Raw genomic sequence first — 57671 nt, 5'->3', positions numbered from 1 at the left:
GCCGCAGGCGGAACCTATGCGCCAAAAAGAGTGCCAGAGCTTGAAAGGCAGCGCCAGGCACGTATTAAAAGACTCCAGGAACTGGAGCGTCAGCAGATAGAACTGCATAAACAGCGAATTATAAATGGCACACTGAGCAGGCGTTATAATGCAAGAGCATATGATGGACTGACTGCCATAGTCGCTTTTTTGACGGCAGTATTGCTGCTTTGGTCAGCAATAGGTTATGTGGGGAGGAATGCACAATTAAATGCAAGTAATAAAAAGGTGGCATCGCTCAAGGAGACTTATCAAGAGCTGCAGACGGATAATGATAACCGTGAGGCACTTTTATATGCTTCTGTCGATGCAAAACAGATTTACCAGATCGCGACACAGAGGCTTGGCATGAGCTACCCTGAAAAGCATCAGGTAATCACCTATCATAAAACAGAAAGTGGGTACGTTGCACAATATGAAGACATTCCGCAGTGATGAGAATCAGAAAGAAAAAAAGACACAGACAACGCAGTCAGTCAATACAAAACATACTGTGAAGAAAAAGAAAAAAAAGATTTACAGCGCTAAGGCAAAGAAGGATACGGGCAAGCTTGCAAACCGTATAAATGTCAGAATGAGGCTAGTAGCAGGTCTAGTTGCGTTTTGTATGGCTGCTCTTGTCGTTTACATTGGTATACGCGCTGCACTTACAAACGAAGTGTATGAGCGAAAGGCACTCAGCCAGATGAATTACAGCAGCTCAACTTTAGTGGCAAAGTCTGGCGAAATTTATGACACAAACATGACGCCAATTGCAGTCAGCAGTCGAGTTTATATTTTGATTATTGACCCAAAGGTAATCATGGAAACAGAGGCAATTGATGGGCGAAAGGGAACGCTTGAAACAACTGTTAAGGCGATTGCGCAGTGTTTTGACTTAGATGAAGCTGCGCTTACAAATACAATTACTCAGTCAGCCGATAAAAATTATATTCGTTATGTGCCAGAAGGCTGGACAAGCAAAAAGTATCTTGTTACGGAAAGCCAAAAGGAAGCATTCGATGCGCTTGAAAAAAAGGTAAATAGCACAGAAAAAAAGAAAGAAACCAAAACAACACAAGCCCAAAGTATGCAGGAAACAGAAGGCACCTCATCTGCAGATGAGGAGTTTGAAAGCCAGGAGGGTGCTAAGATTGTAGGTGTTTGGTTTGAGACAGAATACCAGCGCTATTATCCATATGGCAATTTAGCAAGTAAGGTCATAGGCTTTACGACAAAGGACAGCTCTGAGGGTATTTGGGGACTAGAGCGCTACTACAATGAAGAACTTCGTGGAACAAATGGCCGAAGCTACAGCTATATTGACAGCAGCAAAAATCTGATTCGCGATGTGATTGAGCCAACTGATGGCTACTCACTTGTCTCAACGATTGATATGAACCTGACAAAGATACTCAGTGATACAGCCTCAGAGTGGTTTTATGAGACTGATGAAAACGGAGAAAGGGTTCGTACGGCAAAAAGCTACAGTATTCTTGCAATGGATCCGAATACAGGTGCTATAAAAGCAATGGTTACGGACACTGATTATGATCTGAATAATCCAAATGATCTTTCATCATTCTATACTGATGAAGAACTGGCTACATTTGCAGATAATGAAGTAAAATCAGAAGAGTATGAAAAGTATCTGGAAAAGGAGCAGGAAAAGTTAAAGGAACAGGCCGAAGCCTCAAAGGAGAAGGCTGATGACGATTCTTCTAATACACAGGATATAATAGAGATTGCAACGGCATCTCCGTATGCAGCATATTTGAATGCAAAGGGAGAGTGGGATCATAGCGCTTATCCGACAACAACAGATGTACAAAATGAGATTTGGCGAAACGGTATCATAAGTAACTCCTTTGAGCCAGGTTCTACTGGGAAGGTTCTTACATATGCAGCAGCGATTGAGGAAGGACTGATTACAGAAGATACGCAGTTTGATGACAGTGAGGGTTATTTAAACATTGGACGAACAATGGTAAAATGCCATAACTATGCGCTTGGCGGCTGTGGCATTATTGATGCAAAAGACGCTGTTGCGCAGTCTTGTAACGTAGCCTTTATGGAAATTGGAAAACTTCTTGGACCAGAGCTTTTTGTTAAGTATCAGCAGCTTCATAATTTTGGTCAGAAAACAGGAATAGATCTTCCAGGTGAGGCTAGCTGTGAAGGACTTTTGTATACAGCAGATCAGCTAGGAGAGATCGAGCTTGCGACAAGCGCATTTGGTCAGTGCTACAACGTTACCATGATTCAGATGGCAGCATCATTTTGCGCTGACATAAATGGCGGTTATTACTACAAGCCATACACCGTTGAGAGCATTCTTGATCAGGACGGCAATGTAGTAGAGTCTGTTAAACCAACACTTGTGCGCCAAATTATAAGTGAGGAGACAAGTGCAACAGTGCGCCGTGCACTTGAGTATGCTGTTACAAATGGAACTGTTTATGGTGTGCAGGTTGCGGACAGAGAAAATGGTGTCAAGATGGATGGCTATGATTTTGGCGGAAAGACAGGAACTGCTCAGAAGCTTCCGCGTTCAGAAGATAAATATATCATTTCCCTGATTTCAGCAGCACCTATTAGTTCACCGCAGCTTGTGCTTTATGTTGTAGTTGATGAGTACGAAGGAAACGACGAAGACGGAAGTGCACCTGTACAGTATTTATCAGGACGTTTGTGGTACGCAATCAAGGATTACATTGGACTTTATTCTGAGTTAGATGCAGATGTAAACGATTATGATTGGCAGAGTGCTTCTCCATCAGATGACAGTATGTCAGGAGAGTCACTATTTACAGATTCACAAGGAGATGAAGCAGCTCTTCCAGTGCCTCCGGCAGTGGTTGCTAAAGAGCAAACAGATGCAGCAGCAGAAAATCCAGATGAAAATATCATTGATCCTGAGGCAGCAATTGCAGATCCGGCAGACGCAAACGCAGCACCAGATTCAAACGATGTCATAGATCTTCCGGCTCAGCCAGCGGCAGATGCAAACGCACAGTAAAAAAATAAAAAGAATCTTGAAATTTATAAAAGAATTTCAGGATTCTTTTTTTTATCGTCTGCCGCATATAGATAAATTAAGAAAACAGCAAAAACAAAGTAAAGGTAAGTCGGTGAAAATGGTCACGCAAGTTTTGAAAAAAGAGGCAGGAAACATGCTGCCGCGCCCGGTACGCACAATGCATAGAAGGGGAATACTTAGAATTGCATTGGTGCTTGTTACAGCATTGATCTTATTATGTGTGCGCCTAGGCGATTTAATGCTTGCAAAGTCAGAGCATTATAAAGAACTCGCATATGATCTTCATACAAGAGAGCGACAGCTAAAGGCAATGCGCGGTGAGATACAGGATAGAAATGGTAAGGTGCTTGCAGCAAACCGCACAGTCTGTACAATTTCTGTGATTCACAGTCAGATTAAGGATGCTGATGAAGTTGTGTCGGCGCTGTCAGAAACATTAAAAATGCAGCCAAAAGACGTGCAAAAAAAGGTAGAAAAAATCACGGCAAGAGAAATTATAAAGACAAATGTAGAAAAGAAAGTCGGCGATGCTATAAGAGAGATGGATCTTGCCGGTGTGAAGGTGGACGAAGATTATAAGCGTTACTATCCGTTTGGAAGTTTAGCTTCCAAGGTACTTGGCTTTACAGGCGCCGATAATCAGGGTATTATCGGTCTGGAAGTATCATATGATGAGGTGCTTAAAGGAATTGGAGGCAGCATTTTGACATATACTGATGCAGCGGGAATTGAATTAAAAAATACAGCTGAGCAGCGTGTTGAGCCAATTGCCGGAAATACACTTCGTCTGACAATGGATTGGAATATCCAAAGTTTTGTCACTCAGGTATGCTTGGAGCTGATGGAAGAAAAGCAGGCAAATGAGGTTTCCTGCATAGTCATGAATCCACAGAATGGTGAGATTTATGCTATGGCAAATGTTCCAGAATTTGATTTGAATCGTCCGTTTGAGCTTCCAGAGGGTACTACATGTGAGAGTGAAGAAATGAGACAGGATTTATTAAATAAGATGTGGAGAAATGCCAATGTAAGCGATACATATGAGCCAGGTTCAACATTTAAGACTGTCACGGCAGCGGCAGCACTAGAAGCTGGTGTTGTAACTTTTAATGATACATTTTCATGTCCTGGATTTTATATTGTGGAGGACAGACGTATTCGATGTCATAAGGTGAGTGGTCATGGCAGTGAAACATTTTTGCAGGGAATTCAAAATTCCTGCAATCCTGTCTTTATTCAGGTCGGTCTTCGCTTAGGTGCAGAGCGTTTTTACTCATATTTTGAACAGTTCGAGCTTCTTGAAAAAACAGGGATTGATTTGCCCGGAGAAGCACGCACAATTATGCACGACCCTAAAAAAATCGGTGAGGTAGAGCTTGCGACCATTTCGTTTGGACAGTCATTTCAGCTGACCACACTTCGCCTTCTTACGACTATAAGTTCATTTGTAAATGGCGGTCACACTGTTGTGCCGCATTTTGGAATGGCAATCAGTTCATTTGACGGCACAAGCACACAAAAAATTGCTTATCCGCAGGGTACACATGTACTTGATGAAGCAGTCAGTGCACAGATGCGTGAATGTCTAGAGAGTGTTGTGGCAGAGGGCGGCGGAAATAAGGCATACATAGAAGGTTATCGCATAGGAGGAAAGACGGCGACATCAGAAAAGCTTCCGCGCGGAACTGGAAAATATATTAGCTCCTTTGTAGGCTTTGCCCCGGCAGATGAGCCGCAGGTTATTATTATCATGACAGTCGATGAACCACAGGGTATTTATTATGGAGGCACAATTGTAGCGCCAAAGGTGAAAAAGATTTTTGAAAACATATTGCCATACCTTAATTTATAGTGATATACTCACCGTGAGTAAAGATTTCCTATGGTGAAGCAATTTACGAAAAGCGGTTCTACGATTGCTGTCTGAAAGGCAATTCATCTTACCGCTAGGCACTGTGGGACAGAAAGGTGAAAACATTATGAAAAATAAGGTATTAGTTGCAGGATGCGGAATCAGCGGTATCGGTGCAGCACGTATGCTGCTTGCTGCCGGAAAGTCTGTTATTTTGTATGATGGAAATGATAAAAAGAATAAGGAGGAAATCCGTGCACAGGTAGCAGATAACTCATCAGATGAGACACTTTCCATTGTGCTTGGTACGCTCTCGCAGGATGTTATAGATCAGTCTGAGTATTGTGTTATCAGTCCTGGTATTCCAACGGATCTTGCTTTTGTAGAGGAGTTAAAGAAAAATGGTGTGCCGATTTGGAGTGAGATCGAGCTTGCATACCATTATGCAAAGGGTCAGGTTATTGGTATCACCGGAACAAATGGAAAGACAACGACGACAGCGCTGACAGGTGAGATCATGGCAGCACATTTTGGCAAAGACAAGACGTTTGTTGTCGGAAATATCGGAACTGCCTATACAGGTAAGGCACTTGAGACAAAAGAAGACAGTGTGACAGTAGCAGAAATCAGCAGCTTCCAGTTAGAGACTGCACTGACATTTCGTCCGCATGTGAGTGCAATTTTAAATATCACGCCAGACCATTTAAATCGCCATAAAACTATGGAGTGCTACATTGCAGTCAAGGAATCCATCACAAAGAATCAGACAAAGGATGATTTTTGCGTGTTAAATTATGATGACGAAGTGCTGCGCTCTTTCGCACAGTCATGCCCGGCAACAGTTATATTTTTCTCAAGCCGTCACAGCTTAGATGAAGGCTTTTGCATGGATGGCAGCCGTTTAGTATATCGTCATGATGGAAAAGAAGAGGTTATTGGCACAACAGATCAATTTAACCTTGTTGGTCAGTGCAACTATGAAAACATCATGGCAGCTGCTGCAATCGGCACAGCAATGGGTGTTCCGATGGAAACAATTCGCCAGACTGCTTATAATTTTAAGGCAGTGGAGCATAGAATCGAGTATACAGCAACAAAAAAGCAGGTTCGCTATTACAATGATTCAAAGGGAACAAATCCGGATGCTGCAATTCAGGGTATCCGTGCAATGACAACGCCGACATGTTTAATTGGCGGCGGCTACGATAAAGGCTCAACTTATGATGAGTGGATTGAAGCATTTGGCAGCACAATCAAATATCTTGTGTTGATTGGACAGACATCTAAGGCAATTGCCGATTGCTGTGAAAAGCATGGCTTTACTAATTATGAGTTTGCCACATCAATGGAAGAAGCTGTTGAAAAATGTGCATCACATGCAAAGCCTGGTGAGGCTGTATTGTTATCACCGGCATGTGCAAGCTGGGGCATGTTTGACAATTATGAGCAAAGAGGACGCATTTTCAAGGAGCTTGTCAGAGAACTTCCAGATTAAGAATAAGACGATTGCTAAGAGCAAAAAATAAAACAGCAGGAAAATAAAGGAGTGTAGAATGACAAAACTGCATTCTGTACATCCGAAAAAGGGCAGAGGTCATTTTGATCTCTGCCTGCTTGTTATACTGATAATTTTATTATCATGCGGACTTATTATTTTATACAGCGCAACGAGATACACCGATGTAAAAGAACATCCAGGCCAGCCTTTTTATACGATCACAAGGCAGGTGATTTTTTTGGCTGCAGCTTTCGTTTCAATGCTTTTTATGTCAAAGACAGATTATCATAAGCTGTTAAAGCTGGCGCTGCCGGGATTTTTATTAAGCATTGCACTTGGCATTCTGGTACTGTTTTTTGGAAAAGAAGTAAACGGTCAAAAACGCTGGTTTGCAGTAGGACCGATCTCTTTTCAGCCGGCAGAGTTTGCAAAGCTTATGCTGATTTTCATGCTGAGCTCATTTTTTCATAAAAACTATCGAAAATCAGCAAGCTGGAGTCTTATTATCAAGGCTGTGGGAATCACGCTTCCTATTTTTTTGCCGGTTGTGTCGGCAAACCTTAGCTCCGGGTTAATTATTGCCGGAATCGCCTTTGTGATGACTTATGTAGCGTCCGAACACAGACCATTTTTTTTAATAAGCACAGCGGCTGCCATTTTTACATGTGTGTTTGCTTTTCAATCAGGACTTCTTACAGCCATTCTTGACGAATATCAGATGAACCGCATTTATGCCTGGATTGATCCGGAAGAATTTCCTCTAAGCAATGGTTTTCAGGTTTTACAGGGGTTGTATGCGATTGGCGCCGGCGGACTTTTTGGAACAGGACTTGGAAATAGTCTGCAAAAGCTTGGATTTTTGCCAGAAGCACAAAATGATATGATTTTTTCTATTATATGTGAAGAACTTGGTCTGTTTGGTGCAGTTTTAATAATATTTCTTTTCCTTTTATTATTGTGGCGAATGATGGAGATTGCGCAGAATGCACCAGATGATGAAGGTATGTTTCTTGTCAGCGGCATTATGGGGCACATTGGTATTCAGGTGTTGTTAAATATTGCCGTTGTCACAAATACTATCCCCAATACAGGAATCAGTCTTCCATTTATCAGCTATGGCGGTTCTTCTATTTTATTTTTGCTGACAGAAATGGGCATTGTTTTTCGCGTATCATCTGAGTCAAAAGAGGCACAATAAAAATGAAGAACATATGATACTATAAGAAGGCAATGTCTTCTTAGAAGGAGGGAATCAGTGGCATATCTGGAAATTAGGCAGACAGGTCCGCTTTCGGGCACTTATCGTGTGCAGGGGTCAAAAAATGCAGTCCTTCCAATGCTGGCAGCCACACTTTTGGTTCCAGGAAAGACGACCCTGCACCGTGTACCGAAAATAAAGGATGTTAATGTAATGCTTGAGATTCTTCATCTTCTTGGCTGCTGCAGCTGCTGGGAAGGCGAAGCATTGACAATAGATGCAGGCAATGTCAACAACTGGGTGATTCCAGAGGAATTGATCGGACAGATGCGTTCCTCTGTTATTTTGCTTGCTCCAATTCTTTATCGAATGAAAAAAGCAGCAGTTGTAGAACCAGGAGGCTGTTCCATCGGGCGGCGCCCAATTGATATTCACCTGTATGTCCTTCAGGCGCTTGGCGTCAAGCTTCATTATGAATGGGAGGAACACATCTTTGCACAGGCCGATTATTTTTGCGGTGCTCACCTTTTCTTGAAATTTCCATCAGTGGGCGCGACAGAGCAGGCAATTCTTGCGGCAGTTACAGCAAACGGCATGACAGTTATTGATAATGCGGCAAGAGAGCCAGAGATTGCAGAGCTTTGCCGTATGCTTCGTGGTATGGGTGCAAAAATCACAGGAGATCAGACAGGACGCATCGTAATAGAGGGTGTGAAGGAGCTTTTTGAGAGTACGTGTGAAGTTAGCGCAGATCGTATTGTAGCTGCAACCTGCCTTAGTGCAGTGGCTGTTTGTTCAGGAGAAATTACACTGACAGGAGTAGACGCTTCTCATCTAAATGGCGTCATAGAACCGTTTGAAAAAATGGGCTGTAAGATTTGGTCAGATAAGGATACACTCACTGCAGCCAGAATGGATAAGCTGATGGCAATTCCTTATTTAAAGACTAGTCCGTATCCAGGTTTTCCGACAGATGTGCAGTCATTGATAATGGCAGTAATGTCATTTGCAGATGGTCAATCTGTTGTGGAGGAGGGAATATTTGAAGGAAGATTTCGTACGGCTTACCAGTTGCAAAAAATGGGCGCAGCGATTATAATAGAAAATAACCAGGCCATAATTTGGGGCAGCCATTTAATTGGAACAAAGGTGGAAGCTCCTGATTTAAGAGGCGGCGCCGCATTGGCGATTGCAGGGCTTGGAGCAGACGGTGTGACAACTATTTTTGGCTATGATCACATCGCCAGAGGATATGAAGATCTTGCAGGCATGCTTTTTATGCTTGGCGCACAGGCAGCTTTGCGGGAATGAGCTTATTTGCTGAAAGGAAGGTGGAACTGTAACATACAGTGCACAATAGGGAATTAGTCAGAGTATATGTTTGATGAAAAGTTAGCCAGACACAAAAAAAGAAAAAAGAGAATATTGACAGGCATCCTGGCGATAGTTGGGATTCTGGCTATCGCCGTTACCGTTTTTTTTACTGCCTATGTTGCAGACTGCCAGATCACGGGAAGTAAGTATGGACAGGAAGAAGAGATTGAGAATGAGCTTTTTTCCACGCCTATGGACCAGCGCTTTTTCTATCAGTTTTTTAGAAAACTGACCCACTCACAAAAGCAGTTAAATGGCGTGGCGTCCTATCATATGGAGTTTTCTCCAGATCTGTCAGTAAAAGTGATTGTCACAGAAAATCCAATCATCGGAGCTGTAAGCTGGGAACATAATCGATATTATTTTGACAGGTATGGATATGTAATGGCAAAAAATATTGACGTTTCAAGTAAGGTTCCTGTTGTAGACGGAAGCAACTTTACAAATGTTTCGCTGTACGAACAGCTTGGAGGCGTAAAGAGCAGTCTGGCAGAGGATATTTTGCAGCTGACGCAGCTTCTTGATGACAATGAGATTGCGGCAGATTCAATTTCCTATGATGAAAAGATGCAGGCAGTGATTGCGCTTGGTGATGTAAAGGTAAGTCTTGGAAGCCGCGATAATATGACGGACAAGATCGCAGAGCTCTGTGCAATCTTGGACAGCGGAGGATTAAACGGGCTAAAGGGAACGCTTCATCTGGAAAACTGTGGTGATGGAAGTACAAGCTCCTATATATTTGACAGAGAATAGCAAAGAAACAGTCAAAAAAAGGATTGGCACAGAAAACGTCACAGAAATTTAAGAAAAATTTTTGAAGAAAGCCAAATTTCGGGTTGATTATTTTGCGGAATAATAATATAGTATTAAGGTAGAAAGTGTAAGGAGGAATATAACTTTGTTAGAGATTAAAATAAACGAATCAGAAGGTTCGGCAAAGATTGTTGTGGTAGGTGTCGGCGGAGCAGGAAACAATGCTGTAAACCGCATGGTAGATGAGGATATCGTAGGTGTTGAGTTTGTCGGCGTTAATACAGACAGACAGGCCTTACAGTTCTGCAAGGCTCCAACCGCGATTCAGATCGGTGAGAAGCTGACAAAGGGTCTTGGTGCAGGTGCAAAGCCAGAAGTAGGCGAGAAGGCAGCTGAGGAGAACCTTGACGATTTGAAGGAAGCCATTAAGGGTGCCGACATGGTATTTGTTACCTGTGGTATGGGTGGCGGTACTGGTACTGGTGCAGCTCCGATCATTGCCGGTCTGGCAAAGGAGATGGGAATCCTTACCGTAGGTGTTGTAACAAAGCCATTCTCCTTCGAGGGAAGAACTCGTATGAATAACGCACAGAGTGGTATTGAGAGACTTAAGGAATCTGTAGATACTCTGATCGTTATTCCAAATGACAAGCTTCTTCAGCTCGTTGACAGACGCACCACAATGCCAGAGGCGTTAAAGAAGGCAGATGAAGTATTACAGCAGGCAGTACAGGGTATTACCGACCTGATCAATATCCCAGGACTGATCAACCTTGACTTTGCAGACGTTCAGACTGTAATGAAGGACAAGGGTATTGCACACATCGGTATCGGAAATGCAACAGGAGACGACAAGGCAATCGATGCAATGAAGATCGCTGTTTCCAGTCCGCTGCTTGAGACAACTATCGAGGGCGCTACAAACGTATTGATCAATATTGCTGGTGATGTAAGTCTTCCAGAGGTTCATGAGGCAGCAAGCTATGTTCAGGAGCTGGCAGGTGAGGATGCAAACATTATCTTCGGTGCTACATACGATGAGAATGCAACCGATGAGGTTACCATCACCGTTATCGCTACTGGTGTAGAGGATAAGAATCTGGAAGGTGTACAGGCTCAGTCATCAAAGAAGGCATCTGGCGCAAAGGCAGCTGATTTTGCATATCGTGCACCAGCTTCCAAGGAGTTTTCTGCAAAAGAGCCAAAGTTTGAGGAGTCTGGATTTACTATTCCGAAGCCACAAAAGGAAGTAAAGGATATCAGCATTCCGACATTCTTAAAGAGAAACTAATGTATAAATAAAATTATACGAGAGAGAAGCACAGAAATGTGACTTCTCTTTCTTTTTTGGATGGTGGATATGATTGCAGTCGATCTTTACTTTCTGATGAATGCAGCATATGATCTGACCCTTCTTTGTGTGGTGGGAATTGTGGCGAGGAAGCGATTGTATTTTGGACGAGTGTTAGCAGCGGCTCTTTTTGGGGCGGCATGGAGCGTAACTGCGTTAATTGCTGCTCTGTATTTTGTGCTGCCGTCATGTGCATTATGGATTGTAAAAATGATTACGTATCTTCTCTGCCCCTATTTAATGTGTCTCATTGCATATAGGAGAAATATAAATGTGATGCAAAAAATATTTATGCGCGAATTTCTTCTGAAAAATATTGAGCTTCTTTTATATTTTTACGTAGCAGGAGCATTGATTAGTGGCCTGATGCTTTTACTAAAGTGGTCGGGCATACATATTCCATCATGGATTTTAATGCCGGTGTGCAGTATTTTGGCTGTTTTTTTTTGGCGGTATATTACAAAGAAAGAAGCACAAGAAAAACAGATTTATGAGGTTACGCTTATCTATCAAGGCAAGACTTTTAGTGTTAAGGCTCTTTATGACAGTGGAAATACGTTAATGACAAGAAAAAGTGAGCCAGTTCATGTGCTAGCACCTTCTATATGGAAGGAGCTTATTGGAGAAGATCCGTGGAAGGAGGATGGATTTGCAGTACCCTATCAGACAGTTAGTGAGACGTCTGTGATGCCGGGAATCTATTTAGATGAGATTCATTTAAAAGAAAAGGCGATTACAGAAAAGAAACAACAACTTGTAAAAGAAAATAGTAAAGAAAAAGTATTGGTTCTTAGACATGTGCCTACTGGTCTTGGCAGTATGGAGTTTGACAAAGCGGGAGAATGTCAAATGCTGCTGCATCGTGACACATTTGATTGAATGAAATGACCTTACAGCAAAAGGAAACAAAACATAGGGGACGAATTTTACAGACGACAAGCGAGTTCGACAGCCTTTTCATTTCATTTGTGGTAAGATGGGCTCATTCCTATATAAATGGTGCTGTAGATTTGGCACCAGATTTATTTGGAAAAAGGAGGAAAGCCTATGACAAAGTGGCAGACAAAAGAACAGACAAAGGCATGGCGTACCTTTTTACAGCATTTTTCAGCAGGCATGGGAGGCAAAGGCAGAATTTACTACATAGGTGGAACGGATGTGCTTCCACGGCCGTTAACACCAAAAGAAGAAGAGCATCTAATTTCATGTATGGGAACAGTCGGGGAAAAAGAGGCAAAAAGCAGGTTGATCGAACATAATTTGCGTCTTGTCGTTTACATCGCAAAGAAATTTGAAAACACAGGAGTAGGTGTAGAGGATTTGATTTCAATCGGCACGATTGGTCTGATCAAAGGTATCAATACATTCAACAAGACAAAAAAGATCAAGCTGGCAACATATGCGTCACGCTGCATCGAAAACGAAATATTAATGTACCTTAGACGAAACAGCAAGCGGAAAACAGAAGTCTCAATAGACGAGCCATTAAACGTTGACTGGGACGGCAACGAACTTCTATTATCAGATATTTTAGGAACAGACGAAGATATGGTATACCGTGATATGGAAGAAGAAGCAGAGCGCAGACAGCTCTCAAACGCATTGTCAAAACTTCCGTCACGCGAGCGCCGTATAGTAGAGCTTCGCTATGGAATAAACACAGACGATGACCGCGAAATGACACAAAAAGAAGTAGCCGACTTAATGGGCATCTCCCAGTCCTACATCTCTCGCCTAGAAAAAAAGATCATGAACCGCCTCAGAAAAGATCTGGTACGCTACGGTTAAGCAAACCGCATGTTGAAAGTTTGATAAGAAAAGTCCTTGGGAAAACTCAAGGACTTTTCTTTTTCCACGGTTACCCCCAGTTTCGTAAAACTTTACAAATTCTTAAGGAACGCATTCTTGTAAATTCCATCAAACAGGAATATACTATTCAACAGGCAAATTACTATTTAGAAAGGAAGGCAGCAATAGCTGCGTGATATGTATGGAACGTATAAAAAATTATTTGATTAATTTTATGAGAGGAAGATATGGCATTGATCAGATGTCACAGACATTGTTTATTGCAGCACTTATCTTCATTTTGTTTGCAGGGTTTACTCAAAATTTTCTCTTTGAAATGATTGGAATTGCTTTATTTGCATATGCTGATTACCGGGCACTGTCAAAGAATATCCCAGCGAGAAGAGCAGAGAATGCGCGTTACCAGGAAATGGTAAGAAATATCAAAGAAAAAATCCATCCGACAGGCGCAGATAAGACACATCGTGTTTACATCTGCCCCAATAAGTCCTGTGGTCAAAAGATCCGTGTTCCAAAGGGAAAAGGCAAAATTGAAATCACCTGCCCAAAGTGCGGACAGAAGTTTGTAAAGAGAACATAAAAACTGGAAATAAAAACAAGGGTATACAAATATGTTTGGATATGTTACAATAAACCGCGGTGAACTTAAAGTTCGCGAGCTTGAGACGTATGAGTCTTATTACTGCGGACTTTGCAGAGTATTAAAAGATCGCTATGGACTGGCAGGCTGTACAATGCTCAACTATGATATGACATTTTTGGGCATGCTATTGTCAAGCCTTTATGAAGAAAAGGAAGAACCGGCAAAGCGTGTTTGTCGTCCAGGCTTTAAACGTCCGCTGTTAAAGAAGAAATCAAAAAAGCAGCTTAGTCAAACGGCAGTAGTCACAGAGTCGCTTGGCTATGCGGCAGATATGAACTATATGCTTGCTTATCATAACCATATGGATAACTGGCTTGATGAGCATAGCTTTGCTTCATTAAATATGGTTCACCTGATGCAGAAAAATTATAGAAAGCTGGCAAAGAAATATCCGCGCCAGCATAAGGCAATCGCTTCTTATATACAAAAGCTTCATGTTTGTGAGGCCGCCAATGAAAAAAATATCGAGGCCGCAGCCAACCTCACAGGAGAGGCTATGGCAGAGATTTATGCAGCAAAAGACGATTACTGGCAGGATACTCTGCGTCAGATGGGCTACTACATGGGTAAATTTATTTATCTGATGGATGCCTATGATGATGTAGAGAAAGATAGTAAGGATGGCAGCTACAACCCATTTAAGGAGTTGTATAAACAAGAAGGCTTTGAAGAAAAGGTGCGTCAGTACCTTGAGTTAATTATGAGCTGCTGCTGCCGGGCATTTGAAGTACTTCCCATTATTGACAACGCAGAGATTATGAGAAATATTTTGTATGCGGGTGTATGGGCGAAGTATACACGTGTGACGCAGGAGCGAAAGAAACCGGAAACGACCGGTGAGGGAGAAAATAAGGCTGCAGAAAAAGCAGCGGAATGAGTGTGTTTATGGATCCATATCAGGTTTTAGGAGTGTCCCGCGATGCGTCGGACGATGAGATAAAAAAGGCATACCGGAATTTGAGCCGAAAGTACCATCCGGATGCGAACATCAATAATCCAAACAAGGCACAGGCCGAGGAGATGTTTAAAAAGGTACAGGCGGCATATGACCAGATCATGAAAGAGCGTCAGTATGGTGGCCATGGAACAGCAGGCAGCCAGTATGGACCAGGCAGTTCCCACTACGGTGGTTACTCAGGTGGCTACGGAAATTCTTCCTATGGAGGCGGTTCCTATCGAAATGGCTCTGATTATGGAGATTTCGGTGGATTTGGCGGATTTGGTGGTTTTGGTGCGTCTGACCGCGAGGAAGAGCCTCGTATGCAGGCCGCACGAAACTTTATAAACTCTGGTCATTATCAGGAAGCATGTAATGTCTTAAATTCCATTCAGGAACGAAATGCAAGATGGTATTATTACAGCGCGATTGCAAATTCAGGTATCGGAAATCAGATCAATGCGCTTGAGTATGCAAGAAAGGCAGTACAGATGGAGCCGGGAAATGCCGAGTATCGTCAGCTTGTGAGCCGTCTTGAGAACAATGGCAGATGGTATGCCGACAGAGGTACCCAGTATGGCTTTGGCACAGACGGGCGCTCAAATTGTCTGTCAGATCTTTGCTGCTGCATGTGTGCTTCAAGTATGTGTGGAGGCGGCTTCATGCCATGCTTTTTCTGTATTTAAATATTTATTGAAAATTTAGGCTGCAGACGCTGTAAAAGACGTTTGCAGCTTTTTTCTTAACAATTTTTTACGGTTGTGCAAAGATAAAGTTATTGACTTGACAAACCTATGTTGATTTAATAAAATGGCTCTGTATGTTAAATTAAGAAATAATTAAGGAGAAGGGATAAAGCGATGGTCTTTTCAAGTCTTTTGTTTGTATTTTTATTTCTGACGTTAAACCTCGTCTGTTACTATTCGGTAAAGACGATTCGTCAGAAAAATATTGTACTGCTCGTATTTTCGCTCATTTTCTATGCGTGGGGCGGTGCTGCATATTTGCTTTTGCTTGCCGGAATGGCATTTTGGAGCTGGCTGTGTGCACTTATGATTGAAAAAAATGAGGAGCAAAAAACAAGAAAGCTTTGGATGTGGGCAGAGTGTCTTGTTTTGCTTGGTCTTCTTATCTTTTTTAAGTACATGAATTTCCTTACAGGAAATTTGAGTGCACTGATTGGTTTTCCAAAAGAGGCAACAAAGATTATTCTTCCAATCGGTATTTCCTTCTATACCTTCCAGCTGCTTTCATATGTAGTAGATGTATATAGAAAGGAAGTTGCTGCACAGCCGGCATATTGGAAGCTTCTTTTATACTGCAGCCTTTTCCATCAGTGCATTGCAGGTCCGATTGTACGTTATCAGACAGTTGCATCAGAAATTGATGACAGAAAGGTAACACTTACAGATCTTACTAATGGTATTCGCCGTTTTTCAATTGGTCTTGCAAAGAAAGCAATTTTAGCAAATGGCTGTGCTTCTGTTGCTGATACACTTCTTGCTAATACACAGAGTGCGACAACAGCAGGACTTTGGCTAGGAATGCTCTTTTACATGCTTCAGATTTATCTTGATTTCTCCGCATATTCTGATATGGCCATTGGTATGGGACAGATGGTAGGCTTCCATTATCTTGAAAACTTCAATTATCCATACAGCTCAGTGTCTGTACAGGATTTCTGGAGAAGATGGCATATTTCACTTAGCAGCTTTTTCCGTGATTACGTGTATATCCCGCTTGGCGGAAGCAGAGGAGGAGATCTTCTGACTGTGCGCAATATGTTCATTGTGTGGGCACTGACAGGAATTTGGCATGGCGCAAGCTGGAACTACATATTGTGGGGACTTTATTTCTTCGTATTTCTTGTATTGGAGCGCTTTGTGTTAAAGAAGGTGCTCGAAAGACTGCCAAGAGCAGTAGGATGGATCTATGCAATGCTTGTAGTATACTTTGGCTGGGTATTATTTAAATTTGAGAATATGGCAGAGCTTGGAAACGTTCTTTCAGGTATGTTTGGCTTTGGTCATATGGCTGGAAATCTTTCCACACTCTATACATTGTTAAATAATATTTTCCTTCTTATTATTTCCATTATCGCAGTATTCCCAATTGGAAAGAATCTGCGTATGGCGGCATATCACTATGAAAATAAAAGGAAAAAGGTTCCAACACTTTTGTACTATTTGGATGCAGTTACACCGGTAATATTGATTTTGCTGTCGCTTTTGGCACTTGTCGGAGACAGCTACAATCCATTCTTGTATTTCCAGTTCTAATTTAAGTCCGAAAGAAAGGTTTGTCATGGATAAAAAAGAAAAAGAAGAATTTATGAAACAAAAACGAGCGGCCTATAAAAAGGCTAGAACGTTTGGATTGTTTTTATTTATTGTGGTAATGGCATTTTGCTGTATTCTCGGATTGATGATTCCTGTTCGTCCAAAGGAATCGGTACTAGAAAAAAGAGAGTTAGCAAAGTTTCCGCAAATTACTGTTTCAGGTGTGTTAGATGGAAGTTACTTTTCTGATATTTCCACATGGTACTCTGATTCCTATCCACTTCGTGATGTGTGGATGTCAGGAAGCAATGCTATGAAAAAGCTTTATGGAATAAAAACAAAGCAGATTGTATCAAATAAGGGCACAGCAGATGAGATTCCAGTTGTGACAAAAAATGAAAATGAAGAGACACCTGAGGCTGTTACAGAAGAATCAGAGCAGGAATCTGTTCAGACAGAAGTAACTACAGCGCTAGCAGAAAGTACACCGGCCAAGGCAACAGCACCGGCACAGATTGTGCTTCCGACAGATGATCCGTCATATTCACTTCCTGCTATTACAGGTCAGACATTAAATGGTGTTTATGTAGAGGGAGATACTGGTTACGGTATGTATTTCTTTAACCAGCAGGCAGCTACAACATATATTGATATGGTTAACCGCACTGCAGATACCTTTGCAGGCACAGCAAATGTGTATACTATGCTTGTTCCAAACAGCGAAGCTTTTTATCTGACAGATGAGGAGCGTGCGCAGTTAGAGCCGGATTGGAGAAACGAGAAGGCGGCAACTGATTATTATGTGGCAAGCTTTAACTCAAATGTTAAAAATATTGATATTTATGATGTGCTTGCAGCGCATACAGATGAGTATATTTATTTTAGAACAGATCACCACTGGACAGGACTTGGTGCATATTATGCTTACAATGCGTGGGCACAGGAAAAGGGCGTAGATGCGCATGCGCTTGAAGAATATGAGCAGGTAACATTCCCCGGCTTTACAGGTTCCTATTACACAGAGACGCAGGCAGCAGCAATGGAAGCAAATCCAGATACAGTCATTGCATATAAGCCGCTTACATGTGACAGAATGACATTTACAGATACTGATGGAAATACCTTAAACTGGCCTATCATAAACGATGTATCAGGCTATCGTAGTACACAAAAGTACAGCTGCTTTGCAGCAGGAGATCAGCCATTTAGCTATATTGAAAACCCAAATGTCGCAAATGGACAGGCATGTATTCTTGTAAAGGAATCATATGCAGATGCATTCGTTCCGTATTTAACAGATCATTATCAGTTTATTTACTGGTTTGACTACAGAGAATACAACGGAAATATTACAGAATATATTCGTACTGTCACACAGACAGAGGGAATAAATACGGTCGATATAATGTTCTTAAATGGACTAGATCCAATCAGTTCGATTGAGTCAATGAACCGCTTAAACAGTCTGATGCAGTAACGCACACAGCCGTTAACAGATACGGCGGAAAGGTATGGTTATTTTATTTATGCAGTATTTGATTATTTTTCTGATTTCCATGGTGCCGCTCATTGAGTTAAGAGGTGCAATTCCGTATGCAATCGGATTTAAACTTCCGCTATTGCCATCTTACATCATCTGTATCCTTGGAAATATGCTTCCTGTACCATTTATCTTTTTATTTGCAAGAAAGATTCTCGTGTGGGGAAGTGATAAAAAGTACATTGGCGGCTTCTTCAACTGGTGTCTTAAAAAAGGAGAGAAAGGCGGAAAGAAGCTTCAGGAAAAGGCAGGAAGAGGCCTTTATGTGGCACTGTTTTTGTTTGTAGGAATACCGCTTCCGGGAACAGGCGCATGGACAGGAACACTTGCAGCAAGCCTTCTTGATATGGATTTTAAAAAGAGCACACTTGCTGTTATGTGTGGTGTCGTGCTGGCAGGCATCATCATGGGATTAGTAAGCGGAGGCGTGTTCTCGTTCATTCGGTAAGCTTAAAGGATGCCCACGAATTGCTCCGTTACTTCGTAACTCTCGCAATTCTAAAAATATTCGGATTCGCTGATTTTCTTCGAAAATCGCTGCATTCTCATATTTTAGCGGGTCCCAAGCTACAAATCCTTGTCGTGCAAGCATGATCGGATTTGTAGCTTTTGACCCTGGCATCCTATGTAGGGGGTATCTCAACTGAGATATCCCTTCATTGTTTTTAAGGCACTTTTTTCAAGGCGAGAGACCTGTGCCTGGGAAATGTGTATTTCCTGTGCAATCTCCATCTGAGTCTTTCCCTCATAAAAGCGCATTTTGATGATGCGCTGCTCCCGCTTAGGGAGCTTTTTTAATGCCTCACAAAGTGCAATCTCCTGAACCCAGTTATCCTCTTTATTTTTCTTATCACTGATTTGATCCATGACATAGAGCGTGTCACCGCCGTCACTGTAAACGGGCTCATAAAGACTGAGCGGACTTTGAATCGCATCAAGCGACTGAATAATTTCCTCGCGGTTGATGCTTGTACGCTCAGCAATCTCATCAAGAGTTGGCTCACGGTCAAGCTCCCTTGTCAGAGCTTCCCTTGCGGAAACAGTTTTATAAGCGATATCGCGAAGGGAACGAGAGACACGTATACTGTTATTGTCCCGCAAAAAGCGTCTTACCTCACCGATGATCATCGGAACTGCGTAGGTTGAAAATTTAACCTGATGACTAAGATCAAAATTGTCAATTGCCTTCATTAAGCCAATGCAGCCGATCTGAAACAAATCATCAATATTTTCACCGCTTGAAGAAAAGCGGCCAATCACACTTAAAACGAGACGTAAATTTCCAGTAATGTAAAGCTCACGTGCCTGTTGATCTCCATTTTTGATTCGGTGGAACAAAGTTTCCTTCTCACTGCTGTCAAGCAGAGGCAACGTTGCCGTGTTGACTCCGCAGATTTCCACTTTGTAGCCTGCCATCTGTATCCTTCCTTTCCGCAGCAGTCGCTGCCGCCATAAATTATGCATTAAAAGGATGCACAGAAAGAAGGGGCTTTATACGCGCGTTTATTGCGAAAGACCTTCGGTGCAGGAAAATACCTTGCAATTAAAAATAAAATTCTGTATGATTATAGTGTGGGGCAGCAAAATGTCCCGTGCTGCAAAGGAGAAAACTATGGATACTGTCTTTTTTGACATGGATGGAACACTGATTGACACAGAAAAATATTACAATGTGTGTTGGTGTGAAGCAATTGCAAAATTTGGTTATACCATTACAAAAGAAGAGGCACTTGACCTTAGAAGTCTTGGCCGGCCGCATGTGTATCGCTTTTTTGAAGAAAAATATGGAAAAGGCTTTCCATATGATGAAATGCGTGCATATAGAAAAAAGATCATGGAAGAAATGCTTAAACGAGATGGCATTACTGTAAAGCCCGGTGCAAAAGAAATTCTTTTATGGCTAAAAAGCCGTCAGATACGCTGCATGATCGCAACGGCAACTGATCTTGAGCGCACAAATCGTTATCTTGAAATGGCAGGATTGTCATCTTATTTTGACGAAATAATAAGTGCTGTTATGGTAAAAAACGGAAAGCCGTCACCAGATATTTATCAGCTTGCATGTGAAAAAGCAGGCCGTATACCGTCAGATTGTATTGCAATCGAGGATTCGCCAAATGGTGTACGTGCTGCGGCCGCAGCAGGATGCCGTGTTTTCATGATTCCTGACTTAGATGAGCCAGATGAGGCAACGCGCGCGCTGTGCGAAGGAGTTTTTCCTAGTTTGTCAGAGCTTCGCACGCACTTTGTAAAAATTTTGTAAGTTGCAAGTAACCGCTTTCTGCGGTATGATAGAATAATGTAAGGGCGAAAAGCTCTAAAATTTTTTGAAGGGAAGCATATATGGAAGTAAAAGATAGAAAAGATATTGATGTAAAAGATACATGGAACCTTGAAAGCATTTATGCAAACAATGAATTGTGGGAAGAGGATTACGCCGCTCTTGAAAAGGACGCAGCAGAATTTGCAAAGTTAAAGGGGGCAATTGAAGCAGACGTTAGTAAGATCCCGGCAGTTCTCGATGCTTACTATGGACTGCATCGCCGTTTAAGCAAATTGAGTGTTTACGCAAGAATGCGCTTTGATCAGGACACGACAGACAGCACCTACCAGACAATGTCAGCAAAGATCGGCAGCCTTGGCGTAAAGATTGGCGCAGCTAGTGCCTTTGTAGAGCCGGAGATTCTTTCTTACAGCAAGGAGCAGTTAGAAGCTGCAGAAAAAGAAAATGAACGCACTGCTTATTATGGAAGAAAGATTGAAGAGATGCTTCGCGGACAGGAGCACACATTAGATGCAGAAAAGGAAGAGCTTTTAGCTGCAGCAGGAGACATGGCAGAGGCACCAGATGATATTTTCAGCGTGTTAATGAATGCTGATATGAAGTATCCTGATATCGTGCTTGAGGACGGCACACATTTGCCGCTGACAAACAGCACATATATTTCCTACATGGAGTCACCAGACCGTGCAGTAAGAGAAGGTGCATTTAAGACACTTTACGGTCAGATTGCAAGCTTAAAGAATACATTTGCAGCAATATACCGCGGCAACTTAAAGCAGGCAAAATTTTATGCACAGTCAAGAAAATATTCATCAGCACGTGCTATGTATTTGGCAGATTCCAATGTGCCAGAGAGCGTTTATGACAACTTATTAAGTGCTGTTCACGAGGCACTTCCTATGATGTACCGCTACGTTGCTGTTAGAAAGAAAGTGCTTGGCGTAGACAAGCTTCACATGTATGATGTTTACACACCAATCGTTGCCGCACAGAATCAGACATACGAGTTTGAGCAGGCAAAACAGATGGTGCTTGAGGCATTAAAGCCGATGGGAGAGGATTATCTTTCTCATGCGCGTGAGGGTCTTGAAAACCGCTGGATTGATATTTATCCAAACAAGGGAAAGAAAGGCGGCGCATACTCTTGGGGCTGCTACGACTCACAGCCATTCATACTGCTAAACTACACAAAAAATCTTGACAGCGTATTTACACTGATTCATGAGATGGGTCATTCCATTCATTCCTACTATTCAATAACTGCACAGGATTACGCATACTCTGATTACAAGATCTTTGTAGCAGAGGTCGCTTCTACATGCAATGAGTGCTTATTGATGCATGATCTTTTGAAAAAGACAACAGATAAGGAGCAGAGAAAATATCTGTTAAATCATTATCTGGACAGCTTTAAGGGAACATTGTTCCGTCAGACGATGTTTGCTGAGTTTGAGAAGACTGCACATGATTACTGTGCACAGGGAAAGCCGCTGACAGCAGAAGCATTAAGTCAGATGTATCTGGAATTAAATCAGAAATACTTTGGACCAGATATGGAAAAGGATGAGGAGATTGCATACGAGTGGATGCGTATACCTCATTTCTACACACCATTTTACGTATATCAGTATGCAACAGGATACTCCGCAGCAGTTGCGTTGTCTGCAAAGATCTTAAAGGAAGGAAAGCCGGCAGTAGATGCCTACATGAGCTTCTTAAAGGGCGGTGAGAGCAAAGATCCGATTGATCTTTTAAAGATGGCTGGTGTAGATATGACAACAGAAAAGCCGGTAGCCGATGCACTGGCATTATTTGGAGAGTTAGTAGCAGAGTTGGAAGCACTTGTCTGAAAGGCTGGTGAAACATGACACAATACGAAGCAATAGGCAGACGCCATTCCGTCAGGCGTTTTCAGATGACGGCAATTGATCCGCATATTATGAAGCAGATTAATTGCTTTATTCAGACACTTGCACCGCTGCATCCGCAGGCAGCGTACAGGATCGCCGTTGTGGAGGCATACAATACACAAAAGCATGTTTTTAAGGGCATGTTTTTGGCACAGGCACCATATTATCTGGTGCTTTCAGCAAAGGATCATCCATTTGCGGCAGTCAATGCCGGATATGTGATGGAGCAGCTGGTTTTATATCTGGTATCAAAGGGCTTTGCTACATGTTATCTTGGAGATGCAAAGTCAAAGCCAGATCTTGACCAGTATCAGCCGATGATTGTTGTGGCATTTGGAAAGGCGGCGGCCACGGCAGTAAAAAAGCCGGCTAGCCGCAAGAAGTTAACAGAGCTTGTGAATCAGCCGCCGGTAGCGCAGCAAAATGCCCGAAAGATTATCGAGGCAGCAAGGATTGCGCCATCTGCATTCAATCTCCAGCCTTGGCGTTTTATGCCGCAGGATGGAAAAATTCATGTCTTTATGAAAAAAGAAAGTCTTATGCAGACAAAGCGAATGAAAGAGCTGACGCTTCTTGACATGGGTATTGCTATGTGTCATATGGCGCTTGCGGCAGAAGAACTTTGGCTTGATTGGCGTCTGTCAAGAGAAGATACGTCAAATGAGCCGATATGGAAGGGCTGCCAATATGTGGCAACACTTTACTATGAGATAAAAAGCTTTTGATTTTGTTTGTTCATAAAATTTTAGCACCGCGCATAAAGTATGTTAGAAAATGCAAAGCGGTGGGTGAATCCTATAAACACAAGTAATAAAGCAAAGAAAATAAGACGAAGCATGATGTCAGGACTGGCAGCATTTGCTGTGGCAATCCTGCTGTTTGCACAGATCGTGTTGTCTGCGGATGAAGCAAAAATGCCAGCGCAGGAATCACTCTATGCCAGATCAGCTGCATTAATTGATGGAGATACTGGCAGACTGCTTTACGGTAAGGAGGAAGATGTGATCCTGCCTATGGCAAGCACGACAAAGATTATGACATGTATTCTTGTGCTTGAGATGATGGAGCCAGAAGAAATATGCACAGCATCTGCCTATGCTGCCTCACAGCCGCAGGTGCATCTTGGCGTGCAAAAAGGCTGGTCATTTCGCTGCGAGGATCTCTTATATTCATTGATGTTAGAAAGCCATAACGATACGGCTGTTATCTTAGCAGAGGCAGCTGCAGGAAGTGTAGAGGGCTTTGCTACATGGATGAATAAAAAGGCAAAAGAGATCGGGCTTAGCCAGACACATTTTGTAACACCAAACGGGTTAGATAATGAGGCACATTATACAACGGCAAGAGAGCTTGCGCTTCTTCTTCGTTATTGCATTCGTACATCGCCAAAAAGCAAAGAATTTTTAAAGATCACGCGTACAGCGCAGTATGAATTTACCGATACGACAGGTGCTTATTCATTTTCAGTGTATAATCATAACGCATTTTTGCAGATGATGGACGGTGCACTGACAGGGAAGACAGGATTTACAGGAAAAGCAGGGTATTGTTATGTCGGTGCCCTAGAAAGAGATGGGCGTCTTTATATAGTATCACTTCTTGCATGCGGTTGGCCGGGAAATAAAAGCTATAAATGGGCTGATACAAAAAAGCTTATGAACTATGGGCTGTCAGCTTATGAAACCAAAAAGCTTGAGACACCGACAGTACCCAAAATGAGCGCATCAGTTATTGATGGTGTATATGACTGGACTAAGCAGACAAAGTCACAGGTAAAGTTAATCTGTCCCGATGCACCAGATAAATATCAGGTGCTTGCAAAAGATGGAGAGAAAATTGAAATTCAAATCAGAGCCAGAAAAGAGCTTGCATCGCCCGTATTAGAAGATGAAGTTTGCGGTGAAGTCTCCTTTTGGCTTAGTGAGGTATGTTTAGGTACATATCCAATTTATCCGGAACAGGCAGTAGACAGACGCGCATTTGTCTGGTATATTATGCGTGTACTTTCTTTGCTGCTGTAATTTGTAGAAAAATCAGGCGGTATAAGGTGAGTAGATTAGATAGAGAAAAAAAGTTGATGGTTGTATTTCCTACAACGACAGATGCCATGCATATGCAGCAGGCAGCCACAAAGTATAAGCTTCCAGGTCGCATGATACCGCTTCCGGGCGGACTAGAGGCTGGATGTGGGCTTGCATGGTGCACATTGCCAGAACAAAAAAATATGCTTGAGGCATTGACAGAAGAGCTTGGAATTAACACACAAGGTTTTTTTGAAAAGGAATGGTGAAAGGAACAATGATGAGAAATTGGAAATTGAGAAGCAGTGTAATTGTACTTGCAGCAGTAATGATGGCTTCGTCAGGCTGCGGCAAAAAAAATAATGATACAGCAAGTCTTCCGCAGCTGCCAAGCCAGACACAAACACAAGAGCAGACACAAGAACAAACAATTGAGCAGACTATACCTGTAACGACAGAGGAAGAAGCAATTCCAGTTCCAGTAGCGCCAGGAGAAGTGAATGTATCGTCATCTTCGTCAGCAAGCGCGTCAAGTCTGGCAGCTGCATCGTCACAGGCTGTACAGGCAGAAGATGGCTACGAGCCGCGAGATGAAGAAGTTTATGCGACACAAAAGGTTAATATTCGCGAGACAGCTTCTACAGACGCAGCAAAGGCAGGCTCTCTTGAGGCGGGTGCATCCATTCACAGAATAGGCTACACTGCAGAGTGGAGTAAGGTAGAATATAACGGTACAACATGTTACATTGCAAGTGAATATCTTTCAGATAAGGCACCAGAAACTGTAAATCAGCAGGTACAGGCACCAAGCGCAGCTACGGAGCTTTGGAGTGGTGATTTAGGTACACTCAGTACAAATGAGTTCAGCGGAATTGCAGACTATAGGGATCGCGATGCGTTAAATGTTCCGAATGGATGCTATTACTTAAAGAAGCTGTATGGAAAGTATAATGCAAAGTTTATTGAAGATACATCAAAGAAAGTAATTTATCTTACTATGGACGAGGGATATGAGGCAGGCTTTACACCTCAGATTCTTCAGACACTTCGCGAGAAGAACGTAAAAGCAACCTTCTTTGTCACAAAAGAATTTTATGACAGCAATCCAGAGTACATTAAACAGATGATTGATGAAGGTCACACTGTAGGAAATCACACCTGCAACCACAAGAATATGCCATCGCTTTCACTTGAGGAGCAGACAAACGAGATCATGGTTCTTCACAACCTGGTTAAAGACAACTTTGGTTACGAGATGAAGCTGTTTAGATTCCCAGAGGGTTCTACAAGTGAGCAGTCATTAGGTCTTGTAGAAAGCCTCGGCTACCAGAGCGTATTCTGGAGCTTCCACTATTTAGATTACAACTCCGATGCTCAGAAAGATCCGGCAGAGACATTGCAGCTTTGCATGGACAGCATTCATCCGGGTGCAATCTATCTGCTTCATGCAAAGTCAGCGACAAACACACAGATCCTTGGAGAATGGATTGATGCAGTGCGCGCCGCAGGATACGAGTTCGGTGGAGGACTGCCGACTACGTGGTAACCATAAAAAAATCCCCTGATAGAGGAGAAATCCTCTACCGGGGGATTTTTGTGTGGTTAAAATTTGAGTAATCTTATTTACTTCTCTGCGCGAAGGAATGCCTCGTATCCGCGACATGTCTCGTAAACGTCGATCTTACTTACAACTTCCCACGGTGCGTGCATGTTAAGAACCGGAACGCCACAGTCGATAACTTCCATGTTCAGGTTTGCAAGGATATAAGCGATAGTTCCGCCACCTCCCTGGTCAACCTTTCCAAGCTCGCTAGTCTGGAAGAATACGCCTGCATCGTCCATTACCTTTCTAAGGTAAGCGATATACTCTGCATTAGCATCATTGCAGCCGCTCTTTCCGCGAGCACCGGTATACTTATTGAATGTGAAGCCTCTTCCACAGAAAGCACTGTTCTTTCTCTCATTTACCTCTGGGTAATTTGGATCAAATGCAGCACTTACGTCAGATGAGAGCATCTTGGAGTTTTTCAGACAGCGGCGAAGAATAAGATCGCTGTATGATGCGCTAGTCAGTGCAATAAGCTCAGCAACGATATTCTCGAAGAAACGGGAATGCATACCAGTAGCACCGTTGCTTCCAACCTCTTCCTTATCAACAAGCAGACAGCAGCTTGTATGTACAGGATTTTCTACCTTAAGCATAGCAGCAAGAGAAGTGTAGGAGCATACACGGTCATCATGACCATAGCCCATGATCATGCTGCGGTCAAGTCCGTAATCTCTTGCAGGACCAGCCGGAACGATCTCAAGCTCAGCAGACAGGAAATCTTCTTCCTCAATGTCATACTTTTCCTTTAACATAGAAAGGATCAGCTCCTTAACAGGCTCCTTGCAGTCATCAGCAGCATTCATAACAGGACGGCTTCCAACAGTCAGATTTAACTTCTCGCCCTCGATTGCCTTAGAGAGAGTCTTTGCCATCTGATCACCAGATAAGTGAATCAAAAGATCAGAGATACCAAGTACCGGATCAGACGGATCCTCACCGATTACAACATTGACAACAGTACCGTCCTTCTTTGCAACAACGCCGTGAAGAGCAAGCGGAAGAGCAACCCACTGATACTTCTTGATTCCGCCATAGTAGTGTGTATCAAGAAGAGCAAAATCCTCATCCTGATAAAGCGGATTCTGCTTAACATCAATACGAGGAGAGTCAATGTGTGCACCAAGGATATGCATACCCTTTTCCATCGGCTCAGTACCAACTACAAATAAAGCAATTGTCTTGCCCATGTTGTTAGCATAAACCTTATCGCCAGCCTTTAATGGTGTACCAGCCTCGATACAGTCATTTAAGTTCTTGTATCCAGCAGCCTCAGCCAGACGAATACTTTCCTCTACGCACTCACGCTCTGTCTTGCAGTCGGAGATGAATTTGATATAATCAGCGCAGAGTGCATTTACCTGTGCGAGCTTTGCTTCATCGCAGGATTTCCATGCATTTTTACGTTCCATAACAAATACTTCCTTTCTTTTTGGGAAAACATAGAGTATCCCTTATCATTCTTATTCATTATATCATAGGAAATGAAGTTTGTCTTATTAAAAGTACAAAAAATTGCAAATTCTTGTTGAATTATTTGCTCAAAAACGATACAATGTTAAATGGCAGAAGATGGTTTTAACCATTAGAATAAAAAATTAAACGGAGGACGAATATGAGTACAACATCACAGAATTCAGCAAGCAGCCGTATAAGTGCTTTGCTTGATGACAACAGTTTTGTTGAGATCGGCGGATCAGTTACTGCCAGAAATACCGATTTCAATTTGCAGAACAAAGAAACACCTGCAGATGGAGTATTAACAGGATATGGTACTATTGATGGTGCCCTTGTCTATGTTTACAGCCAGGACGCAACTGTTCTGGGCGGTTCCATCGGAGAAATGCACGCAAAGAAGATTGTAAAGCTTTACAGCCTTGCAATGAAGGTAGGTGCACCGGTAATCGGTTTGGTAGACTGTGCAGGAATGAGATTAGAGGAGGCTACCGATGCATTAGAGGCATTTGGTAAGCTGTATGAGTGCCAGGCACTTGCATCTGGCGTAGTTCCACAGATCACAGCAGTTTTCGGAACCTGCGGCGGCGGTATGGCAGTAGTTCCGGCTCTGACTGATTTCACATTTATGGAGGCAAAGAACGCAAAGCTGTTCGTTAATTCTCCAAATGCATTAGAGGGCAACAAGACTGAGAATACAGCAAACGCAGCATTCCAGAGCAGCGAGGCTGGTATGGTAGATGTAGTTGCACAGGAAGATGAGCTGTTAGAGAGCATCCGCACCTTAGTAAGCATTCTGCCGGCAAACAACGAGGATGACATGTCCTACAGCGAGTGCACAGATGACTTAAATCGTGCATGTACAGATCTTGAAGCATCAGCAGCAGATCCGGCACTTAGCCTGCCAATGATCTCTGATGATAACTTCTTCTTCGAGGTAAAGAAGGATTACGCAAAGGATATGGTAACTGGCTTTATCCGCTTAAACGGAAACACCATCGGCGCAATTGCAAACCGTACTGCTTTATATGACGAAGAGGGCAAGGAGGCTGAGACCTTCGACGGTACCTTAAGCGCAGAGGGTGCTGAGAAGGCAGCAGAGTTCGTAAACTTCTGTGACGCATTCTCCATCCCAGTTTTAACACTGACAAATGTTACCGGATACAAGGCAACAAAGTGCCAGGAGAAGAGAATCGCAAAGGCAGCTGCAAAGCTGATTTATGCATTCCATGATATGACTGCTCCAAAGGTAAATGTAATCGTAGGCGCAGCAAACGGAACAGCATCCTTAGCAATGAACAACAGTGCAGATATGACATATGCATGGCCGCAGGCTACCATCGGCATGATGGATCCAGTAAGTGCAGCAAAGATCATGTATGCAGATGAGATTGCAAAGGCAGATGATAAGAATGCTCTTATAAGCGAGAAGGCAGCAGCTTACGCTAAGCTTCAGGCAAGTGCAGAGTCTGCAGCTAAGAGAGGTTATGTAGACAGCATTATCGCTCCGGAAACTACAAGACAGATCGCTGCAGCAGCATTTGAGATGCTGTTCACAAAGAGAGAGGACCGTCCGGCAAAGAAGCACGGTACCGTTTAATCCAGAAACACAGTACCGTGTGAACACATCGCGGATTAATGATCCCCTATGTGTGTACGGGGTGGAATGAGAGGTAGATATGAAAAGAAAGTTAGCAGTATTATTAAGTGTGCTGCTGTGTGCGTTTGGGCTGACTGCCTGCTCCTCATCCAGTGCTTCTGATACAGCAAGTGAGGACATGGCTGTCTACAAGACAGAGGCAGTTGCACTCATTGATACACTTGTAAATGAGCAGAAAACACTTGACGAGTTAAAGGCTGAGGCAAATGACGAGGATGAGGCCGCTGCATTTGAGGCTGGTTTTTCAGCGTGGGAAGATGCAAAGGAAGAACTCGGCGCAGTTAGCGAGATCAAAGAGGATTCTGCTGATGTCAGCTACGAAAACCAGAACAAGCTTTATGTTGTCAGTGTAGACGGAACCTTTGACAAGCGTGATGCAGTTGTCACTGTTACCTTTGATAAGAAGGGAAATTTAAGTTCTGTTGCATTCAACGGTGTTTATACACTGGGTGAGAAGATGTCAAAGGCAGCCTTAAATACCATTATGGGTCTGGCAGTCGTATTCGTTATGCTGATCTTCATCAGCTTGATCATCTACTGCTTCAAGTTTATCCATGAGGCAGAGGAAAGAGCAGCTGCAAAGAAGAAGGCTTCAGAGCCTGCTCCGGCACCTGCACCAGTAGTAGAAGAAACAGTAGAAGAAGAGGACGATCTTGAGCTTGTAGCTGTTATTGCAGCAGCAATCGCAGCAAGCGAAGGTACCGATCCGAATGGTCTGGTAGTTCGTTCTATTAAGAGAGTTGGCAAGACAAACAACTGGAAAAGAGCATAAAAGCAGCCGCAAAGCGGCAGAAGGAGATTAAGATGAAAAATTATACCATTACTGTAAATGGCAATGTATATGAAGTAACTGTTGAAGAAGGAACCGGATCCGCAGCAGCTGCAGCACCAAAGGCAGCTCCTAAGGCAGCACCGAAGGCTGCTCCAAAGGCAGCAGCACCGGCTGGCGCACAGGGTGCTGTAAAGATCAGCGCTCCAATGCCAGGTAAGATTCTTGGTGTTAAGGCAAACGCTGGTGACGCTGTAAAGAAGGGTCAGGTAATCGTTGTTCTTGAGGCTATGAAGATGGAGAATGATATCGTAGCACCTCAGGATGGAACCGTAGCTTCTATCAATGTAACAGCAGGACAGTCCGTTGAGTCTGGCGCAGTACTTGCTACAATGAACTAATGAAGCTCCTACGTAAGTAGGTGAATCCTGCATACGCAGGAAATATACGGGAGGTATTAGACAATGAGTTATGTAACTGAAACATTAGGCAATCTAATCCACCAGACCGCGTTCTTCAATCTGTCATGGGGCAACCTGTTAATGATCCTTGTTGCACTGGTATTCTTATACTTGGCAATCAAGAAGGGATACGAGCCGTTACTGCTTGTGCCGATTGCATTCGGTATGCTGCTTGTTAACATGTATCCGGAAATCATGGCAAACCCGGAAGACACTTCAAACGGTGTTGGAGGATTACTGCATTATTTCTATATTCTGGACGAGTGGAGTATTCTGCCGTCTCTGATCTTCATGGGAGTTGGTGCGATGACTGACTTCGGTCCGCTGATCGCAAACCCAATCAGCTTTTTGATGGGTGCTGCTGCACAGCTTGGTATCTATCTGGCTTACTTTATGGCAATCCTTATGGGATTCTCTGATAAGGCAGCTGCAGCAATCTCTATCATTGGCGGTGCTGACGGTCCGACCTCTATCTTCCTTTGCGGTAAGTTAGGACAGACCCAGTACATGGGACCAATCGCCGTTGCTGCATATTCTTACATGTCTCTTGTTCCGATCATTCAGCCGCCGATCATGAAGGCACTGACTACAGAGAAAGAGAGAAAGGTCAAGATGGAGCAGCTTCGTCCAGTATCAAAGCTGGAGAGAATCCTGTTCCCGATCATAGTAACAATCGTTGTTGTTTTGATTCTTCCAAGTACTGCACCGCTTATCGGTATGCTTATGCTTGGTAATTTGTTCCGCGAGAGTGGTGTTGTTAAGCAGCTTACTGAGACAGCTTCCAACGCACTTATGTATATCGTAGTTATCCTTCTTGGTACTTCTGTAGGTGCATCTGCCAGTGCAGAGGCATTCTTAAAGATGGATACCTTAAAGATCGTTGCACTTGGTATGATCGCTTTCGCATTTGGTACTGCAGGCGGTGTTCTTCTTGGAAAGCTTTTGTGCAAGCTTACAAAGGGAAGAATCAATCCGCTTATCGGTTCAGCAGGTGTATCTGCCGTTCCGATGGCAGCGCGTGTATCACAGAAGGTTGGTTCAGAGGCAGATCCGAGCAACTTCCTTTTGATGCATGCAATGGGACCAAACGTAGCCGGTGTTATCGGTACGGCCGTTGCGGCAGGTACGTTTATGGCAATATTTGGAGTATAAAGTTAACTCGTCAGACTGTTGTGCAAGGATCTCATGCTTGCATGAAGATCCTGCATAACGGACTGACGAAGGGAGCGACCGGTCATGAACAAAACAAGAACTGCGAAGCAGTGATAGCGCGATAGCGCGGTTTTGTGAATGGGCGCGAGTGAACTTTATTTAAAAACACGTATACTGATAAAATTTGGAGGTAATATAATGGCAGAGCAAGTAAAAAGGCCAGTAGGAATTACAGAGACGGTCTTAAGAGATGCGCATCAGTCTCTGATGGCAACTAGAATGACCACAGAGCAGATGCTTCCAATCGTTGATAAAATGGATCAGGTAGGATACCACTCCGTAGAGTGCTGGGGTGGCGCTACATTTGATGCCAGCCTTCGTTTCCTGAAGGAAGATCCGTGGGAGAGACTGCGTAAGTTAAGAGCAGGCTTCAAGCATACAAAGCTGCAGATGCTGTTCCGTGGACAGAACATCTTAGGCTACAATCACTATGCAGATGACGTAGTAGAGTACTTCGTACAGAAGTCAGTTGCAAATGGTATGGATATCATCCGTATCTTCGACTGCTTCAACGATCTGCGTAACTTAAAGACAGCAGTAAACGCAACAAAGGCAATCAAGAAGGAGAACCCAAATGCTGAGGCACAGATCGCACTGTGCTACACCCTTGGTGATGCTTATACACTTGATTACTGGAAGAAGATTGCAAAAGAGATCGAGTCCATGGGTGCAGATTCTATCTGTATCAAGGATATGGCAGGTCTTCTTGTTCCGTATAAGGCAACTGAGCTTGTTACAGCTCTTAAGAGCGCAACAAAGCTTCCGATTCAGATTCATACCCACTACACCTCTGGTGTTGCATCCATGACATATATGAAGGCAGTTGAGGCTGGCGCAGATGTTATTGATACAGCAATGAGCCCATTAGCTATGGGTACTAGCCAGCCGGCTACTGAGGTTATGGTAGAGACCTTCAAGGGAACTCCATACGATACAGGTCTTGATATGAAGCTTCTGGGAGAGATCGCTGACTACTTCCGTCCGATTCAGGAGGAAGCTCTTAAGTCTGGCCGCATCAACCCGAAGGTTATGGGTGTTAACATCAAGACTTTGATGTATCAGGTACCGGGCGGTATGCTTTCCAACTTGGTAAGCCAGTTAAAGGAAGCAGGCGCTGAGGATAAGTACTATCAGGTACTTGAGGAAGTTCCGAGAGTACGTAAGGACTTCGGAGAGCCGCCGCTTGTTACTCCGTCTTCTCAGATCGTTGGTACTCAGGCAGTTCTTAACGTTCTTCAGGGCGAGAGATACAAGATGATGACCAAGGAGTCCAAGAAGATTTTAAGAGGTGAGTTTGGACAGACTGTTAAGCCATTTAACAAGGAAGTTCAGAAGAAGGCAATCGGAGACGAGAAGCCGATCACTTGCCGTCCGGCAGATCTGATCAAGCCACAGTTAGACAAATTCCGCAAGGAGGCAGCTCAGTATATCCAGCAGGACGAGGATGTACTGACCTATGCACTGTTCCCGCAGGTTGCTACTGAGTTCTTCAAGTATCGTGAAGCACAGCAGACAAAGGTAGATCCAGCTGCTGCAGATACAAAGAATAAGGCATACCCGGTATGATACTAGAGTCGAAAAGTCACAAGCTGATCATGCTTGCATGAAGAAGCTTGTGACCTTGAGACTCGTAAAAACATGAGGATGCAGCGATTTTCGAAGAAAATCAGCGAATCCGAATGTTTTTAGAATTGCGAAAGATGCGAAGCAGCGGAGCAATTCGTAGGTATCATTTAAATAAAAATAAGAAACTAAGGGACTCTTGGAAAACAAGGGTCCCTTTTTTGAAAAAAGGATTGTGTGAAAATTTTTTATGAGCAAAGTAATAGTAATAGGCGGCGGTGCCGCTGGAATGATGGCTGCATTAAAGGCAGCCGAGAATGGTCATGATGTGACACTGCTTGAGAAAAATGAAAAGCTTGGCAAAAAGCTTTTTATCACAGGAAAGGGTCGATGCAACGTGACAAATGCCTCCGATATGGAGACAATCATGAGCCAGATCGTGACAAATCCACGTTTTCTTTACAGTGCGTTTTCTGACTGCAGCAACACAGATGTCATGGAACTTATTGAAAACGGCGGATGTCCGCTTAAGATAGAAAGAGGTCAGCGCGTATTCCCAGAGTCAGATAAGTCCTCCGATATCATAAGCTGTTTTTCACGCCTTTTAAAAAAGGCTGGCGTAGAAATTATATTAAATAAAGAAGTAACGCATATCATCACCGAAGAAGGACGTGCAGCAGGCGTGTCACTTTCCGATGGAAAAAAAATAAGCGCCGATGCCATAGTGCTTGCAACAGGAGGTCTTTCCTATGCGTCAACAGGCTCCACGGGAGACGGACACCGCATGGCAAGAGAGCTTGGTCATACAGTGACACCATGCTTTCCGGCATTAGTGCCAGTTAACACAAAAGAAGACTGGTGCCGCACACTGCAGGGACTGTCACTTAAAAATGTTACCTTCACTGTAAAAGACGGCAAAAAGAAGCTGTATGAGGATTTTGGAGAGATGTTGTTCACTCATTTTGGCATCAGCGGACCACTTGTATTAAGTGCAAGCAGTAAAATAGTCAAAAAGCTTGATAAAAATCCGCTTTCTGCTTTCATAGACTTAAAGCCGGCGCTTACAGACGAGCAGCTTGATGCAAGACTTTTGCGAGACTTCTCACAGGAAAAAAATAAGCAGTTTAAAAATGCATTAAATGGCTTATTCCCGGCAAGACTAGCAGAGCAGATCGTCATTTTGTCAGGCATAAATCCAGACAAGGAAGTAAACGCCATCACAAAAGAAGAGCGTGCCCATCTTGTTTATTTAACCAAAAATCTCCCATTGACCATTCTTAGTGTCAGGAGTTATAATGAAGCTATTATCACGCAGGGCGGCGTCAAAGTGCAGGAAGTACAGCCAAAGACCATGGAGTCAAAGCTTGTGCAGGGACTGTATTTTGCAGGCGAACTACTAGACATTGATGCCCTCACAGGGGGCTACAACCTGCAGCTTGCATGGTCCACGGGAAGCCTGGTAGGGGATAGTATTGTATAAATACTTGAATAGCGTGACAAACACTTCACCGAAACGCCTCGCAGAAGAATCGTAAAAAGAAAAGGAGACAAACAAATGGGTTTTAACATCGCAATTGATGGTCCGGCAGGAGCCGGAAAAAGCACCATCGCAAAGCTTGCAGCAAGCGAGCTTTCCTATATATATGTAGATACAGGCGCCATGTACCGCGCAATTGGTCTGTATGTATATCGTAAGCATGTGCCAGAAGAAGATAAAAAAGCAATTGGAGAGACTGCGAAAGAGACAGAAGTTTCCATTCGCTATATCGACGGTGAGCGCCATGTATATTTAAATGGTGAGGATGTAAGTGAAGAGATCAGAAAAGAGCATATCGGTCATATGGCATCTGTAGTTGGTGCAGTGCCGGCTGTAAGAGAGCATCTCTTATCACTTCAAAGACAGATTGCACAGGAAAATGATATCATTATGGATGGAAGAGACATCGGTACATGTATTCTTCCTAATGCAGATGTAAAGATCTTTCTGACAGCAAGTGCCGAGGAAAGGGCAAGAAGACGCTACTTAGAGCTGCAGTCAAAGGGCGATAATACGCCATATGACGTTGTGCTTGCCGATATTAAAGAGCGCGACTACCGCGACACGCACAGAGATATCGCACCGTTAAAGCAGGCTGAGGATGCTGTATACCTTGATACGTCAAACATGACAATTGAAGAGGCAGCAGCAAAGGTAGTAGAGCTTGCAAAGGCGGCACGCTGATGGAAGTAATTCTTGCAAAAAGCGCGGGCTTTTGCTTTGGCGTGCGCCGCGCAGTAAACGAAGTTTATCGTTGTCTTGAGGAAGAAAAGGATACACCAATCTATACCTTTGGCCCAATCATCCATAACGATGAAGTGGTCAACGATTTAAAGAATAAAGGTGTGCAGGTAGTTGACACATTAGAGTCGCTTGCAGCACTTAAAAAAGGCATTGTCATAATCCGCTCCCATGGTGTTGGCCGTGACACCGAAACAAAGATGCGTGAGCTTGGCATGCGTGTCATTGACATGACATGTCCGTTTGTAAAAAAGATTCACCGTCTTGTAGAAGAAAAGTCAAAAGAAGGCTACCAGATCGTCATAGCCGGAAATCCTGTGCATCCAGAGGTTGTAGGCATTGTAGGATGGAGCACAGACGGCGCATCAGTTGTAAAAGATGCAGAAGAAGCACAAAAGCTGGTATTAGACCCTAAAAAACCCGTTTTTGTGGCAGCACAAACGACATTTCACTACATTAAATTTCAAAATATAGTTGACCAATTAGAAAAAAAAGAGTACAATATAAATTGCGTTAACACTATCTGCAATGCAACCAGAAACCGGCAGGAGGAAGCAGCCAGTCTCGCAGCCTCAGTAGATGGCATGCTGGTCATAGGTGGGAGTCATAGCTCCAACACGCAGAAGCTGTTTGAAATATGCAAAAAAGAATGTAATAATACCCATTACATACAAACCGCTGAGGACCTAGACACCAATTGGTTTTTGACAGCAGACAGGGTGGGTGTTACAGGAGGGGCTTCAACCCCGAATATAATCATTGAGGAGGTTCTACACCATGTCAGACGAATTCGGACAATTATTAAGTGAGCAGAAAGAAGTTGCAATTAGCCAGGGCGCAGTTGTATCCGGTCAGGTTATTGCAGTAAAGGAAGACGAGATTGTCCTAAATATAGGATATAAAGCAGATGCTGTCATTAGCCGCAACGAATTTACCAACATCCCGAATGCAAATCTGTGCGACCTTGTAAAGGTTGGCGATGAGATCGAGGCTAAGGTTGTTAAGATGAACGACGGCGAGGGCCAGGTTCAGCTTTCTGTACGCAAGCTGCAGGCAGAGAGAGGAAGCAAGGTTCTTGAGGAAGCATTCGAGAACAAGACTGTATTAAAGGCAGTTGTTACTGAGATCTCCACTGGTGGATTAAGCGTAGTAGTTGATCAGACCAGAGTATTTATCCCGGCAAGCCTTGTATCCGATGTATACGAGAAGAATCTTGAGAAGTACAAGGGACAGGAAGTTGAGTTTATCGTTACTGAGTTCAACCCGAAGAAGCACAGAATTATCGGTAACTGCAAGGAGCTGATCATCGAGAAGAAGAAGAAGATGCAGGAAGAGCTCTTCGCAAAGCTTGAGGTTGGTCAGACCGTTGAGGGTACTGTAAAGAACGTTACAGATTTCGGTGCATTCGTAGATTTAGGCGGAGCAGATGGTCTGCTTCACATTTCTGAGATGAGCTGGGGCCGTATCGAGAATCCTAAGAAGGTATTCAAGAGTGGTGATAAGGTTAAGGTTCTTGTAAAGGCAATCGATGGAAATCGTATCGCACTGAGCATGAAGTTCCCGGAGGAGAATCCGTGGAAGGATGCAGAAGAGAAGTTTGCAGTAGGTACTGTTGTTACTGGTAAGGTAGCACGTATGACTGACTTCGGTGCATTCGTAGAGTTAGAGTCAGGTGTTGATGCACTGCTTCACGTTTCTCAGATCTCCAGAGAGCGCGTAGAGAAGCCACAGGATGTTCTGTCCATCGGTCAGGAAATCACCGCAAAGGTAGTAGACCTGAACGTAGATGCAAAGAAGATCAGCCTGAGCATGAAGGCTCTTGCAAACGATGAGGATCAGGAATAATCCGTAAGAAATACATCAAATAAAGTGAATTTAAAAAGACCGGGTAGAAAAAACTACCCGGTCTTTTTTGATTAAAGCAAGCGGTTCAAGAAAATAATTCCGGCGGTGCTTCCTGCGCCTCCTCAGAAGGAACAGGTACAGCACATCTCAGTGCATCTTCGAGTACATTATGTGCATAGGCGAGAATAAAATCAGGATCAGCTATATATTCTGTAAAAAGCTGCTTGGAAGAATACTCCTCCTTATAAAGATCAAACATATCCTCATGCGAGAGCGGAAGAAAAGTACTGCTTTTCTTTGTGTAGCAGGTAGAAGCACTTGCCTGAACACGATGCTCCGGATCTACATATTGGCCGACCTTCTTATGAACAGCGCGGTCCTCATCAGGAAGATAATAATAATCCTTATAATTATCAAAGAAATACTTTAATTCCCCGACAAAAGCACGAATCTCAATAATGATCTGGTTCGCACGGATCGATAAACGGCAAAGCGGCAGCTCACGCGTCACAGCTACCGGGACCTTAACAGAACAGTCCACCACAATAGTAAGAGAGGACGATGCAGTGCTTAAGGAATAGCCGGCAAGTGTCCACTCACTGCGGAATATATCAAGATAAGACAAAAGCGGCATAATCTGAGGAAGAGCCTTTAAATCATCCTCATTGTGAAGAAGAAGCACCTGATAAAGACGCTTATCACCAGTCTCAAGATAATCGTGATAAACAGCGATCATCTCCTTGCCGGTAGCCTGATCTAGTCTTGAAATATTTAAATAGCTTTCAAGTGTTGCAAGTTTTAAGTTCTCAAGCTGCAGAAGTGTCTTTACAGGACGCAGGTGGCGGTACAGATCAAAGCTGCGAATATTGTCAAGCACATCAGTATTAAGGCCATAGGCAGCAGCACATTTCTTTAAAAAAGGAAGATCAAAGGTTTCACCATTAAAAGAAACAACAACCTGATAATTCTTTATAAAAGAAAAAAAGTCCTCAAGGATCTCCTGCTCAGAATTAAGTGAATCAGAAAACCACTGTCTGATATGCCACTCCATCTGCTGATGATAGACTGCACCAATCAGATAAATAGAAGAGGTGGCAGGTGTGAGTCCTGTCGTCTCAATATCAAGAAATACAAGATCCTTTAAGGGTGCAATCGCATGAGAATCATAAAATTGCGGGATCGAAAACGTTTTACTTATAACAACCATTGAAATTCCCCCGTTATATAAAAAATCACATTAACTACAAATCTTAAAAATTTCTTACATTATAGCATAATAGAGGAGAGAAGTCAAACCTATTCCTATTATACGATTTGCATTAAACAGAGACATATATGTAAACTATGATTATAGATAATTACAATAAAAATGAAAAAAATCGCAAGAAAGTATGAAAAAAAAACAAAAAAGGTACTTTACAAAGTGTTTGAAATGTGCTACTGTTTAGACAAGCGAAAAAAACAGCATGTTCACCAGTTCAACTGGCAACGGTGAAAACTTGGAAGGAGTATGGAATATGCAGGGAGATGACAGCAAAGAGGGCAGAGACAGCAAACGTTTAAGTCGCGCGGAGCTTCTTGAAATGCTTATCGAGCAGTCAAAAGAAGTCGAGTCACTTAAAAAGGAGGTGGCGAAGCTTCAGAAACAGCTTGATGATCGGACGATTCAGTTGCAGCAGACAGGTTCGATTGCAGAAGCAGCTCTCGCATTAAACGACATATTCAAAGCTGCAGATCAGGCAGCATCCCAATACATCGAAAGTATCAAGCGTATGGAGCATGAAAAGAATGTAGAGTTTCAGGCGCTTCGTCAGAAGACACTCGATGCATGTGCTGTGATGAGAGAAGATACACAAGAGTATTGCAGACGGCTTCGTTATGAGAGCGAGGCAAAAAGAGATGCTCTGTATGCTCAGTTAGAAAAAGAAAAAGAAGAGATCGAGAAAAACAATTCTAGTGAAGGCAGTGATCCAAGCACATGGACATGCCTTGAGGCACCTCCCAGTGTAGGTGGAGGTGTCTCATGAAAAAAAATAAAAAACAACCACTTGAAGTGCCGCCGATAGAGGTTCTTGAAAAAGAGCTTCACAGAGAGCTTTATAAAAAGAACTACAGGAGCACGCTTCGAAGCACGGTTTATACACTTATTACAGTTGCAGCAGTAGCAGTACTGGTGGCTACTTTAGTGTTGCCTGTTTTACAGATCTATGGTACGTCCATGACGCCGACCTTATCAGATGGAGACATAGTTGTCTCTGTTTCTGGTTCGGAATTTGAAGCTCAGGACATAATTGCATTCTACTACAATAATAAGATCTTAGTAAAACGTGTAATTGCAACAGCAGGACAGTGGGTAGATATCGATGAAGAGGGAAATGTTTCAGTAAATGGAACACCCCTCGACGAGCCATACGTATTTGAAAAGGCGCTTGGCGAATGTGATATTGACCTGCCATATCAAGTGCCTGAAGGAAGAGTATTTGTGATGGGTGATCATCGAAGCGTTTCAGTTGACAGCAGAAGCACATCTGTCGGATGTGTGGCACAGGAGCAAATTGTCGGAAAATTAGTATTTTGTGTCTGGCCATTTACAAACTTTGGTCATATCAAGTAGGAGAAAGGGGGCGTCTGTTTTGGAAAATCCGTTAAGAAAACAGATTCGTTCAATCATGAAGGATCACAAAAAGCGTCAGTTATGGTATCGTGTCGTAACCACACTAGCTGTTGTTGTTGTGTTTGTAACGACATATATGCTGATTCTGCCAGCTATAACGATGGAAAACAAAGCAGAGTGCGGTATCACAGAGCACAAACACGACGCAAACTGTTACAGCTCGCATTATGAAAAGGAGAAAGAGCTTGTCTGTACGACAGATTCACTAGGTGTACATAAGCATACAGATGCCTGCTACGATGCAGAGCATAAGCTGATCTGTGGTTATGCAGACTTTGTGATTCATGAGCATGACGCATCCTGCTACGACAAAGACGGCAATCTAGTATGCACCATTCCAGAGCATAAGCTGCATCAGCACACACCAGAGTGCTATCAGATGCAAAAGCAGCTAGTTTGCACTCAGGAAGAATCAGTTGGTCATACTCATACGCCTGAGTGCTACACAAAACAGCAGGGCGCATTAATCTGCGGCAAAGAAGAGCATACACACGGCGAAGGTTGCTACGATGCAGAAGGTAATTTAATCTGCACACTAGAAGAGCATACGCACAGTGACGAATGCTACGAGTGGAATGACGTACTGACTTGTACGATTCCAGAAAGCGCAGGTCACACACACAGCGAAGCCTGCTATCAGGACGTGCAGGTACTAATCTGTGAAGAGCCAGCAGAGCTTCATACCCACACAGCAGAGTGCTACAAAGACGGCGTACTCGCATGTGGAAAGCTAGAATTAAAAGAGCATAAGCATAGCGAAACATGTTTCACAGAAAAGCAGGTTCTCGTAGAGACATTAATCTGTGACAGAGTAGAGCATGTACATACAGACGAGTGCTACAAGGGCAGTGGTCAGAAAGAAGAGCAGTCGTCAGTGGTTAGCGAGGAAGTGACCAGTGAAGATGCTTCAACTGAGGAAAACTCCACAGAAGAAATCAGTTCTGAAGAGTTAAGTACAGAAGAAGTAAGTACAGAAGAAACAAGCTTAGAGGAAGCTTCAACAGAGGAAGCGAGCAACCAGATCGAAGAGGGTTCAAGTGAAGAAACAAGCCTTGAAGCATCAAGCGAAGACGAAACAGAAGTAGAGTCCGAAAGCGAGACAGAGGAAAGTTCTTCTATCGAAGCAGAGACAGAAGAAGAAAGCTCAGAGGAAGTAAGTACCGAGGAAGTAAGTACCGAAGAAGAGAGTTCTGAAGAGGAGAGCTTCGAAGAGACTTCTACTGAGGAAACATCTGAAGAAGAGCTGACGAGTGAAGAAGCATCTACAGAGGAAGAAACTTCAGAGGCGGAAGAGGAGAGTAGCGAGGAGGCTTCCACCGAGGAGGAGACATCAGAAGCAGAAACAGAAGAAGAGTTAGCATATGACTTGAACAACTGGAATCTGGAAATAGATGGACCGTTATTGACGGTAGAAAAGAATATGTCTTCATCGAATGTGAGAAGAATGAGAAAAGCTAGTAGAATAGCTACTCAGGCAACTACTACAGGTGTTGATTTTGGACCGCATATTACGGGAATTATTTTCTCAAAAATTCAGAATGGTTACTGGGTTCCAATTGGTGATGGAGAATCCGTAAAAGAAGGAGATCAGGTAAGATTTTATATTTCATATAATATCCCTGATGGAAAAGTAGATTCGAGTAATAAGAAAATTTATTATCAGTTACCAAGCGGAGTTAAGTTACGTAAGGAGGAAAATGGTTCCATTTACAGAAATGGTGTTGCTGTTGGAACATATACAATTTCTCCAGATGGATTAATTGAAATTGAGTTTGAAGATAGCTTTGTTGCCGATGGAAAACAATTTAATGGAAATGTTTGGTTTGAAGGAACCGTTTCTGCATCTGGAACAAATGATAAGGGCGAACTTGAATTTGGCGGTGAAGGTGGAACTCTAAAGATTGATAGACAAGAGGAAACTTCGCAGAATGATATTTCTCTTGAAAAGTCAGGTTCTGCAAGCAAAGATGGAAAATCTGTTGATTATACGATTACTGCATCTTCCAAAAAAGGAAGTGGTAGCCCAGTTACTATAGAGGATTATTTTAGAGCATCATCACCTGCGTCAGCAGAGTTTGATCCAAATAGTTTTAAAATTTATAAGACTGATGACTATGGAAATCAAACAGAAGTGACGGGGTATACGCCAACATTTAGTAAAACAAATGATGGATATCCAAAGTTTACATTGACAGATTTACCTGAGCTGAAAGCAGGAGAAAAGTATGTTGTAAAATATACAGCCAATGTTTCAGTTAAGGGATCAAATGACTGGGATGGATCAGCTACATTAAATAATGGAGCAAAAGTATCCATTAAAACGGATAGCAAGGAAACTTGGAATTCTGTTGAAATCTCAAAGGCAATGATCAGTAAGACTGGTGGTTATGATTCTGATAAAAATGAAATTAACTGGACAGTTACTTTGAATAAGGGCAGAAAGGATATTCAAGGATATACGTTCTCAGATAAACTTCCAGATGGAATTAGTTTTATCGGAACAGAATTTGATGTGGTTGATACTACCAATAATAATGCAGTTGTTGGTAAAGCTACAGTGAAAGCAGATGGAAGTATTGAATACACATTTGGAACTGACCAACCATATACAGGTGAATATCGAATAACTTATAAGACCACAGCTCCAGATAACAACGGAAAGGTTACGAATACAGGAACAATAGGAAAAGATGGTGATGGAAATAGTAGCACAGCAGAAGTAGGCGTTTCACATCGTGACTGGGGAGTTAGTAAAAGTTATAAGAGTGAGACTGATGTAGATGCTGGAAGCAAGAAATTAACATGGAATACAAATGTTACTCTTCCAGATACCACTTTGACAGAATTCGTTTATAAAGATACTTTTATAGATGCGAGTGACGGAAATACTGGAAAACATTATGGAATCGCTAATGAACTGCAGGCAGAAATCGAAAAGAATTTTAGCTTACAACTTAGTGATAATACGAAACTTCCATATGAAAATGATCAAGTAACAGTGGAAGTAACCTATTATGATGCAGATGAAAATAAGATCGCTTCAACAGATACAACGCAGAAGGTAAAATCCTTTGAAATAAAGGTAATACCGAAAACTGGTGTTGATGTTAAAGCAAAATATATGAATCTTGAATCTTATAGCACATATGCCGATATATCAGCAATGCAGCCAGGAACTTCATGGGTATTCAAGAATAAGGCAGAACTTCCAGAACATCATAAGGAATCTGAAGCGCAGCATACGATAAAGAAAGATAAAATTCTATCAAAGCAGAGTATTGCGAATATTGGAAGAGACTATAATACTCCGCAAAGTTCACTAGGTATAATTCAGATGCCTCAGTTCGTGGACGGAACTAAGGAATTTACATATGATAGTTTAAAAAATGAGTATATTTACTATCGTATACTTATTGATGCTGAGAGTGCAAATGATCAGTCGATAACATTAACTGATTATATACCGAATGGTATGGTTATTGATGAGAAATCAGTGGAAGGTTGGTACTACTTCGAAAAGGGAGAGAATTATCAACACAGAGTTGATTATCATAATTCAGCTGGTCAGCAGTGGTATGATTTTGCGGAAAATAAAAAGCCAATTGTTAGTATTCCACAAGACGGATCGTTGATGACAATTACGATACAAGACGGATATGCAACAGCAGCAAAGAATGGCGGAAAAACAGGATGGAAGTTGGCAATAACTTACCGCGCATCTATAAAGGATGAGTGGAAGGATCTCAATCTGACTGATAAGACATATGTTAATAAGGTTGAATGGGGATCGAATTCGGATTCACAGACAACTACAGTAACAAGACCAACTATTAAGGTTGAGAAAACAGCAGTAGTAGAGACTGAACAAGATGCTAAGGGTACTATAAGCGCATATTATGCGGCATATTCTGTTGTGATTAATCCGTCAGGTGCGAATATGAATCCATATGCAGATACATTATCGCTATCAGATACGTTAACTTTACCGCAAGGTGTAACAGCGTATTTGGATTTAGATAATACTGGATTGTATTATTATGATGCATCAAAAGCAGATTATAAAGGTACAGAACTTAGTTCAACCAGATATACATTACAGTATGATGAACAAAAGAATGTATTAAATTTGGTAGTGCCAGATGAAACTGCTTGTGTATTTGTTTACAGGTATCGTATTGAATGTGGAGCAGCGCATGCACCAGAAATAAGCAATAAGGTAAGACTATACGGAAAGTTTGAGTCATCGACAAGTACCATAATTCATAATCAAGGATCTGGTGCATCTGTTGATAAGGGATCATTGAAGATTTATAAAGTCGATAGTGATGATTATACAAATCTTCTTGCTGGAGCTGAATTTGAAATTGAAAAATATGATTCACAATCAAAGATATGGAGTCGTGTGAGTGATGACAATCATCCAGATGGAAAGTATATTTCAAATGCGAAGGGAGAAGTTGAACTTCCGAAAGAATTTGTACAAGAAACATTGTATAGATTGAAGGAAACAAAAGCACCGTCAGGTTATAGTAAGTTGGCCAAAGAAATCTACTTTGTGTTTATGAAGTACGATAAGAATACTACGATTACGAATATGGGTAGTATCTTTTCAGCAGCTAGCGTAAGCACAGATAAGATTAAATTCTATGAGACTACGAATAAAGATGCCATCTTGTATGTTCCAAACGACAATACAGAAATTACAGTAAAAAAGGTTTGGGAAAACAAGGATGGATCAATATTGGTAAATCCACCGACAAACAGCATTCTAGTTACAGTCTATAGGCAGAAGCAACAGCTGGCAAAATGGACGGTAACGATTAATAAAGATGGACAGCGTACACCATATGAAGTTGCAAAAGGAAGTCATTTTATAATATCGTTTCCGTCGTGGGGAATTGCAAATTATACAGACGAAACAAAAGAAAAGTTTGTACAAATGCCAGATGGTACTTATCAGTTGCGAATAGAGCAAGTAAATAGTGATATGGAAATTGACCTAAAAACTAATGGAAGCTGGACAGCAGATATTGGAACTCCAGATTTTGATTTACCACAGGCATATGAGCCAGTTTCTGGTAGCGGAGAAGTAGCTGTTACAGAAGGTGGTACAAAGCTAGAAAATGTAGCATTGAGAGCAGCTAACAATTGGACAGTTTCTTGGTCAGATCTTCCTAAAGCCGATAGTGAAAACGCACCATACTACTATATTGTAAAAGAAACTGTAACAATACCAGGTTATAGGACTACATATCTTAATAACGGTGGTATCCAAACTGGTATCATCTACATTACAAACCAGAAAGAGGAGGAACAATCAATCACCCTCCCAGAAACCGGTGGAACCGGTACCTATTGGTATACCATGGGCGGCGTGCTCCTAATAGCAGGGGCAGCGTTCCTAATATATAAAAAACACATGCAGAAAGGAGGCAAGAGGATTTGGTAACAAATTCTCTAAACTCCCCAAGCATGGGGAACCCTCAATATACGCAATTCCTACGCATTATTCAGAGGGAGGGCACAGCCCAAAAACAAAAAAGGATAGAATAGAAAAGAAAGCGAGGAAGTAAAATATGAAGAAAATGAAAAAAGTCATGGCTCTGTTACTCAGTTTAGTCATGGTACTTGCAATGAGCGTAGTAGCATTTGCAGGAGAAGCAGGTAGTTCGGCAGCAGCAACGAGTGGTACTTACACAATTACAGCACCGGCAGGTTCTCATAAGTATGAGATCTATCAGATCTTTACGGGTGATTTGGCAGGAACAGTACTCTCCAACTTAAAGTGGGGTGTAAATGGTAGTGGAACATTAGGTGAGGCTGTTAGCCAGGATGTTATTAATAAACTTACTGCGGTAAATACTAAGTCTGATACTGAGAAATTGGAAGTAATTAAGAAGTATGCAAAATTATCAAATCCAGTAGATACAATTACAAAGGGTGCAACTTATACAGCAGATGCAGGCTATTATCTGATCAAGGATCAGGATGATTCTTTAGCAGGTGAGGAAGGCGAGTCCTATACTCTTTACATCGTAGAGGTTGTTGGTAATGTTACTATTTCTCCAAAGAGCGCTGTTCCGTCCTTCGAGAAGAAAATCAAAGATACCAATGATACTACAGGCGTAACTTCTGACTGGCAGGATTCTGCTGATTATGATATCGGCGATCGCATTCCATTTCAGTTAAAAGGTACAGTAGCAGATAATTATGACAAGTACGATAAGTATTACTTTGCGTTCCATGATGTTGAAGAGGAAGGTCTTGCATTTGATGAGAGTACCGTTGTAGTTAAAGTTGATGGTAATGTGATTACCAGTGGCTATTCAGTAGTAGATGGCTCTGAAACAGGTAAGAATGTAGAAAAATGTACTTTTGAAGTAAAGTTTACTGATTTAAAGCAGATTTCAGGAGTTCATGCAGGTTCAGTCATTACTGTTGAATACGAATCAGTTTTAACTAAGGACGCTGTTTTGGGTGAGCATGGAAATGTCAATAAGGCAAAGTTACAGTTCTCCAATAATCCAAATGATTCTCAGGGTGGAGAAAATGGTCCGACAGGTGAGACACCGTGGGACAATGTTATCGTATTTACATACAAAGTAGAAATTAACAAGGTAAATGAAAACTCACAGCCATTGTCTGGAGCAGAATTTACACTTTCTAAGAAGCTTGTAGATGGAACAACAAAAGATATTACTGTAGTAAAGAATACTGCTGGAACTTCCTTTACATTTAGTGGTTTGGATGATGGTGAGTATATCCTTACTGAGACCAAAACTCCAAGTAGATACAATACCATTTCCCCGATCACCTTCATAGTAACCGCTGACCATGATATTACATGGGAAAAACAGAATCGTGACGCTGTTTTAACAAAAATGTCAGGAAATAAGGTAAACGGTGAGATTGACCTTACAGCAAATAAGGCAGAAGGTTCTCTGAGTGCTGATGTAGTCAACAAGTCTGGTTCAACCCTTCCAACCACCGGTGGCATGGGTACCACAATCTTCTACGTTGTTGGTTCTATCCTTGTTCTTGGCGCAGCAATCCTTCTGATCACCAAGAAGCGCATGAGCGCACGCTAATTGTTTTGTCAGCACGATTGATTCGTTAATAATTAATCAGTTAAACAGAGCAAAAAAGTTATTTGTGCGAGAGATGACTATCATTACGTAAACGGTAGCTGAGGCGACTGGACTTTACGAGGCGACGCCGTAAAAGCGTGCGCACGAAATAAACTTACGTTGCTAGTAAGTAGTGGGCACGCTGATCAGGCTCGCCGACAAAGCCATCGCCGAGGCTCCTTCGTAGAACATCCGGGTAACACAAAGATAACACAAAGAAACAAACTAGGTTGCAATCGGATGCCTCTCTTGAGGCATCCGGATACAACCGTGAGGAGAGCTTATGAAGTGGATCAAAAAAAATATGACTACCATCTTATTACTCTTGATTCTCTTGGTAGGTCTGTCCTTACTGCTGTATCCGACCGTCAGCGATTATTGGAACTCGCTGCATCAGTCGAGAGCAATTGCCACATATGCACAGGCAGTTGCTGAAGTAGATGATAAGCAGTATGAGCACATGTGGGATGATGCTTACGAATATAACGAACAGCTCAAAAGTAAGTCAAACCGCTGGATCATGACAGACGAAGAGCGAGAAGAATATGAATCACTGTTAGATGTCAGTGACAACGGAATCTTGGGATACATAGAAATTCCAAAGATCAAGGTTTCGCTTCCAATCTATCATGGTACAGACGAAGGTATCCTTCAGATTGCAGTTGGTCATATCGAAGGCTCATCGCTTCCAGTTGGAGGACCGGGAACACATGCCGTATTATCAGGACACAGAGGTTTGCCCTCTGCTAAGCTTTTTACCAATTTGGATGAGTTGGTAGTAGGCGATGAATTTTTAATTCGTGTTCTGGATGAAACATTGACATATGAGGTAGATCAGATTCGGATTGTAGAACCGGATGATCTGTCAGATCTGGAGATTGAAGAAGACAAAGACCTGTGTACACTGGTCACTTGTACACCATATGGAATCAATACGCATCGTCTTCTAGTTAGAGGACACCGCGTAGAGACAAAGGCAAGCGCAAGTGCCATTCGCGTAACAGCGGATGCGATTCAGATAGAACCAAAGTTGGTTGCACCAGCCGTAGCAGTGCCGATTCTAGTAGTGCTGTTGATCTGGGTTCTCTTGCATAGCCGCAAGAGAAAGCGATAATAGGAAGGAGACAAGAGGGTATGAAAAGTATGAAAGTAAAGCGATATTTGCAAGGCCTGTTATTGATAATATGTCTGCTGGTAACATCATGCGCACAGATTATAGCAGTCAATGCAGACGAGCAGGATGTTTCATTGGAGATTACATTGGAAGATGAATCCACTCCTATGGAGGGTGTCATCTTCAGCATGTATCAGATCACAGACGGCATCACGGCACCAGACGGACAGTCATTAAAGTTTATGCCTGATTTCGAAGATTGTGGTTATAAGACAGATGTGAAGACTGCAAAAGAGCTGGTTGCACTGAGTAGACGCTTAAAGATCTGGATAGATGAGAACGACATTCAGCCGACCTATACACTGGCAACAGATGTGACAGGACGCTGCAGTATTTCTTCTATTCCATTTGGTATGTACCTGATTGTTCCAAGTTCCTATGATGATTATGGCCCAGTAGTTATGTCACTTGTATTTCTTCCGGGACGCGATGCAAACGGTGATTTGATCTACCAAAACCGCATTATTCCAAAGCATTCCATTCCAGAAGAAGATGAGCCGGACGGACCAACCAATCCGCACGAGAGTAATTCAACGACACCAGAAGAGACAAGTCCAGAAGAAACAACTTCAGACGAGAGTACGTCGACTGATGAAGAGACAACACCGTCCGAGCCAACAAGCCCAGCGGAGTCAACGACGCCGTCAGAGAGCAGAACACCGGAAGAAGAGTCGAATCCATATCAGCCAACGACTCCGGCAGCACCAACGACACCAAGTCAGACAACACCAACTACAGCACCACAAACCACAGCACCGCAGCCCACCACACCGCCAGAATCACCAAGACGTATCCTCGGTATCGAAGATCCAACAGGACGCATCGGTATGATGATGATCACAGCAGGCGTAGGACTAATGGCAATCGCAATTGTGCTGATAGTAAGAAGAGAACTGAAAAAATAAAATTTGTGACAAAAGTTAAATATAGGTTTTTCATTGACCGTCCACTATATAGTAGTGGGCGGTTAATTTTCTGTTCAGATTGAATTGTGAATCCAATGACAACCTGTCCAAAATATGGTATGATATTGATAAGGAAATGATCTTTAAAACGATGGTGTGAACGAAGGGCTGATAGGCAGGAAGGATAGGTGCACGATATGGAAAGAAAAACAACGGAGCCGATTGGCATGAAGATTCGGCAGGCAAGGCTGCCTGTTGGCATTGATCAGTTTGAAAAACTGCGTGAGGGTGGATATTATTATGTGGACAAAACGGAGCTAATTGAGCAAGTGATTGAAGAGGGATGTGAGGTAACATTGTTTACTCGTCCACGCCGTTTTGGAAAAACATTGAATATGAGTATGCTTCAATATTTTTTCGAGATTGGAATGGATCCAACACTTTTTGACGGACTTTATATTGCGCAAAATAAAGATCTATGCGATGCCTATATGGGAAGGTATCCAGTAGTTTCGATCAGCTTAAAGGGAGTGGATGCGGATTCGTATGAAAAGGCACGGGCACAGCTGATCCGCATTATCAATAAAGAGGCACGAAGACATCGTGCCTTGTTGGAAGATGAAAAAATGGATGCAATTGATAGAGAGCTTTTTGTGCAGTTCTTGGATCGTCAGATGGAGGACGATACTATTACAAGCAGTCTTCAGGAGCTTACGGAATTGCTGGAAATCCATTTTTCTCAAAAGGTCGTGGTGCTGATTGACGAGTATGATGTGCCATTGGCAAAGGCTTATGAAAATGGATATTATGATGATATGGTATTGCTGCTTCGAAATATGTTTGGCAATGTTCTTAAGTCAAATGACAGTTTGGCTTTTGCTGTGCTGACCGGGTGTCTTAGAATTGCGAAAGAGAGTATTTTTACTGGACTGAACAACTTTAAGGTTTATTCGATTACAGATCAGGAATTTGATGAGACTTTTGGTTTTACAGATGCAGAAGTAAAGGCGATGCTGCAATACTATGGATTACAAGATTACTTTAGTGTGGTTAGGGAGTGGTATGACGGCTATCGTTTTGGTAAAGCTGATGTCTATTGTCCGTGGGATGTAGTGAATTACTGCAGTGATCACCGGAAAAATCCAGATGTTGAGATGAAAAATTATTGGATGAATACGAGCGGAAATGAAGTCATTCGCCATTTTGTTAACAGTATGAAGGAACCGCATATGCTGACAAAAAGTGAGCTGGAGATGTTGGTGAGCGGCGATACTGTGACAAAACGGGTGGACGAGATGATCACATATAAGGAACTATATGCCAGCATGGACAACCTTTGGAGTACGCTATTTATGACGGGATACCTGACACAGCGAGGATACCTTGGAAACGGATACTATCGCCTTGCCGTGCCAAACCGTGAGATCTGCAGCATTATTATTGATAGGGTGCTGGTACTGTTTCGCGAGGAAGCATAAAAAGTGCTGCGTACTCGCTCAAAGCTAAAGTCGTGAGTTTTCAAGGGGAGACAGTTACGGTTCACGGATAAGACAATATTTATGGCAAAGCCCGAAGGTGAATGGATTTCACGAGGCGGACACTTGAAGCAGGTCTTTCAAAGTAATGTTTGATAAGAAAAAATGTAAAAGGAACCTGCGGAGTTTGGTCCGCCGACGAAACCATTGCACCGTAGGGCTTTCGTAACATATCCCGTGAACTGTAACGGCTCCCACATACCCTCCAGCTTTGCTTGACTTTGCGCATGTAAAAGTGTACAATAACAGCAGAAAATTTGGAGGTGAATTTAGTGCTTAGAAAGAAGGAAGATGAGAAATACTTTAAAATCGCTGTCACGGGAGTAGCCATCCTGCTGATCGGGATGGTCTGCTTCTTTTTGTTTTATCGAATCCGCGGATTTGGCGCCTTTTTTCATGATCTGATAGGCATTTTGGAGCCATTTATCTATGGCTTTGTTATTGCCTATGTGCTTAGGCCGACATGTCGCTGGTGGGAGAAGGAATTAAGGAAGCTTTTAGTGCGTGCCCATGTAAAACATGCGCAGGGAATTGCATCTGCACTGGCAATCACATTTTGCGAGCTTTTAACACTTACTATTGTAACTGCATTATTTATGCTTGTAATTCCTCAGGTGATAACAAGTATATTGTCGCTTGTAAGTGTGCTGCCAGATCAGCTTGACAACAGCAATAAGTGGCTTCACGATATGTTAGAAAAATATCCGACTATGCAGCAAAGCTGGGATGGTTTATATGCAGAGCTGTCCACACGTCTGCGTGAATGGTTAAAGACAGATTTAACACCGATGCTTCAGACGATAATCAATGGTCTTAGCAATCAGGTAGTAAATATTGTTGGTTTCTTAAAAAATGCATTTTTAGGATTGATCGTTTCTATCTATCTGCTTGCAGGACGAAAACGTTTTCTTGCGCAGGGCAGACTGATTCTTTACGGTGTTTTTAAGGAAAAATGGGCAAGACTGATTGAGGATGAAATCATTTATGCCGATAAGATGTTTAGCGGCTTTTTAATGGGTAAGCTTGTTGATTCATTGATTATTGGAGTGATCTGTTTTATTGGAACGTATATGATGGGAATTAAGTCAGCACTTCTTGTCAGTGTTGTTGTCGGTGTGACAAATATAATTCCATTTTTCGGACCGTACATTGGTGCAGTTCCATCAACTCTTTGGCTGCTTCTGGAAAATCCGCTTCATGCATTTTATTTTTTGATCTTTGTTATTGTGCTTCAGCAGATTGACGGAAATATTATTGGACCGAAGATTCTTGGTAATTCCACAGGCTTGTCTAGCTTTTGGGTATTGTTTTCTATCTTGTTCTTTGGCGGACTTTGGGGCTTTGTCGGCATGATTATCGGCGTACCGTTCTTTGCAGTTATCTATGATGTTATCACAAGACTTGTAATGAGAGGACTTCGCTATAATCAAAGAGACGATATGTTAATGGCATATGATGAGCAATATGTCAAAAAGTCAAAAATAACGCCGCGGCAGGAAAAGCTTTGGTCAGAGGAAGAAAAGCAGGAACTGACACAGGAAAAAACAGAGCAAAAAGAACAGCCAGAAAGTGTTATAAATGAAGGCGAGTCAGACGAGGACAGAAAGGAACTTTAATGGCAACAATACTTGAATGCAGTGAGCTGACGAAAAAATATGGTTCACACAGAGCGGTAGATAATTTGAATCTGCAGATTGAACGTGGTCGTGTCTATGCGCTGCTTGGTCCAAATGGAAGCGGAAAGAGTACGTTTATGAAGATGGCGGCAGGGCTGATTCATCCAAGCAGCGGCAAGATTTTATTTGAGGGGGAGTCAGTTGGTAAAAATAGTAAGGCAAAGACAGTCTATATGCCGACAGAATCGTATTTTTACTCATATATGACATGGAAGGATGCCGGTCATTATTTTGCAGACTTTTATGAAGATTTTCAGCCGCAGGTATATGAACAGCTATTGTCAGCATTTTCATTGGAACCTAAAATGAAGATTTCAAAGATGTCTTCTGGTATGATGGCAAAGGGTAAGGCAGCGCTCGCACTTTCGCGTGATGCAAGTCTTATTATGCTTGATGAGCCGCTAAATGGCATTGACATTATTGCGAGAGATCAGATTTTGGAAACGATTCAAAAGTATTGCTCTCCAACGAAAACGTTTCTTGTGTCAAGTCATCTTGTCGATGACTTAGAGCGCATGACAGATGATGCTATATTTATGAAAAATGGTGGTCTTGTCATGTGTGGCAAGGTGGATGAGCTGACAAAACATCACGGAAAAACAATGACAGAGCTTTACAAAGAAGTTTATAGCGACTGTGTGATGTGATCATTTGGAGGACAGAAAAATGTTTCGTTTATCAAAGTATGAGCTTCGCAAAAATAGAACGGCACTATTTGTTTTGCTTGCAGGACTGGCAGCGCTGCAGATTTGCTTTTTGATTGCACTTCGCGGAAAGACGCAGGACTATGCAATCATATGGTCAACTATTCTTGTTTTGTATGCAGTAGTGTGCTATTTTGCCGTGTTTATTTTTGCAATTACTAATTATTATAGGGAAATTAATTCAAAGACAAGCTATCTTGTGTTTATGACGCCTGTGAGCGCTCTTTCCATAATATTGTCAAAGATGCTGACTGTTCTTGTGCTTGGAGTGATACTTGCGGCAGCGCTTGGTGCACTGGGATGGCTTGATTTTTCACTGTTTTTAAATCAATATTCCGTGTATAAAAGCATGGGTGAGGTGATTTCAGAGGTAATGAAAAACTTTGGAATTGATACAGCACAAGTAGCATCAATGGCATTGTTTGGTATTATTACGTTTTTGCTTTCTGTGTTTTCTACAGTGGCTATGCTTTATCTTTGCATTACACTGGCGGCAACACTTTTGCAAAACAGCAGATTGAAGCTTGTTGTTACGATTGCGCTTTTTGTGGCTGGCATATATGCAGAGTCAAAGATTCAAGGCGTAATTACAGATCTGCATCCGATGGTATATCGTGATACAGTTGATTTGATTTATCTTTTGCAGCAGTCGTGGCCATATGCACTTGCTAATCTGGTTGAGCTGGCACTTTTTATGATTCTTACAACGTGGCTTTTGGAGAAAAAGCTGTCGCTGTAACAGGTGTTAGATAGGCAGCTGTATTTTTATGGGGAAAGATGAAATGGTTGATGTAGAAGAGTTAATGAGTAAAATTAAATCTGGTGTCTGGAGTACACAGGATGCATTTGATTGTATAAAGGATTTAGAGCAGGAGTATCTGCAGAGCAGTAAGACAAAAGAGTGGCGTGAAGATTATAGTCTTGCCGCATATTTTACCAGCTATGGTATCTTTGCCTGCAGCTACCGCGAGTGTGTATTTCCTATGATTGAACTTTGCCAGAAGCTGTTGGAGGACTGTCCTAATTCGGCAGATCAGGCATTGTATTATCTGGCGCTTATGCGTCTTTATTTCGTAACTGGTTTTCAGCCTAAAATTGTGGAATATGGACTTAAATATGTGGAGACTGGCTATGCAGACAGAATGAATTTAAAATCTACCTATAATAGTATTGTAGTTGCTTTTACAGAGAATGATCTGTTTGAAGAGGCATTATATTATCTGGAAAAAATGATTGACGTTACAAGAAAAGATCCGGCAGCAGAAGGGGTGGATTTTTGGAATAGTGATACTATTAATGAAATTGTGTACCTTGACAGTCTTGTATATATTAAAATTGGACTCGGACAGCTTGATGATGCAGCTGATGCGGCGAAGGGCTTAGAGGAACTAATTAAAACGAAGGTGCCTGATGATCAGAAATCATTTTTTGACATTCAAAAAGAGTTTACCTGTCTTTATCTGCAATTGTATATGCAGCCGCAGTCAGAAGAAGTGGCAGATGAGTTTGTTCATTATATTCATAATCTGCAGTCATCAGGGTTAGCACAGAGCGGAATTTCATTTTGTATCAGATATTTTGCAGAATTTATGAAGCTTCTTCTTTTAAAGAATCGTTTTCAGGATGTAATTGAAATTGGAAAATTTCTTGCTAAATCAGAACTGTTTACTGGAAGTACAAGTATGATCTACAGCCTTATGATGAAGGCATCTGAGCAAATGCAAAATTCCAGACATCCTAGTGAGTATGAGCAGATTAGCAAGCGCTATATTGAGGTGTTAGAGCAGGAACAGAATAATTATAATGCTATGGTGCGTTCTTTGACGCAGGAAGAGCTTCGTCTTATGCGTCTTAGAAAGACGATGGCAAGAGATTCACTTACGGGCTGTCGTAATCGCGCTACATTTGAGATTGAGGGAGTGCGTTATCTTAGCGATCACGCAGAGGGATGTCTTGTATTTATTGATTTGGATTTCTTAAAGGAAGTAAATGATAAGTATGGTCATGAAAGTGGAGATCAATATCTGCTTCAATTTGCTAAGATGATGAAAAACGCATTGAGCCACAATGAGTTTTTGTACAGATATGCAGGTGATGAATTTATTGTGCTGTCTAACCGCAGTAAACTTAAAATAGAAATGATGCTTGATGAGCTTTTAAGGAAGAATCCGATTGTGTTTATGCTGCAGGAAGAAGCGCGCCACATCAGCTTTTCATACGGAGTGGTAGAATTTGGTGAAATGCCGGGCGATATTTATACGATGATTCGTGAGGCAGATCACAGAATGTACCAGTGCAAGACAAAAAATCATAGTCGGCTGCAGAAGAAGGAGAACACAATATGAATTATGCAGAAATTAAGGAATATGACATTGCCAATGGTCCAGGTGTGCGCATGACGCTTTTTGTGAGCGGATGCCGTCATCACTGCAAAAATTGTTTTAATGAGATTGCGTGGGATTTTAATTATGGCAATTTATTTGATGAAACAGTGGAGGATGCGCTTGTAGAGAAACTAAACAGCAGCGTTGTTAGAGGACTTACACTGCTTGGAGGAGAGCCGCTTGATCCATCTAATCAGCCGGGAGTGTTAAAATTGCTTCGAAAGGTTAAAAAGCAGTGTCCCGGTAAGGATATTTGGTGTTATACTGGTTATGTGTGGGAAAAGGACGTTTGCGGATGGATGAGCGAGCAATGTCCTGAAACAAAGGAAATTTTATCGCTGATTGATGTTTGCGTGGATGGTCCATTTATTGAGGCACGCAAAAATATTTCACTTCAGTTTCGTGGTTCAGAGAACCAGCGCTTGATTGATGTTTCGAAAACACTTCAGACAGGAGAAGTTGTTTTGTGGACAGAATAAAAATAGAATATATTTACTTGGCAGCGATTATTGCTGCATTTGTTGCAGTACTTATAATTGGATTTTTTCTGCGCTGGAAATTTCGCAAATATCAGCCAGTTCAGGATGGATTGGAATTTGAAGTATTGTGTACGCAGATTTTAACGGCTAAAGGATATGAGAATGTAGAACTGACACCAACAACAGGAGATTATGGCGTTGATATATTTGCAGAAAAGGATGGAGTGCGCTGGGCATTTCAGTGCAAATATTATACTAATCCAGTTGGGGTGCGCGCTGTGCAGGAAATTTATAGCGGACGCGATTTTTATCATTGCATGGTAGGTGTTGTTATGACGAACAGCCGCTTTACGAAGAATGCGGTGACGCTTGCAAATGAGCTGAACATTCTTCTTTGGGATGGAAACATGCTTGATAAATTGCTTCTTTAAAAGATCAGCCCGGAAGTTTTTGCTTCCGGGCTTTTATCATGGGATAAGATTGTAGTGTACCAGTGCATTTTCAATTCCGTCATCGAGAATATCAGTTGTGACATATTCAACGTGAGAGCGAAGAGAAGGAGTTCCGTTGCCCATTAAAATACTGTGCTGTACATAATCAAGCATTGGAAGATCATTCATGGAATCGCCAATTACATAGCAGTCATCTAGTGACAGTCCGAAGCGGTCTGCGAGAAACTGAATGCCAGTTGCCTTGCTGTAGGCATGCATACAAAATTCACCGAATCCGCCGCCTCGATTAATGTAAGTAAACCATGGAGATACTGCCTTTACAAAGGAAGCAGTGTCGCTTTCTGGCGTTTCCCAGGTAACAAATTTGTTAAAGCATTTATTTGGAATATCTACATTCTCTCTGTGGTTTGGGAAGCGGTCATAGAGAGATTGTCTGGAAGCATTCATAGGTATGGACAGATCAAAATAAAAATAATCTGGTCCCTCAAGCAAAAGCTCCATATGATAACGGCGGGCTGCATCAATAACAGCAGCATGCGCCTCATAAGGAACTGTAGCAGTAAGAAGGTGTTTGCCACGGTATAAGATATGAGCACCGCAGGCGCATACATAGCCATCAAAGCCAATACGAAGAATGTATGGCTGCTCAATTACATTAAATAAGGTACGTCCGGAATTAATAAATGCCAGATGACCGCGGCGGCGAAGTTCCTGAATTGCATAGACAGTGCTCTCCGGGAGTGTTTGATTGCCATCTTCAGTAATCAGCGTGCCGTCAATATCAAAGAAAACTATTTTTTGCTTCATAATAAAAATCCTTTCATTTGAAATGCGAAAAAAGAATGCCTGCATTCTAGGGGAAATTATAAATTGTTTGTCGAAAAAAAACAAGAAGAATTTTGAAAAAAAGAAAAAAAGTGGTTGACAATTGGCGAAAGGAGTGGTATTATATTCAACGTTGCAGCAAACAACGGCAACACAACAATGACAACTTAGAAACAATTTGAGAAATTTTACGAATATAGAAATAATTTCTTGAAAAGAAACAAAAAAGTTGAAAAAGTGCTTGACAAACGCAAGCGACTGTGATATATTAGATGAGCTGTCACTGAGATGGCAAAGAAAAATCACAAAGAACCTTGATAATTGAACAGTATAACCAACCCTGAAGATTTCTTAAAAAGCCAGATTGCGAAAGCAGTCAG

48 protein-coding genes (1 of these 48 running past the window's edge) are annotated in these 57671 nt (G+C 42.3%); 44 read left to right on the top strand and 4 right to left on the bottom strand.

Annotated features, from left to right (window positions below; all coding sequences use genetic code 11):
• The 16 genes from LKD48_RS01715 to LKD48_RS01640 all read left to right on the top strand — a co-directional run.
• Positions 1-474, top strand: the 3' portion of a protein-coding gene (locus tag LKD48_RS01715) for an FtsB/FtsL family cell division protein (protein ID WP_118612991.1). The gene continues 42 nt to the left of window position 1, outside the view; 474 of the gene's 516 nt are visible here — the last part of the coding sequence; its start codon lies beyond the left edge, outside the window; it ends in the stop codon at positions 472-474.
• Positions 455-3037, top strand: coding sequence for a peptidoglycan D,D-transpeptidase FtsI family protein (locus LKD48_RS01710; protein WP_308730988.1), 2583 nt, complete (start codon positions 455-457; stop codon positions 3035-3037). The genes LKD48_RS01715 and LKD48_RS01710 overlap by 20 nt, the downstream gene beginning before the upstream one ends.
• A gap of 118 nt (positions 3038-3155) precedes the next feature.
• Positions 3156-4910 carry a peptidoglycan D,D-transpeptidase FtsI family protein gene (locus LKD48_RS01705; protein WP_308730987.1) on the top strand — a complete coding sequence of 585 codons (1755 nt, stop codon included), beginning with the start codon at positions 3156-3158 and terminating at the stop codon, positions 4908-4910.
• A 127-nt stretch (positions 4911-5037) separates the two neighbouring features.
• On the top strand, positions 5038-6405 hold the full coding sequence (murD, locus tag LKD48_RS01700) for a UDP-N-acetylmuramoyl-L-alanine--D-glutamate ligase (protein ID WP_308730986.1): 1368 nt from the start codon (positions 5038-5040) through the stop codon (positions 6403-6405).
• 58 nt (positions 6406-6463) lie between these two features.
• A complete protein-coding gene (locus LKD48_RS01695; RefSeq protein ID WP_227101696.1) occupies positions 6464-7606 on the top strand; it encodes an FtsW/RodA/SpoVE family cell cycle protein in 1143 nt (380 codons plus the stop codon).
• Between the two features lie 57 nt (positions 7607-7663).
• Positions 7664-8917: a UDP-N-acetylglucosamine 1-carboxyvinyltransferase gene (gene murA / locus LKD48_RS01690; protein ID WP_308730985.1), complete on the top strand. Its 1254-nt coding sequence runs from the start codon at positions 7664-7666 to the stop codon at positions 8915-8917.
• Positions 8918-8983: 66 nt separating this feature from the next.
• A complete protein-coding gene (locus LKD48_RS01685; protein ID WP_227101698.1) occupies positions 8984-9733 on the top strand; it encodes a cell division protein FtsQ/DivIB in 750 nt (249 codons plus the stop codon).
• 145 nt (positions 9734-9878) lie between these two features.
• Positions 9879-11024, top strand: coding sequence for a cell division protein FtsZ (gene ftsZ, locus LKD48_RS01680; RefSeq protein ID WP_082868706.1), 1146 nt, complete (start codon positions 9879-9881; stop codon positions 11022-11024).
• A gap of 69 nt (positions 11025-11093) precedes the next feature.
• Positions 11094-11963 (top strand): sigma-E processing peptidase SpoIIGA, encoded by an 870-nt coding sequence (locus LKD48_RS01675; protein ID WP_308730984.1) that lies wholly within the window; start codon positions 11094-11096, stop codon positions 11961-11963.
• 237 nt (positions 11964-12200) lie between these two features.
• Positions 12201-12872 (top strand): RNA polymerase sporulation sigma factor SigE, encoded by a 672-nt coding sequence (sigE, locus tag LKD48_RS01670; RefSeq protein WP_262537374.1) that lies wholly within the window; start codon positions 12201-12203, stop codon positions 12870-12872.
• Positions 12873-13074: 202 nt separating this feature from the next.
• On the top strand, positions 13075-13473 hold the full coding sequence (locus tag LKD48_RS01665) for a BRcat domain-containing protein (protein ID WP_118612982.1): 399 nt from the start codon (positions 13075-13077) through the stop codon (positions 13471-13473).
• 31 nt (positions 13474-13504) lie between these two features.
• Positions 13505-14413, top strand: coding sequence for a DUF5685 family protein (locus LKD48_RS01660; protein ID WP_118612981.1), 909 nt, complete (start codon positions 13505-13507; stop codon positions 14411-14413).
• Positions 14410-15159: a DnaJ domain-containing protein gene (locus LKD48_RS01655; protein ID WP_308730983.1), complete on the top strand. Its 750-nt coding sequence runs from the start codon at positions 14410-14412 to the stop codon at positions 15157-15159. Before LKD48_RS01660 ends, LKD48_RS01655 begins: the two co-directional genes overlap by 4 nt.
• 174 nt (positions 15160-15333) lie before the next feature.
• Positions 15334-16752 carry an MBOAT family O-acyltransferase gene (locus tag LKD48_RS01650; RefSeq protein WP_227101702.1) on the top strand — a complete coding sequence of 473 codons (1419 nt, stop codon included), beginning with the start codon at positions 15334-15336 and terminating at the stop codon, positions 16750-16752.
• Between the two features lie 25 nt (positions 16753-16777).
• Complete coding sequence (locus LKD48_RS01645) at positions 16778-18229, top strand: DHHW family protein (RefSeq protein ID WP_227101703.1); 1452 nt, start codon at positions 16778-16780, stop codon at positions 18227-18229.
• Positions 18230-18263: 34 nt separating this feature from the next.
• A complete protein-coding gene (locus LKD48_RS01640; protein WP_066563291.1) occupies positions 18264-18740 on the top strand; it encodes a COG2426 family protein in 477 nt (158 codons plus the stop codon).
• A gap of 191 nt (positions 18741-18931) precedes the next feature.
• Here the strand turns inward: LKD48_RS01640 and sigG are convergent, their stop codons facing one another.
• Positions 18932-19708 carry an RNA polymerase sporulation sigma factor SigG gene (gene sigG, locus LKD48_RS01635; protein WP_066563292.1) on the bottom strand — a complete coding sequence of 259 codons (777 nt, stop codon included), beginning with the start codon at positions 19706-19708 and terminating at the stop codon, positions 18932-18934.
• Between the two features lie 196 nt (positions 19709-19904).
• On the opposite strand from sigG, the gene LKD48_RS01630 reads away from it, so the two are divergent.
• The 6 genes from LKD48_RS01630 (at position 19905) to LKD48_RS01605 (ending at position 26053) form a co-directional block, all read left to right on the top strand.
• Complete coding sequence (locus tag LKD48_RS01630; protein ID WP_227101704.1) at positions 19905-20555, top strand: HAD family hydrolase; 651 nt, start codon at positions 19905-19907, stop codon at positions 20553-20555.
• 80 nt (positions 20556-20635) lie between these two features.
• Positions 20636-22426, top strand: coding sequence for an oligoendopeptidase F (pepF, locus tag LKD48_RS01625; RefSeq protein WP_227101705.1), 1791 nt, complete (start codon positions 20636-20638; stop codon positions 22424-22426).
• Positions 22427-22440: 14 nt separating this feature from the next.
• Complete coding sequence (locus tag LKD48_RS01620; protein WP_308730982.1) at positions 22441-23211, top strand: nitroreductase family protein; 771 nt, start codon at positions 22441-22443, stop codon at positions 23209-23211.
• 111 nt (positions 23212-23322) lie between these two features.
• Complete coding sequence (locus tag LKD48_RS01615; protein WP_308730981.1) at positions 23323-24507, top strand: D-alanyl-D-alanine carboxypeptidase family protein; 1185 nt, start codon at positions 23323-23325, stop codon at positions 24505-24507.
• Between the two features lie 26 nt (positions 24508-24533).
• Positions 24534-24776, top strand: a complete 243-nt coding sequence (locus tag LKD48_RS01610) for a putative Se/S carrier protein (protein WP_227101708.1) — start codon at positions 24534-24536, stop codon at positions 24774-24776.
• 11 nt (positions 24777-24787) lie between these two features.
• Entirely contained in the window at positions 24788-26053 is a 1266-nt protein-coding gene (locus tag LKD48_RS01605; protein WP_308730980.1) for a polysaccharide deacetylase family protein, read from the top strand.
• A 77-nt stretch (positions 26054-26130) separates the two neighbouring features.
• Here the strand turns inward: LKD48_RS01605 and LKD48_RS01600 are convergent, their stop codons facing one another.
• Positions 26131-27525, bottom strand: coding sequence for an aminopeptidase (locus LKD48_RS01600; RefSeq protein ID WP_308730979.1), 1395 nt, complete (start codon positions 27523-27525; stop codon positions 26131-26133).
• Positions 27526-27728: 203 nt separating this feature from the next.
• Between LKD48_RS01600 and LKD48_RS01595 the strand changes: the two genes are divergently transcribed.
• From LKD48_RS01595 to rpsA, 9 genes are all read left to right on the top strand, one after another.
• Positions 27729-29168 carry an acyl-CoA carboxylase subunit beta gene (locus tag LKD48_RS01595; RefSeq protein ID WP_066563317.1) on the top strand — a complete coding sequence of 480 codons (1440 nt, stop codon included), beginning with the start codon at positions 27729-27731 and terminating at the stop codon, positions 29166-29168.
• Between the two features lie 79 nt (positions 29169-29247).
• A complete protein-coding gene (locus tag LKD48_RS01590) occupies positions 29248-30000 on the top strand; it encodes an OadG family transporter subunit (RefSeq protein WP_066563320.1) in 753 nt (250 codons plus the stop codon).
• 32 nt (positions 30001-30032) lie between these two features.
• Complete coding sequence (locus tag LKD48_RS01585; RefSeq protein ID WP_066563325.1) at positions 30033-30398, top strand: biotin/lipoyl-containing protein; 366 nt, start codon at positions 30033-30035, stop codon at positions 30396-30398.
• Positions 30399-30461: 63 nt separating this feature from the next.
• Positions 30462-31610, top strand: a complete 1149-nt coding sequence (locus LKD48_RS01580) for a sodium ion-translocating decarboxylase subunit beta (RefSeq protein ID WP_308730978.1) — start codon at positions 30462-30464, stop codon at positions 31608-31610.
• 198 nt (positions 31611-31808) lie between these two features.
• Positions 31809-33236 (top strand): oxaloacetate decarboxylase subunit alpha, encoded by a 1428-nt coding sequence (locus tag LKD48_RS01575; protein WP_308730977.1) that lies wholly within the window; start codon positions 31809-31811, stop codon positions 33234-33236.
• A 247-nt stretch (positions 33237-33483) separates the two neighbouring features.
• Positions 33484-34713: a BaiN/RdsA family NAD(P)/FAD-dependent oxidoreductase gene (locus LKD48_RS01570; protein ID WP_308730976.1), complete on the top strand. Its 1230-nt coding sequence runs from the start codon at positions 33484-33486 to the stop codon at positions 34711-34713.
• 75 nt (positions 34714-34788) lie between these two features.
• Positions 34789-35454 (top strand): (d)CMP kinase, encoded by a 666-nt coding sequence (cmk, locus tag LKD48_RS01565; protein ID WP_308730975.1) that lies wholly within the window; start codon positions 34789-34791, stop codon positions 35452-35454.
• Positions 35454-36320 carry a 4-hydroxy-3-methylbut-2-enyl diphosphate reductase gene (gene ispH / locus LKD48_RS01560; RefSeq protein ID WP_118612965.1) on the top strand — a complete coding sequence of 289 codons (867 nt, stop codon included), beginning with the start codon at positions 35454-35456 and terminating at the stop codon, positions 36318-36320. The genes cmk and ispH overlap by 1 nt, the downstream gene beginning before the upstream one ends.
• Complete coding sequence (gene rpsA / locus LKD48_RS01555; RefSeq protein WP_308730974.1) at positions 36289-37356, top strand: 30S ribosomal protein S1; 1068 nt, start codon at positions 36289-36291, stop codon at positions 37354-37356. The genes ispH and rpsA overlap by 32 nt, the downstream gene beginning before the upstream one ends.
• A gap of 85 nt (positions 37357-37441) precedes the next feature.
• Here rpsA and LKD48_RS01550 read toward each other — a convergent pair whose 3' ends face one another.
• Positions 37442-38563, bottom strand: coding sequence for a ribonuclease H-like domain-containing protein (locus LKD48_RS01550; RefSeq protein ID WP_308730973.1), 1122 nt, complete (start codon positions 38561-38563; stop codon positions 37442-37444).
• A gap of 310 nt (positions 38564-38873) precedes the next feature.
• Between LKD48_RS01550 and LKD48_RS01545 the strand changes: the two genes are divergently transcribed.
• The 13 genes from LKD48_RS01545 to LKD48_RS01485 all read left to right on the top strand — a co-directional run bounded on the left by LKD48_RS01545 (position 38874) and on the right by LKD48_RS01485 (position 56445).
• Complete coding sequence (locus LKD48_RS01545) at positions 38874-39383, top strand: hypothetical protein (protein ID WP_308730972.1); 510 nt, start codon at positions 38874-38876, stop codon at positions 39381-39383.
• On the top strand, positions 39380-39970 hold the full coding sequence (lepB, locus tag LKD48_RS01540) for a signal peptidase I (protein WP_308730971.1): 591 nt from the start codon (positions 39380-39382) through the stop codon (positions 39968-39970). The genes LKD48_RS01545 and lepB overlap by 4 nt, the downstream gene beginning before the upstream one ends.
• A gap of 19 nt (positions 39971-39989) precedes the next feature.
• The gene (locus LKD48_RS01535) at positions 39990-45479 is read left to right on the top strand and encodes a SpaA isopeptide-forming pilin-related protein (RefSeq protein WP_308730970.1); all 5490 of its coding nucleotides are present in this window, start codon (positions 39990-39992) and stop codon (positions 45477-45479) included.
• Positions 45480-45606: 127 nt separating this feature from the next.
• Positions 45607-47118, top strand: coding sequence for an isopeptide-forming domain-containing fimbrial protein (locus LKD48_RS01530; protein ID WP_308730969.1), 1512 nt, complete (start codon positions 45607-45609; stop codon positions 47116-47118).
• A 322-nt stretch (positions 47119-47440) separates the two neighbouring features.
• Positions 47441-48271, top strand: a complete 831-nt coding sequence (locus LKD48_RS01525) for a class C sortase (protein ID WP_264466635.1) — start codon at positions 47441-47443, stop codon at positions 48269-48271.
• 20 nt (positions 48272-48291) lie between these two features.
• Positions 48292-49236 (top strand): hypothetical protein, encoded by a 945-nt coding sequence (locus tag LKD48_RS01520; protein WP_308730968.1) that lies wholly within the window; start codon positions 48292-48294, stop codon positions 49234-49236.
• Positions 49237-49433: 197 nt separating this feature from the next.
• Complete coding sequence (locus LKD48_RS01515; protein ID WP_308730967.1) at positions 49434-50714, top strand: AAA family ATPase; 1281 nt, start codon at positions 49434-49436, stop codon at positions 50712-50714.
• A gap of 329 nt (positions 50715-51043) precedes the next feature.
• Positions 51044-52387 (top strand): AI-2E family transporter, encoded by a 1344-nt coding sequence (locus LKD48_RS01510; RefSeq protein WP_308730966.1) that lies wholly within the window; start codon positions 51044-51046, stop codon positions 52385-52387.
• Positions 52387-53094, top strand: coding sequence for an ABC transporter ATP-binding protein (locus LKD48_RS01505; RefSeq protein ID WP_308730965.1), 708 nt, complete (start codon positions 52387-52389; stop codon positions 53092-53094). The genes LKD48_RS01510 and LKD48_RS01505 overlap by 1 nt, the downstream gene beginning before the upstream one ends.
• Before the next feature lie 19 nt (positions 53095-53113).
• On the top strand, positions 53114-53890 hold the full coding sequence (locus tag LKD48_RS01500) for a hypothetical protein (RefSeq protein ID WP_308730964.1): 777 nt from the start codon (positions 53114-53116) through the stop codon (positions 53888-53890).
• A 28-nt stretch (positions 53891-53918) separates the two neighbouring features.
• Entirely contained in the window at positions 53919-55496 is a 1578-nt protein-coding gene (locus tag LKD48_RS01495; protein WP_308730963.1) for a GGDEF domain-containing protein, read from the top strand.
• Positions 55493-56014 (top strand): anaerobic ribonucleoside-triphosphate reductase activating protein, encoded by a 522-nt coding sequence (nrdG, locus tag LKD48_RS01490; RefSeq protein ID WP_262537366.1) that lies wholly within the window; start codon positions 55493-55495, stop codon positions 56012-56014. The genes LKD48_RS01495 and nrdG overlap by 4 nt, the downstream gene beginning before the upstream one ends.
• Positions 56002-56445, top strand: coding sequence for a restriction endonuclease (locus tag LKD48_RS01485; RefSeq protein WP_308730962.1), 444 nt, complete (start codon positions 56002-56004; stop codon positions 56443-56445). Before nrdG ends, LKD48_RS01485 begins: the two co-directional genes overlap by 13 nt.
• A 36-nt stretch (positions 56446-56481) precedes the next feature.
• Here the strand turns inward: LKD48_RS01485 and LKD48_RS01480 are convergent, their stop codons facing one another.
• Positions 56482-57273: an HAD hydrolase family protein gene (locus tag LKD48_RS01480; protein WP_308730961.1), complete on the bottom strand. Its 792-nt coding sequence runs from the start codon at positions 57271-57273 to the stop codon at positions 56482-56484.
• Positions 57274-57671 lie beyond the last annotated feature (398 nt).

Source organism: Anthropogastromicrobium aceti, assembly GCF_020687335.1.
Lineage (GTDB): Bacteria > Bacillota > Clostridia > Lachnospirales > Lachnospiraceae > Anthropogastromicrobium > Anthropogastromicrobium aceti.
Note: the sequence above shows the minus strand (reverse complement) of the source record. Positions and strands in the feature narration are given on the sequence as shown.

Coding starts and splice junctions, on each gene's coding strand:
- LKD48_RS01710 (WP_308730988.1), top strand. CDS start 455: ATGAAGACATTCCGCAGTGATGAGAATCAGAAAGAAAAAAAGACACAG.
- LKD48_RS01705 (WP_308730987.1), top strand. CDS start 3,156: ATGGTCACGCAAGTTTTGAAAAAAGAGGCAGGAAACATGCTGCCGCGC.
- murD (WP_308730986.1), top strand. CDS start 5,038: ATGAAAAATAAGGTATTAGTTGCAGGATGCGGAATCAGCGGTATCGGT.
- LKD48_RS01695 (WP_227101696.1), top strand. CDS start 6,464: ATGACAAAACTGCATTCTGTACATCCGAAAAAGGGCAGAGGTCATTTT.
- LKD48_RS01685 (WP_227101698.1), top strand. CDS start 8,984: ATGTTTGATGAAAAGTTAGCCAGACACAAAAAAAGAAAAAAGAGAATA.
- LKD48_RS01675 (WP_308730984.1), top strand. CDS start 11,094: ATGATTGCAGTCGATCTTTACTTTCTGATGAATGCAGCATATGATCTG.
- sigE (WP_262537374.1), top strand. CDS start 12,201: ATGGGAGGCAAAGGCAGAATTTACTACATAGGTGGAACGGATGTGCTT.
- LKD48_RS01665 (WP_118612982.1), top strand. CDS start 13,075: ATGGAACGTATAAAAAATTATTTGATTAATTTTATGAGAGGAAGATAT.
- LKD48_RS01660 (WP_118612981.1), top strand. CDS start 13,505: ATGTTTGGATATGTTACAATAAACCGCGGTGAACTTAAAGTTCGCGAG.
- LKD48_RS01655 (WP_308730983.1), top strand. CDS start 14,410: ATGAGTGTGTTTATGGATCCATATCAGGTTTTAGGAGTGTCCCGCGAT.
- LKD48_RS01650 (WP_227101702.1), top strand. CDS start 15,334: ATGGTCTTTTCAAGTCTTTTGTTTGTATTTTTATTTCTGACGTTAAAC.
- LKD48_RS01645 (WP_227101703.1), top strand. CDS start 16,778: ATGGATAAAAAAGAAAAAGAAGAATTTATGAAACAAAAACGAGCGGCC.
- LKD48_RS01640 (WP_066563291.1), top strand. CDS start 18,264: ATGGTTATTTTATTTATGCAGTATTTGATTATTTTTCTGATTTCCATG.
- sigG (WP_066563292.1), bottom strand. CDS start 19,708: ATGGCAGGCTACAAAGTGGAAATCTGCGGAGTCAACACGGCAACGTTG.
- LKD48_RS01630 (WP_227101704.1), top strand. CDS start 19,905: ATGGATACTGTCTTTTTTGACATGGATGGAACACTGATTGACACAGAA.
- pepF (WP_227101705.1), top strand. CDS start 20,636: ATGGAAGTAAAAGATAGAAAAGATATTGATGTAAAAGATACATGGAAC.
- LKD48_RS01620 (WP_308730982.1), top strand. CDS start 22,441: ATGACACAATACGAAGCAATAGGCAGACGCCATTCCGTCAGGCGTTTT.
- LKD48_RS01615 (WP_308730981.1), top strand. CDS start 23,323: ATGATGTCAGGACTGGCAGCATTTGCTGTGGCAATCCTGCTGTTTGCA.
- LKD48_RS01605 (WP_308730980.1), top strand. CDS start 24,788: ATGAGAAATTGGAAATTGAGAAGCAGTGTAATTGTACTTGCAGCAGTA.
- LKD48_RS01600 (WP_308730979.1), bottom strand. CDS start 27,525: ATGGAACGTAAAAATGCATGGAAATCCTGCGATGAAGCAAAGCTCGCA.
- LKD48_RS01595 (WP_066563317.1), top strand. CDS start 27,729: ATGAGTACAACATCACAGAATTCAGCAAGCAGCCGTATAAGTGCTTTG.
- LKD48_RS01590 (WP_066563320.1), top strand. CDS start 29,248: ATGAAAAGAAAGTTAGCAGTATTATTAAGTGTGCTGCTGTGTGCGTTT.
- LKD48_RS01585 (WP_066563325.1), top strand. CDS start 30,033: ATGAAAAATTATACCATTACTGTAAATGGCAATGTATATGAAGTAACT.
- LKD48_RS01580 (WP_308730978.1), top strand. CDS start 30,462: ATGAGTTATGTAACTGAAACATTAGGCAATCTAATCCACCAGACCGCG.
- LKD48_RS01575 (WP_308730977.1), top strand. CDS start 31,809: ATGGCAGAGCAAGTAAAAAGGCCAGTAGGAATTACAGAGACGGTCTTA.
- LKD48_RS01570 (WP_308730976.1), top strand. CDS start 33,484: ATGAGCAAAGTAATAGTAATAGGCGGCGGTGCCGCTGGAATGATGGCT.
- cmk (WP_308730975.1), top strand. CDS start 34,789: ATGGGTTTTAACATCGCAATTGATGGTCCGGCAGGAGCCGGAAAAAGC.
- ispH (WP_118612965.1), top strand. CDS start 35,454: ATGGAAGTAATTCTTGCAAAAAGCGCGGGCTTTTGCTTTGGCGTGCGC.
- rpsA (WP_308730974.1), top strand. CDS start 36,289: ATGTCAGACGAATTCGGACAATTATTAAGTGAGCAGAAAGAAGTTGCA.
- LKD48_RS01550 (WP_308730973.1), bottom strand. CDS start 38,563: ATGGTTGTTATAAGTAAAACGTTTTCGATCCCGCAATTTTATGATTCT.
- LKD48_RS01545 (WP_308730972.1), top strand. CDS start 38,874: ATGCAGGGAGATGACAGCAAAGAGGGCAGAGACAGCAAACGTTTAAGT.
- lepB (WP_308730971.1), top strand. CDS start 39,380: ATGAAAAAAAATAAAAAACAACCACTTGAAGTGCCGCCGATAGAGGTT.
- LKD48_RS01530 (WP_308730969.1), top strand. CDS start 45,607: ATGAAGAAAATGAAAAAAGTCATGGCTCTGTTACTCAGTTTAGTCATG.
- LKD48_RS01525 (WP_264466635.1), top strand. CDS start 47,441: ATGAAGTGGATCAAAAAAAATATGACTACCATCTTATTACTCTTGATT.
- LKD48_RS01520 (WP_308730968.1), top strand. CDS start 48,292: ATGAAAAGTATGAAAGTAAAGCGATATTTGCAAGGCCTGTTATTGATA.
- LKD48_RS01515 (WP_308730967.1), top strand. CDS start 49,434: ATGGAAAGAAAAACAACGGAGCCGATTGGCATGAAGATTCGGCAGGCA.
- LKD48_RS01505 (WP_308730965.1), top strand. CDS start 52,387: ATGGCAACAATACTTGAATGCAGTGAGCTGACGAAAAAATATGGTTCA.
- LKD48_RS01500 (WP_308730964.1), top strand. CDS start 53,114: ATGTTTCGTTTATCAAAGTATGAGCTTCGCAAAAATAGAACGGCACTA.
- LKD48_RS01495 (WP_308730963.1), top strand. CDS start 53,919: ATGGGGAAAGATGAAATGGTTGATGTAGAAGAGTTAATGAGTAAAATT.
- nrdG (WP_262537366.1), top strand. CDS start 55,493: ATGAATTATGCAGAAATTAAGGAATATGACATTGCCAATGGTCCAGGT.
- LKD48_RS01480 (WP_308730961.1), bottom strand. CDS start 57,273: ATGAAGCAAAAAATAGTTTTCTTTGATATTGACGGCACGCTGATTACT.